Annotated in this window: 46 protein-coding genes and 1 pseudogene (1 of these 47 cut by a window edge); 28 read left to right on the top strand and 19 right to left on the bottom strand. The window is 70.8% G+C overall.

Annotated elements, in window-relative coordinates; all coding sequences use genetic code 11:
- From ACFV7R_RS28595 to ACFV7R_RS28660, 14 genes are all read left to right on the top strand, one after another.
- On the top strand, nucleotides 1–794 hold the 3' portion of the coding sequence (locus ACFV7R_RS28595; protein ID WP_385268463.1) for an ABC transporter substrate-binding protein. 199 nt of this gene lie to the left of the window's left edge; the window shows 794 of its 993 coding nt (coding positions 200–993); its start codon lies off the left edge, out of view; it ends in the stop codon at nucleotides 792–794.
- Nucleotides 795–802: 8 nt separating this feature from the next.
- On the top strand, nucleotides 803–1,906 hold the full coding sequence (locus ACFV7R_RS28600) for an LLM class flavin-dependent oxidoreductase (protein WP_385268465.1): 1,104 nt from the start codon (nucleotides 803–805) through the stop codon (nucleotides 1,904–1,906).
- The gene (locus ACFV7R_RS28605) at nucleotides 1,903–2,901 is read left to right on the top strand and encodes an ABC transporter substrate-binding protein (protein WP_385268467.1); all 999 of its coding nucleotides are present in this window, start codon (nucleotides 1,903–1,905) and stop codon (nucleotides 2,899–2,901) included. The genes ACFV7R_RS28600 and ACFV7R_RS28605 overlap by 4 nt, the downstream gene beginning before the upstream one ends.
- The gene (locus ACFV7R_RS28610; protein ID WP_385268469.1) at nucleotides 2,898–4,061 is read left to right on the top strand and encodes an acyl-CoA dehydrogenase family protein; all 1,164 of its coding nucleotides are present in this window, start codon (nucleotides 2,898–2,900) and stop codon (nucleotides 4,059–4,061) included. The genes ACFV7R_RS28605 and ACFV7R_RS28610 overlap by 4 nt, the downstream gene beginning before the upstream one ends.
- On the top strand, nucleotides 4,058–5,443 hold the full coding sequence (locus ACFV7R_RS28615) for an FAD-binding oxidoreductase (protein WP_385268471.1): 1,386 nt from the start codon (nucleotides 4,058–4,060) through the stop codon (nucleotides 5,441–5,443). Before ACFV7R_RS28610 ends, ACFV7R_RS28615 begins: the two co-directional genes overlap by 4 nt.
- A gap of 11 nt (nucleotides 5,444–5,454) precedes the next feature.
- Entirely contained in the window at nucleotides 5,455–6,009 is a 555-nt protein-coding gene (gene ssuE, locus ACFV7R_RS28620; protein WP_385268473.1) for an NADPH-dependent FMN reductase, read from the top strand.
- Between the two features lie 159 nt (nucleotides 6,010–6,168).
- Nucleotides 6,169–7,209 carry an MDR family NADP-dependent oxidoreductase gene (locus tag ACFV7R_RS28625; protein WP_385268475.1) on the top strand — a complete coding sequence of 347 codons (1,041 nt, stop codon included), beginning with the start codon at nucleotides 6,169–6,171 and terminating at the stop codon, nucleotides 7,207–7,209.
- A 57-nt stretch (nucleotides 7,210–7,266) separates the two neighbouring features.
- The gene (locus ACFV7R_RS28630; RefSeq protein ID WP_385268477.1) at nucleotides 7,267–7,635 is read left to right on the top strand and encodes a MerR family transcriptional regulator; all 369 of its coding nucleotides are present in this window, start codon (nucleotides 7,267–7,269) and stop codon (nucleotides 7,633–7,635) included.
- 181 nt (nucleotides 7,636–7,816) lie between these two features.
- A complete protein-coding gene (locus ACFV7R_RS28635; protein WP_385268479.1) occupies nucleotides 7,817–8,605 on the top strand; it encodes a GntR family transcriptional regulator in 789 nt (262 codons plus the stop codon).
- Between the two features lie 42 nt (nucleotides 8,606–8,647).
- On the top strand, nucleotides 8,648–8,875 hold the full coding sequence (locus ACFV7R_RS28640; protein ID WP_031166915.1) for a ferredoxin family protein: 228 nt from the start codon (nucleotides 8,648–8,650) through the stop codon (nucleotides 8,873–8,875).
- A 15-nt stretch (nucleotides 8,876–8,890) separates the two neighbouring features.
- Entirely contained in the window at nucleotides 8,891–10,234 is a 1,344-nt protein-coding gene (locus tag ACFV7R_RS28645; protein WP_385268481.1) for an ABC transporter substrate-binding protein, read from the top strand.
- Entirely contained in the window at nucleotides 10,231–11,106 is an 876-nt protein-coding gene (locus tag ACFV7R_RS28650; protein WP_385268483.1) for an ABC transporter permease, read from the top strand. The genes ACFV7R_RS28645 and ACFV7R_RS28650 overlap by 4 nt, the downstream gene beginning before the upstream one ends.
- Nucleotides 11,090–11,878: an ABC transporter ATP-binding protein gene (locus tag ACFV7R_RS28655; RefSeq protein WP_385268485.1), complete on the top strand. Its 789-nt coding sequence runs from the start codon at nucleotides 11,090–11,092 to the stop codon at nucleotides 11,876–11,878. Before ACFV7R_RS28650 ends, ACFV7R_RS28655 begins: the two co-directional genes overlap by 17 nt.
- Before the next feature lie 20 nt (nucleotides 11,879–11,898).
- The gene (locus ACFV7R_RS28660; protein WP_385268487.1) at nucleotides 11,899–14,640 is read left to right on the top strand and encodes a fumarate reductase/succinate dehydrogenase flavoprotein subunit; all 2,742 of its coding nucleotides are present in this window, start codon (nucleotides 11,899–11,901) and stop codon (nucleotides 14,638–14,640) included.
- Nucleotides 14,641–14,664: 24 nt separating this feature from the next.
- On the opposite strand, the gene ACFV7R_RS28665 is transcribed toward ACFV7R_RS28660, so the two are convergent.
- The 6 genes from ACFV7R_RS28665 to ACFV7R_RS28690 form a co-directional block, all read right to left on the bottom strand.
- Nucleotides 14,665–15,903 carry a vanadium-dependent haloperoxidase gene (locus ACFV7R_RS28665; RefSeq protein WP_385268489.1) on the bottom strand — a complete coding sequence of 413 codons (1,239 nt, stop codon included), beginning with the start codon at nucleotides 15,901–15,903 and terminating at the stop codon, nucleotides 14,665–14,667.
- Nucleotides 15,904–16,310: 407 nt separating this feature from the next.
- Nucleotides 16,311–17,468 carry an LLM class flavin-dependent oxidoreductase gene (locus ACFV7R_RS28670; protein WP_385268491.1) on the bottom strand — a complete coding sequence of 386 codons (1,158 nt, stop codon included), beginning with the start codon at nucleotides 17,466–17,468 and terminating at the stop codon, nucleotides 16,311–16,313.
- Nucleotides 17,469–17,505: 37 nt separating this feature from the next.
- Nucleotides 17,506–18,693 (bottom strand): SfnB family sulfur acquisition oxidoreductase, encoded by a 1,188-nt coding sequence (locus ACFV7R_RS28675; RefSeq protein ID WP_385268493.1) that lies wholly within the window; start codon nucleotides 18,691–18,693, stop codon nucleotides 17,506–17,508.
- A complete protein-coding gene (ssuE, locus tag ACFV7R_RS28680; RefSeq protein WP_385268495.1) occupies nucleotides 18,690–19,247 on the bottom strand; it encodes an NADPH-dependent FMN reductase in 558 nt (185 codons plus the stop codon). The genes ACFV7R_RS28675 and ssuE (ACFV7R_RS28680) overlap by 4 nt, the downstream gene beginning before the upstream one ends.
- 42 nt (nucleotides 19,248–19,289) lie before the next feature.
- Entirely contained in the window at nucleotides 19,290–20,417 is a 1,128-nt protein-coding gene (gene sfnG, locus ACFV7R_RS28685; protein ID WP_385268497.1) for a dimethylsulfone monooxygenase SfnG, read from the bottom strand.
- 200 nt (nucleotides 20,418–20,617) lie between these two features.
- On the bottom strand, nucleotides 20,618–20,698 hold the full coding sequence (locus ACFV7R_RS28690; protein ID WP_358839838.1) for a putative leader peptide: 81 nt from the start codon (nucleotides 20,696–20,698) through the stop codon (nucleotides 20,618–20,620).
- A gap of 137 nt (nucleotides 20,699–20,835) precedes the next feature.
- On the opposite strand from ACFV7R_RS28690, the gene ACFV7R_RS28695 reads away from it, so the two are divergent.
- Entirely contained in the window at nucleotides 20,836–21,744 is a 909-nt protein-coding gene (locus ACFV7R_RS28695) for a LysR family transcriptional regulator (protein WP_385268498.1), read from the top strand.
- A 15-nt stretch (nucleotides 21,745–21,759) separates the two neighbouring features.
- Here ACFV7R_RS28695 and ACFV7R_RS28700 read toward each other — a convergent pair whose 3' ends face one another.
- Nucleotides 21,760–22,677, bottom strand: coding sequence for an LLM class F420-dependent oxidoreductase (locus tag ACFV7R_RS28700; RefSeq protein ID WP_385268500.1), 918 nt, complete (start codon nucleotides 22,675–22,677; stop codon nucleotides 21,760–21,762).
- Nucleotides 22,678–22,873: 196 nt separating this feature from the next.
- On the opposite strand from ACFV7R_RS28700, the gene ACFV7R_RS28705 reads away from it, so the two are divergent.
- Nucleotides 22,874–23,377, top strand: coding sequence for an AAA family ATPase (locus tag ACFV7R_RS28705; protein ID WP_385268502.1), 504 nt, complete (start codon nucleotides 22,874–22,876; stop codon nucleotides 23,375–23,377).
- On the opposite strand, the gene ACFV7R_RS28710 is transcribed toward ACFV7R_RS28705, so the two are convergent.
- The 12 genes and pseudogenes from ACFV7R_RS28710 to ACFV7R_RS28765 form a co-directional block, all read right to left on the bottom strand.
- Entirely contained in the window at nucleotides 23,339–24,538 is a 1,200-nt protein-coding gene (locus ACFV7R_RS28710; RefSeq protein WP_385268504.1) for an LLM class flavin-dependent oxidoreductase, read from the bottom strand. The genes ACFV7R_RS28705 and ACFV7R_RS28710 overlap by 39 nt on opposite strands.
- Nucleotides 24,531–25,622 (bottom strand): LLM class flavin-dependent oxidoreductase, encoded by a 1,092-nt coding sequence (locus ACFV7R_RS28715; RefSeq protein ID WP_385268506.1) that lies wholly within the window; start codon nucleotides 25,620–25,622, stop codon nucleotides 24,531–24,533. Before ACFV7R_RS28715 ends, ACFV7R_RS28710 begins: the two co-directional genes overlap by 8 nt.
- Complete coding sequence (locus ACFV7R_RS28720; protein WP_385268508.1) at nucleotides 25,619–26,992, bottom strand: NtaA/DmoA family FMN-dependent monooxygenase; 1,374 nt, start codon at nucleotides 26,990–26,992, stop codon at nucleotides 25,619–25,621. Before ACFV7R_RS28720 ends, ACFV7R_RS28715 begins: the two co-directional genes overlap by 4 nt.
- A gap of 20 nt (nucleotides 26,993–27,012) precedes the next feature.
- Nucleotides 27,013–28,224 (bottom strand): LLM class flavin-dependent oxidoreductase, encoded by a 1,212-nt coding sequence (locus tag ACFV7R_RS28725; RefSeq protein WP_385268510.1) that lies wholly within the window; start codon nucleotides 28,222–28,224, stop codon nucleotides 27,013–27,015.
- 79 nt (nucleotides 28,225–28,303) lie between these two features.
- Nucleotides 28,304–28,426 (bottom strand): putative leader peptide, encoded by a 123-nt coding sequence (locus ACFV7R_RS28730; protein WP_385268564.1) that lies wholly within the window; start codon nucleotides 28,424–28,426, stop codon nucleotides 28,304–28,306.
- Nucleotides 28,427–28,437: 11 nt separating this feature from the next.
- Nucleotides 28,438–29,264, bottom strand: a pseudogene (locus tag ACFV7R_RS28735) (GNAT family N-acetyltransferase).
- 102 nt (nucleotides 29,265–29,366) lie between these two features.
- Nucleotides 29,367–30,350: an ABC transporter substrate-binding protein gene (locus ACFV7R_RS28740; protein WP_385268512.1), complete on the bottom strand. Its 984-nt coding sequence runs from the start codon at nucleotides 30,348–30,350 to the stop codon at nucleotides 29,367–29,369.
- A gap of 38 nt (nucleotides 30,351–30,388) precedes the next feature.
- Entirely contained in the window at nucleotides 30,389–31,195 is an 807-nt protein-coding gene (locus ACFV7R_RS28745) for an amino acid ABC transporter ATP-binding protein (protein WP_385268514.1), read from the bottom strand.
- A complete protein-coding gene (locus ACFV7R_RS28750; protein WP_385268516.1) occupies nucleotides 31,192–32,214 on the bottom strand; it encodes an amino acid ABC transporter permease in 1,023 nt (340 codons plus the stop codon). The genes ACFV7R_RS28745 and ACFV7R_RS28750 overlap by 4 nt, the downstream gene beginning before the upstream one ends.
- A 21-nt stretch (nucleotides 32,215–32,235) precedes the next feature.
- Nucleotides 32,236–33,192 carry an ABC transporter substrate-binding protein gene (locus ACFV7R_RS28755; protein WP_385268518.1) on the bottom strand — a complete coding sequence of 319 codons (957 nt, stop codon included), beginning with the start codon at nucleotides 33,190–33,192 and terminating at the stop codon, nucleotides 32,236–32,238.
- Entirely contained in the window at nucleotides 33,189–33,734 is a 546-nt protein-coding gene (locus ACFV7R_RS28760) for a GNAT family N-acetyltransferase (RefSeq protein ID WP_385268520.1), read from the bottom strand. The genes ACFV7R_RS28755 and ACFV7R_RS28760 overlap by 4 nt, the downstream gene beginning before the upstream one ends.
- Nucleotides 33,731–34,867 carry an LLM class flavin-dependent oxidoreductase gene (locus ACFV7R_RS28765; RefSeq protein WP_385268522.1) on the bottom strand — a complete coding sequence of 379 codons (1,137 nt, stop codon included), beginning with the start codon at nucleotides 34,865–34,867 and terminating at the stop codon, nucleotides 33,731–33,733. Before ACFV7R_RS28765 ends, ACFV7R_RS28760 begins: the two co-directional genes overlap by 4 nt.
- A gap of 593 nt (nucleotides 34,868–35,460) precedes the next feature.
- Between ACFV7R_RS28765 and ACFV7R_RS28770 the strand changes: the two genes are divergently transcribed.
- The 12 genes from ACFV7R_RS28770 to ACFV7R_RS28825 all read left to right on the top strand — a co-directional run bounded on the left by ACFV7R_RS28770 (nucleotide 35,461) and on the right by ACFV7R_RS28825 (nucleotide 48,229).
- The gene (locus ACFV7R_RS28770) at nucleotides 35,461–36,468 is read left to right on the top strand and encodes an amino acid ABC transporter permease (protein ID WP_385268524.1); all 1,008 of its coding nucleotides are present in this window, start codon (nucleotides 35,461–35,463) and stop codon (nucleotides 36,466–36,468) included.
- Nucleotides 36,465–38,441, top strand: a complete 1,977-nt coding sequence (locus tag ACFV7R_RS28775; RefSeq protein WP_385268526.1) for an FAD/NAD(P)-binding protein — start codon at nucleotides 36,465–36,467, stop codon at nucleotides 38,439–38,441. The genes ACFV7R_RS28770 and ACFV7R_RS28775 overlap by 4 nt, the downstream gene beginning before the upstream one ends.
- A 272-nt stretch (nucleotides 38,442–38,713) precedes the next feature.
- A complete protein-coding gene (locus ACFV7R_RS28780) occupies nucleotides 38,714–39,283 on the top strand; it encodes a winged helix-turn-helix domain-containing protein (RefSeq protein ID WP_385268528.1) in 570 nt (189 codons plus the stop codon).
- Between the two features lie 13 nt (nucleotides 39,284–39,296).
- Nucleotides 39,297–40,520 (top strand): acyl-CoA dehydrogenase family protein, encoded by a 1,224-nt coding sequence (locus ACFV7R_RS28785; RefSeq protein ID WP_385268530.1) that lies wholly within the window; start codon nucleotides 39,297–39,299, stop codon nucleotides 40,518–40,520.
- A 181-nt stretch (nucleotides 40,521–40,701) separates the two neighbouring features.
- A complete protein-coding gene (locus ACFV7R_RS28790; protein ID WP_385268532.1) occupies nucleotides 40,702–41,484 on the top strand; it encodes a TSUP family transporter in 783 nt (260 codons plus the stop codon).
- Nucleotides 41,485–41,664: 180 nt separating this feature from the next.
- Nucleotides 41,665–41,757 carry a putative leader peptide gene (locus ACFV7R_RS28795; protein WP_385268534.1) on the top strand — a complete coding sequence of 31 codons (93 nt, stop codon included), beginning with the start codon at nucleotides 41,665–41,667 and terminating at the stop codon, nucleotides 41,755–41,757.
- 162 nt (nucleotides 41,758–41,919) lie between these two features.
- Complete coding sequence (locus tag ACFV7R_RS28800) at nucleotides 41,920–42,963, top strand: ABC transporter substrate-binding protein (protein WP_385268536.1); 1,044 nt, start codon at nucleotides 41,920–41,922, stop codon at nucleotides 42,961–42,963.
- A 4-nt stretch (nucleotides 42,964–42,967) separates the two neighbouring features.
- Nucleotides 42,968–43,816, top strand: coding sequence for an ABC transporter ATP-binding protein (locus ACFV7R_RS28805; protein WP_385268538.1), 849 nt, complete (start codon nucleotides 42,968–42,970; stop codon nucleotides 43,814–43,816).
- Complete coding sequence (locus ACFV7R_RS28810) at nucleotides 43,813–44,829, top strand: ABC transporter permease (protein WP_385268540.1); 1,017 nt, start codon at nucleotides 43,813–43,815, stop codon at nucleotides 44,827–44,829. The genes ACFV7R_RS28805 and ACFV7R_RS28810 overlap by 4 nt, the downstream gene beginning before the upstream one ends.
- A 69-nt stretch (nucleotides 44,830–44,898) precedes the next feature.
- Complete coding sequence (locus ACFV7R_RS28815; RefSeq protein WP_385268542.1) at nucleotides 44,899–46,254, top strand: LLM class flavin-dependent oxidoreductase; 1,356 nt, start codon at nucleotides 44,899–44,901, stop codon at nucleotides 46,252–46,254.
- Nucleotides 46,251–47,864 carry an FAD-binding protein gene (locus ACFV7R_RS28820; RefSeq protein ID WP_385268544.1) on the top strand — a complete coding sequence of 538 codons (1,614 nt, stop codon included), beginning with the start codon at nucleotides 46,251–46,253 and terminating at the stop codon, nucleotides 47,862–47,864. The genes ACFV7R_RS28815 and ACFV7R_RS28820 overlap by 4 nt, the downstream gene beginning before the upstream one ends.
- A complete protein-coding gene (locus ACFV7R_RS28825; protein ID WP_385268546.1) occupies nucleotides 47,861–48,229 on the top strand; it encodes a 4Fe-4S dicluster domain-containing protein in 369 nt (122 codons plus the stop codon). The genes ACFV7R_RS28820 and ACFV7R_RS28825 overlap by 4 nt, the downstream gene beginning before the upstream one ends.
- Nucleotides 48,230–48,363 lie beyond the last annotated feature (134 nt).

The following is a 48,363-nucleotide window of genomic DNA, read 5'->3' on the forward strand; positions in this document are numbered from 1 at the left end:
CGTACAAGGTGAAGTGGGCCGAATTCGAGGGTGCGGCACCGCTGTTCCAGGCCGTGCAGGCGGGCGCCGCGGACACCTCGTACGCCGCCGATCTGCCCACGCTCCAGGCCCTCTCCGGCGGTGTGCCGGTCAAGGCGGTAGGCGCGCTGCGCAACGACGGTACGCACACCGGGATCGTGGTCCGGCAGGGCTCGTCGGTGCGGAGCGTCAAGGACCTCAAGGGCAAGAAAGTCGTGGCCTCCTCGGCCAAGGGATCCATCGCCGAGTACCTGCTCGCACACGTGCTCCAGCAGGCGGGGCTGAGCTACGACGACGTCAAGGTGCAGTACCTGCTGCCGACCGACGCGCAGGCCGCTTTCACCTCCGGAAAGATCGAGGCCTGGGCCACGTTCGGGGTCTACAAGGCAGTCGCCGAGCAGCAGGGCGGCCGGCTCCTCGTCAACGGCGCCGACGGGCACGTGAGCGGCTACGGCTTCATCGGCGCCTCCGAGGAAGCGCTGGCGGACCAGGACAAGAAGGCGGCCATCGCCGACTACCTCCGCCGCCTGGACAAGGCTCTGGCCTGGTCGCAGGAACACCCGGACGACTACGCCAAGGCCATCCAGCAGAACAACGGCGCCTCCGCCGAGGTCGCGAAGACGCTGGTGAGCCAATCCAACAGTGAGCTGCTGCCGGTGAGTTCGCAGGTCATCGACGCCGTGCAGAAGGTCGGCGACACCATGCACGGCATCGGCGTCCTCACCCCGAACCCGACCGTCGCCGACCACGTCGACACCAGCCTCGTCAAGGAGTGAGCCCCGCCATGCCCGTCGAGTTCATCAGCGCCGTCCACCCCAACCCCGCCACCGAGGGCGACCCCACCGCGGGCACAGGCATCGACGTCGACTACGCCCGCCGCTACGCCCGCGCCCTGGACGACGGCGGCTTCGACTACACCCTCGTCACCTACCACTCGGCCTCCCCCGACGCGCTCCAGCTGGCCCAGTTCGTCGCGAACCACACCGAGCGCATCAAGCCCGTCCTCGCCCACCGCCCCGGCGTCATCTTCCCGACCCACGCGGCCCGCGCCCTGGCCACCCTGGACCGGATCAGCAAGGGCCGCCTGGTGGTGCACATCATCTCCGGCGGCAGCGACGAGGAGCAGCGCCGCGAGGGCGACTACCTGAGCAAGAGCGAGCGGTACGCGCGTTCGGACGAGTACATCCGGATCCTGCGTGACGTGTGGACGGCGGACGGCCCGATCTCCCACGAGGGCCCGCACTACCGCTTCGAGGGCTTCCGCTCCGACGTCACCCCCTACAACGGCACGATCCCGATCTCGGTGGGCGGCTCCTCGGAGGACGCCTACCGGGTGGGCGGCCAGCAGGGCGACATCTTCGGACTGTGGGGCGAGCCGCTGAAGGAGACCGCCGAGCAGATCGCCGCGGTCAACGCGTACGCGGACGCCGCCGGCCGGCCACGCCCCCGCATCTGGGTCTCCTTCCGGCCGATCATCGCGCCCACCGACGAACTGGCCTGGGAGAAGGCCCACCGCATCCTCGGCTCCATCAAGACCAACCACGAGCAGCGCGCCCAGCAGCGCCACTACCCCGCGCTCGGCCAGGGCACTCCGGCCAACGTCGGCTCCCAGCGACTGCTGACCGTGGCCGAGCGGGGCGAGGTGCACGACCGCTGCCTGTGGACCGCGCCCGCCGCGGCCACCAACGCCGCCGGCGCCTCCACCGCGCTGGTCGGCTCCCCGGAGACGGTCGCCAAGGCGCTGCTCGACTACGTCGACATCGGCTGCGAGCTGCTGTCCATCCGGGGTTACGACCCGCTCAACGACGCGATCGACTACGCCCGTCACGTCCTCCCGCTGGTCCGCCAGGAGCTGGCGCACCGCGCCGCCTCGGGAGCGGCCGCGTGAGGCGGGCCGGGGGTGCGCTCGCCCTCGCCGGGCTGCTCATCGGCGTCCTCAGCGCATGCGGCGGCCCCGCGGGCGCCGAGGACGGCGGCGATGGCGTCACGCTGCGCGTGGGCGCGACGGGCTGGAAGCGGGAGGAGGCCCTGCTGAAGTTCGCCCACCTCGACGACACGCCGTACCAGGTGCGGTGGAGCCTCTTCCAAGGCGGCGACAAGCAGCTGGAGGCGGTACGCGCCGGGGCGCTGGACGTGGCGAGTTCCAGTGAGATCCCGCCGGTGTTCGCCGCCGCCGACGGCAAGCCCAACTTCAAGGTCGTCGCCGTGCAGCGCGGCAACACCCTCAACCAGGAGGTCGTCGCCCCCAAGGGCTCGGAGATCACCTCGATCCCGCAACTGAAGGGCAAAAAGGTCGGCTACGTCAAGAACACCACGGCTCACTATTTCCTCTACCAGCTGCTCAAGCGGGCTGGACTCGGGTGGAACGACATCACCGCCGCCCCGCTGGAGCCGGACAAGGCGCTGGCCGCGCTGAACGGCGGTTCGATCGACGCCTTCGCCGGATACGGCAACGCGATCATCACCGCTCATCAGCAGGGCGCCCGCACCATCGGCGACGGCGCGGACATCCTTTCCGGCAACTTTCTGTGGTCCGCGTCCGACGACACGCTCGGCAGCGCGGCCGAACGCGAGGCGCTGGCCGATCTGCTCGCCCGGATCGACAAGGCGTACGCGTACGTCCGCGACGGACACGAGAAGGAGTTCGCGAAGACCGTCGCCGCCGCCACGCACCAACCCGTAGAGGACGCGCTCGAGGAGTTGTCGGAGGGCGAGGCCCAGCGGAGGACCGAGGTGCAGGTCGTGACCGACAAGGCCACCGCGTCCGAGCAGGAGGTCGCCGACGCCTTCGAGGAACTCGGAGCGCTCAAGCAGCCGTTGAAGGTCTCCACGTTCTGGACCGACCGCCTCACCTCTCCCCTGCGGAAGGCCCTGTCCTCATGACCACAGCACTCCGGTTCCAGGCGCCGGACCTGGCCGCCCTCACTTCGGTCACCGACCGGCTCGCCGCCACCGCCGCCGAGTACGACCGTACGAGCGTCTTCCCCGCGGAGGGGATCCACGCCGCACACGAGGCCGGCCTGCTGACCGCCACCGTCGCCGAGCGCTACGGCGGCCCGGGCCTCGGGGTCGCCGCTACGGCCCGCATCCTGCACGCACTGGGCGAGGGCGACCCCTCGGTGGCGCTCATCACGGCGATGAGCCTGACCATCCACCACCGTCAGGCCGTACGGCCGCACTGGCCCGAGGAGTTGTACGGGCAGGTCCTGGCCGCAGCGGCCCAGCGGCCGGTGCCGCTCAACCACGTGCGGGTGGAGCCCGAGCTGGGCTCCCCCGCGCGCGGCGGGCTGCCCCCGACGGTGGCCCGACGCACGTCAACCGACTGGACCCTCACTGGCCGCAAGCGGTTCGCCACCGGCGTAGAGGGCCTCGACTGGCTACTGGTGTGGGCCACCACGGATGAACCCACGCCGCGGGTCGGCACGTTCGCCGTACCCGGCACTGCCCCCGGCATCGAGATCACCCACCGCTGGGACCATCTGGGGCTGCGGGCCAGCGGCAGCCACGACATCGCCCTGCACGAGGTCGAGATCCCCGCCGACAACGTGGTCGACATCGCCGCACACGGTCCGGGCGCCGAGCAGGACAACCGCGCGGGCGCCGCCCTCCATCTCCCGCTCGCCGCCCTGTACTTGGGCGTGGCCCGCGCGGCCCAGCGGTACTTCCACCGGTTCGCGCACGAACGGATCCCCGCGGGCCTCGGCCACCCGGTCGCCCGTACGGAACGCTTCCGCCGGGCCGCCGGTGAGATCGCCCTGCGGCTGGACTCCGCCGAGCAGCTGGTGTTCGGCGGTGCCGAGCGGGTGGACGCGGCCGACGACACGTACACCCCCGAACTGGCTCTGGGCGCCCGGGTCCTGGCCGACCGGCACGCCGTCGAGGCGGTCGGGCTTGCGGTACGGCTGCTGGGCAATCCGGGGCTGAGCCGTGACAACCCGCTGGAGCGCCACTTCCGCGACGTCCAGTGCGCCCCGGTGCACGCCCCGCAGGAGGACGTGGCGCTGCTCGCCGTCGGCAGCCGTGCGCTGGAGGGCACCCGATGACCGTCACCCAACTCGGCACTGCCGAGGCCCTGTTGACCGCCCTGAGCCGGGACCTGCCGGGGGACGCGCTCATCACCAGCCCCGAGGCCACCGCCCCGTACTCCGCCGACCGTTCCGGCAGCCGTCCGGACGGCGAGCCCCTGGCCGTCGTGCGCGCGGCGAACGCCGAGCACGTGCGGACGACGCTGCGGCACGCACACGCGCTGCGGGTGCCGGTAGTGCCCCGCGGGGCCGGGACCGGACTGTCCGGCGGCGCGAACGCCGGCACGGGCACGGTCGTGCTGGACCTGTCCCGGATGAACCGGATCCTCGACCTGGACCCGCACAACCAGATCGCCGTCGTCGAACCCGGCGTCATCACCGCCGAACTGGACCGCGCGGCAGGCGAGTTCGGGCTGCGCTACGCACCCGACCCGGCCAGCGCGGCCATCTCCACGATCGGCGGCAACATCGCCACCAACGCAGGCGGTCTGCGCTGCGCCAAGTATGGGGTGACCCGGGACGCCGTCCTGGGACTCGACACGGTCCTCGCGGACGGCACACCGATCCGGACCGGCCGACGTACGGTCAAGGGAGTCACCGGATACGACCTGACCGCCCTGCTCACCGGCTCGGAGGGCACCCTGGGCGTGATCACCGCCGCGACCGTGCGGCTGCGCCCGCTGCCGGAGTCGACGGCCACCGTCGCCGCGTACTTCGACTCCTTCGCCGAGGGCGCCGAGGCCGTGTCGGCACTGACCGCCGCCCGGCTGGAGCCCTCCATGGCGGAGCTGGTGGACGGGCCGGTGCTCGGTGCCGTGGACGACGCGCAGGGCACGGACCTGCGGGCCCGTGGTGGAGCGTTGCTGCTTCTGCAGTGCGACGGACGCGCGGCGGCGACCGAGACGGAACTGGCGGTACGGCTGCTGCGCGGGCACGCAACTTCGGTCGAGACCACCGCCGACCCGGCGGAGGCGGACCGGCTGCTCACCGCCCGCAGGCTCGCCCTGCCCGCCCTGGAGCGGCTGGGCCGGGTGCTGATCGAGGACATCGCCGTGCCCAGGACCCGCCTGGCCGACGCCGTCCGCGAGATCGACGCGGCCGCCGAGCGCCACGACGTACGGATCTTCACCTTCGCGCACGCCGCGGACGGCAACCTCCATCCCATCCTCGTCCTCGACCCGGACACCCCCGGCATCCCGGGCGCGGCCTGGCGGGCGGCGGGCGACATCTTCACCGCCGCACTGCGCCTGGGCGGCACCCTCACCGGGGAGCACGGCGTGGGCACCCTCAAGCGGCGGTGGCTCGCGGACGAACTCGGCCCGGAACAGCACGCGTTGCAGCAGCGCATCAAGGCGGCCTTCGATCCGCACCACATCCTCAATCCGGGCAAAGCCCTGTGAAGGAGCCCCTCATGGCGACCGTTCTCTCCGTCTCCGGAAGCCCCTCCCCCACCTCCCGCACCGCCCGTCTCCTGCGCGACCTCGACGCCCGGCTCACCGCGCAGGGACACGAGGTGATCCCGCTCGACGTCCGCGCGCTCCCGGCCGAGGCTCTGCTGCACGCCGACTTCAGCCACCCAGCCATCGTCGAGGCCACCGCCCTGTTCGAACAGGCGGACGGCGTCGTGATCGGGACACCCGTCTACAAGGCCGCCTACTCCGGGCTGCTGAAGTCGCTGCTCGACCTGCTGCCGCAGTACGCGCTGAACGGCAAGACGGTGCTCCCGCTGGCCACCGGCGGCACCACCGCCCACGTCCTGGCCATCGACTACGCCCTGCGCCCCGTCCTTGCCTCCATGGGCCCCGCGCACATCACCCCCGGCTGGTTCGTCCTGGACAAGCACATCGAGGTACGGCAGGACGGCAGCATCCTCGTCGAACCGGGTACGCGGGAGGCACTCGACCAGGTCACCGACCAGTTCTCCGCCGCCCTCAGCGAACGTCGGCCGCTGACGGCGGCGGCGTGAGCGATGGTGGTGCAGCCGTACGGCTGCAGCTCCCCGCACAGGGACCAGCAAGCGGCAGCCGCCTTGCCTTTGACGCACACGTCAGGGATTAGCGTCGGTGCACCGACCACGGCGGCCGTCGCACGCCGCGGCCCCCGCTTCCCGATCAGGAGTCCCTGCATGGCTGCTGCCCTGCCCTCTGGCACACGCGAGATCCGGCTCGCCACCACCCCGCAAGGACTGCCCGGCCCTGAGCACTTCGCCGTCGTCACACAGCCACTCACCGCTCCCGGCCCCGGACAAGTCATCGTGCGCAATCACTACTTCCTTGTCTTCCCAGGGTTGCGGACCCTCATCGGAGGCGAGGTCGAGGGCGTGCCGTTGCCGCCGATCCACGCCGGTGACGTCCTGTTCGGTCCCGCCGTCGGCGAGGTCGTCGCCGCGGGCCCGGGAAGCCCGCTCGGGCCGGGAGACGCCGTCACGCATCTGCTCGGCTGGCGCGAGCACGCGTTGCTCGCGGCGGACCAATGCAGCCCGATCGGTGATGTGCTGCCTTCCCCGGTCGCCCATCTGTCCTCGGGAGCGGCCGCCTACGGCGCGCTCACCCGGCTCGCCGAACTCCGCCCCGGCGACACGGTCCTCGTCACTGGGGCGGCCGGCGCGGTGGGCACTCTGGCGGGTCCGGTCGCCCGGCTGCTGGGCGCCGGGCGGGTCATCGGCAGCACGCGCTCCCCGTCCAAGGCGGACCGGCTGCTCACCGAACTGGGCTACGACGCGGTGGTGGTGCCCGGGTTCCCGTCCGGCACGCTCACCGAGCAACTGGGCCAAGCGGCTCCCGAGGGCATCGACGTCCTTGTGGACACGGTGGGCGGAGAGCAACTGACCGCTGCCCTCACGGCAGCGCGCCGCGGTGCCCGCTTCGCGCTGGTCGGTGCGCTGTCCGGCCAGCTGTCCCCCATGAGGGGCGGTGGCAGCGCGCCGGTCGACATCGACACGTTCCGCGTCATCACCCAGGGGATCATGCTGCGCGGCTACAGCGGCACCGACCACCCCGAAGTGGCGGACGAGTGGGCCACCCGGTTCGGCGACTGGCTGCGCTCCGGTGAGATCTCCTTTTCGCATGTGCGGATCCCGGGCATCGAACGGGCCCCTCAAGCGTTGCAGGAACTGTTCGAGGGGCGGCACTTCGGCACCGTCGTCGTGGAACTGCCGCACCGGTGACAGATCGCCGCCGCGCTTCACGGGTCGGCGCGCGAAACGAAACGAGGCGAGGTCTGCATGCGGATCGGAGACGCGGCGGCGGCAGCCGGAACCACCCCACGGGCTCTGCGGTTCTACGAAGAACGGGGTCTGCTTCCTCCACCGCCGCGCACGGCCACCGGCCAACGCCGGTACGGGCCGGACGAGGTGGACCGCATCCGCGTCATCCGTGAACTGCTGGCCCTCGGCCTCACCGTCCAGGACCTGCGCGACATCGCCGACCGGATCCAGCTCCTGGTCGACGATCCGCAACGGCGCTGTGCCCGCGCCGACGCGGCCTCCCCGGCCTCCGGCGTGGTCGAACACCGGCTGGCGGCGATCGACGCCGAGATCGATCGTCTGAGACGACTGCGCGACCGCCTGGCACAACGGACAGGACAGGCGTAGGTTTCCCCGGGGCCGCTCCGGCCGGCCTCTGCCCTGTGTCCCGCTCCGGTGCCGACGGGCCCTGGCAGATCTTCCTTCCACATGCCGAAAAGCCGAGGTCAGCAGCGCATCCGGCGATGCGTCAGGTGGCGCAACACTTCCGCAACACCACTATCCCTACCGGATAGGTATGGTTCCGGCCATGCCGCCCACCGACCGCATCCGAGACCACGCCGGCCAGGGCGCGCCCACCGTCGCCGCCCAGCGCACGCGGCGTCGGTTGCGCGCGGACCGGGCACGCCAGCTCGCCGACCTGCTGCGCCACCAGCTCCTCACCGGGGGCTTCCCGGCCGGCACCCTCCCGCACGAGTCGACCCTGGCCACCGACTACCGGGCCTCGCGCAACACCGTCCGCCAGGCCCTCGATCTCCTCCGCGCCGAGGGCCTCGTTGACCGCCTCCCCGGCGTCGGCACGGTGGTCGTCGCCCAGAAGTACCCCCACGGGCTCGACCGTCTGATGGGCCTCGCGGAAACCCTGCGCGAACACGGCCACGTCGCCAACGAGGTCCGCACCATGGGCCCCGCCCCCGCACCCGCCCCCGTCGCCGAACGCCTCCACATTCCACCCGGCGCCGACGTCCTCTACATCGAACGCCTGCGCCGCCTGAACGGCCTCCCCCTCTCCCTCGACCTCACCTACATCCCCCTCGACATCGGCACTGCCCTGCTCGGCGCCGACCTGGAGAACACCGACGTCTTCCGCCTCCTGGAAGCCATCACCGGCCGGCGGCTCGGCCACGCCGAGATCACCCTGGAGGCGGTGAACGCGGACGCCCACTCGGCCACCGTCCTCGAAGCCCCCCGCGGCACGGCCGTCCTGATGCTGGAACGGCTCACCCACCTCGCGGACGGCCGCCCGGTCGACCTGGAGTTCATCCGCTTCCGCGGCGACCGCATCACGATGAGCGGCCTGCTGCACCGCTCCCTGTAGACACCACCCGCTCCCCACAGCACGACCTTCCTGGAGACAGCCATGCCCTTGGCGCCCCAGCGGGCCGACGTGCCCGTGACCATCGACGAGTCGAAGTGCATCGACGGCTGCACGCTCTGCGTGGACATGTGCCCGCTGGACTCCCTCGCCATCGACGAGACCAACGGCAAGGCGTACATGCACGTCGACGAGTGCTGGTACTGCGGCCCGTGCGCGGCCCGCTGTCCCACCGGAGCCGTCACGGTCAACATGCCCTATCTGCTCCGCTGAGAGGCCCGAACTCCCATGAAACGCACGGCAGTCGCACTCGCCGCATCCGCTCTCCTGTTCCCCCTGTCCGCCTGCGGCGGCAGCGCCGAGGCGGGCAGCGGCTCCACGGTGACCGTCACCGTCGGATATCAGTCCAAGACCATCAACACGGTCACGGCCGGCACCCTCCTGCGCTCCCTCGGCTACTTCGAGAAGCAGTTGAACGCCCTCCATGACGGGAAGACGTACAAGGTCGACTGGCAGGACTACGCCACCGGCGCCCCCATCACCGCGCAGATGACCGCCGGAAAGATCGACATCGGCTCGATGGGTGACTTCCCGCTGCTCATCAACGCGGCCCGCGGCAAGCAGCTGGGCAAGCCCACCCACCTGGTCTCGGTCACCGGCTACAACCTCAAGGGCGGCCTGAACACGGTCGTCGTCCCACCGGAGTCCAAGCTCAGCTCCTTGAAAGACCTGAAGGGCAAGAAGGTCTCCACGAGCGTCGGCTCCGCCGCCGACGGCACCCTCGTACGGGCCCTTCAGCGCGCCGGCATCGACCCGAACAAGGGCATCGAGAAGCTGAACCAGCAGCCCGCGGTGGGCGCCTCGGCCCTGGCGGCGGGCAGCGCGGACGCGCTCTCACAGTTCGTCGCATGGCCCGGCCTGCTCGCCTACCAGGGCAAGGCAAAGGCGCTCTACGACGGCGCCCAGCTGGATCTGCCCACCTTCCACGGCGTCACCACCCGCGAGGACTTCGCCCAGCGGCGCCCGGCCGTGCTGGAGGCGTTTCTGAAGGCCCAGGCAGAGGCGACCGACTACCTCAACGCCCATCCGGTTCAGGCCGCCGAGAAGGTCGCGAAGGCCACCGGCCTGCCGGCCGAGGTCGTCTACCTCTACAACGGCGCCCACGGCATCTCCACCTTCGACCCGGCCGTCAAGCCGCAGCTCGTCTCCGCACTCGAGCAGGACGTGGCGGTCCTGAAGGCGGCCAAGCTCACCGGCGACATCGACGTGGACTCCTTCGTCGACGACCAGTACGTCAAGAAGGCCCTCGGCGCCGGCTACGCGAAGCAGCTCGCCGCCACCCCGCCCGCCGCCGCGAGCGAGGTCTGGCCCAAGGGCGCCACGAAGACCCGGAGCTTCACCTCCCCCGCTCAGCTCCTCGCCCACGTCGCCGAGCACAAGGACAACATCCGCGCCGCCTACGTCCCCGACGCCACCACCGGCACCCTCTGGTTCGCCGACAAGGCCGTCTGGGTGGCGGACGGCAAGCAGCTGCTGCCCTTCGTCGCCCCGGCCACCGCGCAGGCCTACGTGGCCGGTCGCAGCGGCGCCCGGGTGATCACATACGCGGACGCCCTGGGGCGGGCCTCGTGAGCCGCTACCCCCGGCGGACGGGCCGGCTCGCGCTGCGGGCCGGCTCACTGGCCGCCGCCCTCGGCCTCTGGCAACTGCTGACCACCCTCGACGTGAACCTGTGGTTGCGCTTCTCGCAGTTCCCGACGGTGACCGACGTGGCCCGGGCCTTCGCCGACCGGCTCTCCGGCCCCGACTACTGGACCGACCTGACCGACAGCCTCACCCGGATCGTGACCGGCTTCCTGCTCGCCGCCGTCCTGGGCGTGGCCACCGGCGTACTCGTGGCCCGCTCGCGGCTCGCCGAGGACCTGCTCAGCCCGGTCCTGGAGGTGGTGCGGCCCATCCCGGCCATCGCCATGGTGCCCGTCGCGATCCTCCTGTTCCCCTCCAACGAACAAGGCATCGTCTTCATCACCTTCACCGCCGCCTTCTTCCCGGTGCTGGTCTCCACCCGGCACGCGGTCCGCGCCCTGACCCCCGTGTGGGAGGAGGCGGTGCGCACCATGGGCGGTGGCCGGTGGCGGATCCTCGGCTCGGTGGTCCTGCCGGGCGCGCTGCCCGGCATCTTCGGCGGCCTGTCCGTCGGCATCGGCGTGTCCTGGATCTGTGTGATCTCCGCCGAGATGATCTCCGGCCAGTACGGCGTCGGCTACCGCACCTGGCAGGACTACACGATCGTCAACTACCCGGGCGTCTTCGTCGGCATGGTCACCATCGGCCTGCTCGGCTGGCTCACCTCCACCGCCGTCGAGCTGGTCGGCCGCCGCCTGACCCACTGGCTGCCGCGCACGTCGTACGTCCCCGGCGCCCGGCCCCGGCCCGCACGAACCCAGGCGTCCACCATCGAACCCAGCAAGGCCGAGGAGGCATGCGATGAGCACCTCGTCTGAGACCAGGCCGGCCGAGGCGCCGACCGCGCCGGCGGCCCCGCGCGGCACCCGCCTCACCCTCCGCGGCGCCACGCTCGGCCGGCCGGACGCCCCGGCCGTGTCCGACGTCGACCTGGACGTCGCCGCTGGCGAGATCCTCACCGTCGTCGGCCCCTCCGGCTGCGGCAAGTCGACCCTGCAGCGCACCTTCGCCGGGCTGCTGCCCACGCTGGACGGGGCGGTGGAACAGGACGGTCGGCCGGTGACCGGCCCAGGGGCGGAACGGGCGCTGGTCTTCCAGGAGGACGCCCTGCTGCCCTGGCGCACCCTGCGCGCCAACGTCGAACTGCCCCTCGCCGTCCAGGGCCTGCCGCGCATGCAGCGCAGGGAACAGGCCGAGGCCTGGCTGGAGCGGGTCGGACTCACAGACCAGGCACGGCAGTTGCCGCACCGCGTCTCCGGCGGGCAGCGCCAGCGCGCCCAGCTGGCCCGCGCCCTCGCCGGACGCCCGCGCGCCGTCCTCATGGACGAACCCTTCGGTGCCCTCGACGCCCAGACCCGCGCCGGCATGCAGGACCTGCTGGTGGAGGTGCTGCACGGCACGGGCGCGACCGTCGTCTTCGTCACCCACGACGTGGACGAGGCCCTGTTCCTCGGCGACCGCGTGGCTCTGCTCGGCTCCGGCCGGCTGATCGCCGTACGGGACGTGCCCCGCCCGCGCGAGCGCGCCGCCCATGACGACCCGGCGCGCGTAGCCCTGCGGCGCGACATCCTCACCTCGCTCGGTACCTGAAAGGCCCCGGTGACCACCCCGTGCACACCTCCCTGGAGATCCCCGCCCGCAGCGACGCCGAGGAACTGACCTGCGACGTCCTCGTCATCGGTGGCGGCACCGCCGGCACCATGGCCGCCCTGACCGCCGCCGAGCACGGCGCGAACGTCCTGCTCCTGGAAAAGGCGCACGTCCGCCACTCCGGCGCGCTCGCCATGGGCATGGACGGCGTCAACAACGCGGTCATCCCCGGCCGCGCCGAGCCCGACGACTACGTCGCCGAGATCACCCGCGCCAACGACGGCATCGTCGACCAGTCCACCGTCCGCCAGACCGCCACCCGTGGCTTCGCCATGGTGCAGCGCCTGGAGTCGTACGGCGTGAAGTTCGAGAAGGACGAGCACGGCGAGTACGCCGTCCGCCAGGTCCACCGCTCCGGCTCCTACGTGCTGCCGATGCCGGAGGGCAAGGACGTCAAGAAGGTCCTGTATCGGCAGCTGCGGCAGCGCGAGATGCGGGAACGGATACGGATCGAGAACCGGGTGATGCCGGTGCGCGTGCTGACCGCCGAGGGGCGTGCCGTGGGCGCGGTCGGCTTCCACACACGCACCGGCGCGTTCGTCACCGTCCGCGCGGGCGCCGTGATCCTGGCGACCGGCGCCTGCGGCCGTCTCGGCCTGCCTGCCTCCGGCTACCTGTACGGCACGTACGAGAACCCGACCAACGCGGGCGACGGCTACGCGATGGCGTACCACGCGGGCGCCGAGCTCACCGGCATCGAGTGCTTCCAGATCAACCCGCTGATCAAGGACTACAACGGCCCCGCCTGCGCCTACGTCGCCAACCCCTTCGGCGGCTACCAGGTCAACCGGCACGGCGAACGCTTCGTCGACTCCGACTACTGGTCGGGGCAGATGATGGCCGAGTTCGCGGCGGAGGTGGCGAGCGACCGGGGCCCCGTGTACCTGAAGCTGAGCCATCTCCCGGAGGAGTCGGTCTCGGCGCTGGAGTCGATCCTGCACTCGACGGAGCGCCCCACGCGCGGCACCTTCCACGCGGGCCGTGGCCACGACTACCGCACCCATGACGTGGAGATGCACATCTCGGAGATCGGGCTGTGCGGTGGCCATTCGGCCTCGGGCGTACGGGTCGACGACCATGCTCGTACGACCGTTCCCCGGCTGTACGCCGCCGGGGACCTGGCCTGCGTGCCGCACAACTACATGATCGGCGCGTTCGTCTTCGGGGACCTGGCCGGCGCGGACGCGGCCCAGTACACGCGATACGAAGGAGAGTTGCCCCTGGACCAGCTCCGCGAAGCGCACGAACTGATCTACCGCCCCCTGCGCAACCCCGACGGCCCGCCGCAGCCCCAGGTCGAGTACAAGCTGCGCCGCTTCGTGAACGACTACGTGGCCCCGCCGAAGTCCGGCGCCCGGCTCTCCCTGGCCCTGGAGGCGTTCGAGCGGATGCGCGCCGACATCGCCGCGATGGGCGCCCGCACCCCGCACGAGCTGATGCGCTGCGCCGAGGTCACCTTCATCCGCGACTGCGCGGAGATGGCCGCGCGCGCCTCCCTGGCCCGCACGGAGTCCCGCTGGGGCCTCTACCACGACCGCCTCGACCATCCGCAGCGCGACGACGCGTCCTGGTTCCACCACCTCGATCTGCGCAAGTCCACCACTGGCGCGATGGAGTTCACGGCCCGCCCCGTGGCCCCCTTCCTGGTCCCGGTCGACGGTTTCACCCCCGCCGGCGGCCTCTCCCGTCACCTCGGCGAGGTCCACCCAGAACAGGTGGCGACCGCGGGGGCCCGGGAAGCGGCGCCGGTGGCGTTGCGGCAGGAACCCACCGCGACCGGTACACCCGCCCACGCCGACGCCGACGCGGACACGCCGGCCACGCCTCGCCTGCTCGACCTCCTCGCCCTCACGGAGGGCGAGCCCGAACTGTCCGCTCTCACCCCCTACTTGACCGACCCAGAGCCCACCGTGCGCCGTACGGCCGTCACGGTCCTGACGGAGACCGTGCCGCCAGGCACCGGACCGGCACTGGCCGCCGCGCTGGCGGACACCGACGCCGACGTCCGCGCCGCCGCGGCCGCCTCGCTGCGGGAACTCGTCGAGACACTGCCCCTCGAACCGGCCCTGCGCGACGGCCTCGCCGCCGCCCTGTCCGAAGCCGACCCCGTTGTCCGTGCCACCGCACTGGATGTCCTGCGCGCCCTGCGCCTGGGCGACGTGGAGCTGTTCGCGGACTTGTTGTCGGACTCCGACATCGCCGTCCGCATCGCGGCCGTGCGAGCGCTCGTGTCGGTCGACGCCGCCGGAGAGCTGGCCCGCGCGGCGGCCGTCGAGCCGTCACGCGAGGTCCGCGTCACCATCGCCAAGGCCCTGGCCACCGCGGGCCCGGACCCGGCCATGGCCCACTCGGCCCTCGCGGAACTCGTGGACGATCCCGACGCCCTGGTCCGTGGGGCCGCCTACGAGGCGCTGGGCACGGCCGGCTGCCCGGCCGCCCTGGCCGCCCGCGCCGAGGCGGCCCTGGCCGACCCGGCCTGGCAGGTGCGCGCCGGCGCCGCCACCGCCCTGTCCGCCACGGATCCCGACGTCGCCGTCCCCGCACTCGCCAAGGCCCTCGCCGACGCCAACGCCGACGTCCGCAAGGCCGCCGTACTGGCCCTGACCCGCCACCGTGCCACCGAGGACGCCCGAGCGGCCCTGGCCGCCGCGACGACGGACTCGGACGCGGACGTCAGGGCCTATGCGGCGCGGACGCTGTGACCGCGTCCTACCGTGACGCCGGTCCTACCGTGAGGCCAGGAGACGTCCCGCGTTCCGCAGGACGTACCGCGCCACGTTCGTGCCGAGCGTGATCCCCGCCTCGTCGGCCGACCGGGTGTGAATACCGGAGAAGACCCGGGCGTCCACGTTCTCGTCCGAGAGCTGCTTCCACGTGGTGTACGTCCTTGTCACCCCGGGCGCGGTGGGGCTGGTCAGGTCGAACGGGGAGGTACGCGGCCCCACGAGCGCCGACAGCACGGTCTCCGCGGCACCCGAGTAGGTGTTGTGGCCGCTCGGGTAGTCCGGATGCGCGGGTGTGTCGTGCAGCGGCGTCCAGTCCGGATCGGGGTCGATACCGCCGGTGCGGATGGCGGTGACGGGACGCCACCGCTCGTAGGCGTACTTGCTGTCGGACGTCGCGATCTGGGTGTCCACCAGCGCCACGTGGAAGAGCGCGACCAGCTGCGCCTGCCGGGCGATGCCCTGGTCCGTGCGGGACAGCGCCACGCGCAGCGGCTCGGTGTAGAGGGTGAGGGATGAGCCGAGCCAGAAGGCGGCCGTCTCGGTCTGGTGGGTGCTGCGTGCCGTGCTGTCGACGGCGCCGTACGCCCGCACCTCCGCGAGGTCGGCGGCGTAGCGCGCGGAGTCCAGCGCGGGTGGCGGGCCGAGCCGGAACTGGCTCTGCGCCGCGAGCGCGAACGGCTTGGCGAGGCGGTTGCCGTACTGCGCCGCGGGGGCGTAAGCGGGGGGTGTCGGCTGCCACACGCCGGGTGCAGCCGGTCGTAGGGGATAGGGCGCGTTGACGGAGGCGGGGTCGAGTCCGTCGCCCTCCCTCGATGTGAGGACGAGGTCCGCCTGTCGCGCCCCCGCCGCGACGCCGCGCTCCTCCGCCGGACCGTCGGGGATCGCGTCGAGGGTCTCCTTGTACGTCGCGTCGAGTTGCTCGGTACGGCTCGGTGCGAGCGTCATCAGTGCGCGGTGTACGGCCGCGGCGAGCGCCGCCTCCTGGTACGGGCCGCGCTCCACGCCCGCCGGTACGCTCCGGGTGGCCCGGGCCGCGGCGAGCCAACTGATGGCCCAGGTACGGCTGTTGGTGATCTGGGTGGGCGCCCCGGCGGTCGCGATGGTCTCGGCCGTGGCGTCGTACCAGGTGAGCGCCGTGGTGCGGCCGGCCGCGGTGGCCTGGGGTACGGCGACGGACGCGGTCAGCAGCACCGTCGTGCCCAGGGCGACGAGGGCGGGACGGGTTCTGAGCGGACTCACATGTTCTCCTTCGTTTCGGTGAGGCAGTGAGGCGATGCGGAACAGGCCGCGCGCACCCAGGATCGGCACCGCCTGGCCGACGAAAGGTCTGAGGCGCCAATCGGCGAGGGCGACAAGATGTCGACGCCGTCGGCCACCCGTGGGCCACTACACCGGGCGCGGCGAAAAAGTGACGGGGACATCGGAGGCACGCGGGGAGCGCGGTGGAGTTCAGCTACACACCGCAGTGGCGACGCGCATCAGATCGATGGCCCGCCTCTTGCGAAAGCGTTCGAAGACCCGCATGCCAGCGAAACTAACGAGCAGTCAAAGTCCGGTCAACACAGACCAGTTTGTTCTACCGCCACTGCAACGACACCTTCGTGGAGGTGTCATGTGCTCGTTACAACTGCGGCCGCGGGCCCCACTCACCTAGTAACAGCGCCGGCGAAGGGGACCTGCGCGGAGGGTGTTGCCTGCTTGCCGAACGGGTGCTGCCACAGGCCCTGCGCCTGAAGCCTCGGCAGCACGCCCTCGCCGAACCAGTACGCCTCCTCCAGGTGCGGATAGCCGGAGAGGACGAACTCCTCGATGCCCAGGTCGGCGTACTCCTTGATCCGCTCGGCGACCTCCTCGTGGCTGCCGACCAGCGCCGTACCCGCTCCCCCGCGCACCAGCCCGATACCGGCCCACAGGTTGGGGTGGATCTCCAGCCCGTCGCGGTTTCCGCCGCCGTGCAGGGCGAGCATGCGCTGCTGTCCCTCGGACTCGCTGCGGGCGAGCCCGGCCTGCACGGACTTCACGGTCGCCGGATCGAACCCGTCCAAGAGCCGGTTCGCCTCCGCCCAGGCCTGCTCCGAGGTGTCCCGGGTGATGACGTGCAGCCGGATGCCGTAGCGGAGGGTGCGGCCCTCCTTCGCTGCCAGCGACCGGATCCAGGCGATCTTCTCGGCGACGGCGGCGGGCGGTTCACCCCAGGTGAGGTACGTGTCGACGTACCGGGCGGCGACCTCTCCCGCCGCGGGCGAGGAGCCGCCGAAGTACACCTCGGGAACCAGGTCGGGCAGCCGGGCCAGCGTCGCGTCCTCCACGCGCAGGTGCTCACCGTCCAGGTCGACGCTCTTGCCCTCCCACAGTCCCCGTACGATCTGCAGGAATTCGCCGGTACGGCGGTAACGGTCGTCCTTGTCGAGGAAGTCGCCGTAGGCGCGCTGCTCGTGGCTCTCGCCACCGGTGACGACGTTGAGGAGCAGCCGTCCGCCGGTCTGCCGCTGGAAGGTGGACGCCATCTGCGCGGCGAGCGTCGGCGAGACGAAGCCGGGCCTGAAGGCGACCAGGAACTTCAGCCGCTCGGTGTTCTGGCTGACCATGGCGGTCGTGAGCCAGGCGTCCTCGCACCAGGCCCCGGTGGGCGTGAGCGCGCCGACGAAGCCCAGGTCCTCGGCGGCACGGGCGATCTGGCTGAGGTAGGCGACCGTCGGCGGCCGGTCCCGGCCGGAGGCGGTGGCCGGGGTGCCGTGGCCGCCGCCGACGACGTGGCGGCTGTCGCCGTTGGTGGGCAGGAACCAGTGGAAGGTGAGGGACACGTGGGGCTCCGATCAGGGGTGCGATCAGGGTTGATCGTCAGAGGAGGCCGTGCCGGGGCGGCCTGGTGCCGTTGAGGACGTAGCGGCCGATGTACTGGACCTTCCAGCGGGCCGGGTCGTGCAGGGTGTGGGTGCGGGCGTCGCGCCAGTGGCGGTGCAGGCCCAGGGAGTCCAGCGCCGAGCGAGTGCCAGCCACCTCGAAGAGGGCGCTGCCGACCTCCACGGCGGCCTCCGCCGCCGTCACCTTGGCGGCGGCCACCGCGATGGAGGCCTCGGCGGCCGAGTCGTCGGTCAGGTCCGCGCGGGCGGCGTCTACCGCTCTGGCGGCCTCGCGGAGCAGCGCCTCGGCGGCGCGTACGCGGATCGCCAGTTCGCCGAAGCGTTGGATGAGCAGCGGGTCTTCCGCAGCCGTCTCGAATCCGCTCTCGAACCAGGGACGGCTCTTCGTCCGCACGAACTCCACGGCCTCGGCCACCGCACCGGAGGCGATCCCGGCATCGATGGCGGCGTGCAACAACTGAGCGACGGCACCGTGGAGTTGGGGTGCCCGGAAGGTGAGGTGGTGCGGCACGATCCGGTCGGCGGGGACGCGCACCGACTCCAGACGGACGGTTCCGCTGGCGGTGGTGCGCTGCCCCATGCCGTCCCAGTCGTCCACGACCGTGAGGCCGGGCGCGTCCCGCGGTATGTACGCCACATGCAGGTTGTCGTCGGCGGCGCGGGCGAGGACGGGGATCCAGTCGGCGAACAGGGCGCCGGTGGAGTAGTGCTTGACGCCGTCGAGAACGTACGAGCCGTCCGGGCGCCGCGCGAGCCGGGTGCGGATGTCCTGCACGTGCTTGGTCCCCGCCTCGGACTGGGCGTTGCCGAACCGTTTGCCCCGCAGCACCTCGCCGAAGAAGAACTCCTGTTGCTCGGGGCTCCCCTGGCGGCGCAGCACGTTGACGTACACGAAGTGGCTCTGCGGGATCTGAGCGAGGCTGGCGTCGGCGGCGGCCAGCAACCGGAAAATCTCGGCCAGCGTCTCCGCGCCGACGTCCGGGCCACCGAACTCCGCGGGCACTGTCACCGCGAGCAGACCGGACGCGGACAGCCGCTCTACCTCCGCGTGCGGGAGCCGGCCCCGCGCGTCCCGTTCGGCGGCGTCCTTGCGGAAGTCTGCGGCGAGTTCAGCGGCTACGGCGAGGGCCTCGGCGTCACCGGCGATGACGGTCGCGGCGCTCATCCGGCGGCCGCCAGCACCGTCGTACGGCCGCCCAGCGCGGCGGAGAACTGGTCCGTGACCTGCGCGAGGGCCTCGGCCGAGCCCGGTGCGACGGTCAGCGTTCCGTCGTCGCCGACGGCGATGTCCTTGTCGAGCGTGAACCAGCCCGGGGTGATGTGGGCGGGGCCCATGGAGGCAAGGACGGGGCGCAGGGCGTAGTCGATGGCCAGGACGTGGGCGGTGGTGCCGCCGGTCGCCAGCGGAAGGACGGTCTTGCCCGTCAGTGCGTACTGGGGCAGCAGGTCGAGAAGTGACTTCAGCAGGCCCGAATAGGCCGCCTTGTAGACGGGGGTGCCGATCACGACGCCGTCCGCCTGCTCGAACAGGGCGGTGGCCCGGGCGATCGCCGGGTGAGAGAAGTCGGCGTGCAGCAGGGCCTCGGCGGGGAGCGTACGTACGTCCAGCGGGATCACGTCGTGCCCCTGGGACGTGAGGCGGTCGTCCAGGTGGCGCAGCAGTCGTGCGGTGCGGGAGGTGGCGGAGGGGCTGCCGGAAACGGACAGGATGGTGGCCATGTGGGGACCTTTCGCTTCTTTGTTTCGCGTGCGGGGTGGCGGTCAGACGTGGGCGGCGGTGGTCGCTGACTCGGGCTGCCGCGCCTCCAGTTCGCGTACGAGCGGCAGCACGCGCTTGCCGAAGTACTCGACCTCCTCCAGGTAGTGCAGGAAGCCGAGGAGGAAGAGGTCGACGCCGAGGCGCTTGTAGGCGACGATCCGTTCGGCGATCTGCTCGGGCGTGCCGATCAGGCCCGTGCGGAAGCCGTCGTTGTACTGGACGAGGTCCTCGAAGCCGGAGTCCTGCCACATGCCCTTGCCGTCGGCGGTGGAGGCCCCGGCCTGCTGGACGGCGTCACGGAAGCCGTGAACGGCCGCCGTGTCGGCCTTGGCGACGATCTCGCGGAGCGTCTCGCGGGCCTCGGCCTCGGTGTCACGGGCGATGAGGAAGCCGTTGAGTCCGAACTTCGGTGCCTTCCTCCCGGCTTCCAGGGCGGACTTCCGGACGTCCGTGATCTGCTCGGTCACACCGTCGAAGTCCTTGCCGTTGCTGAAGTACCAGTCGGAGACACGGCCCGCCATGGCGCGGGCGGCGGTGGAGTTGCCGCCCTGGAAGATCTCCGGGTGCGGGCGCTCGGGGGTGTTCAGCGGCTTGGGCTTGAGGGAGAAGTCGCGCAACCGGTAGAAGTCACCGGCGAGTTCGGCGTGGTCCTCGGTCCAGGTCTTCCGGAGGGCGCGGATGAACTCCTCCGAACGGCGGTAGCGCTCGTCGTGCTCCAGCCAGGGCTCGCCGAGGGCGGTGAACTCGCCCTTGAACCAGCCACTGACGACGTTCACTGCGAAGCGCCCGTTCGACAAGTGGTCGGCGGTGGCGCCGAGTTTTGCCAGGACGCCCGGGTGCCACAGGCCGGGATGAACGGCGGCGATGACCTTCAGCCGCTGGGTGGCCAGCAGCAGAGCGAGGCTGAAGCTGGTCGACTCGTGCTGGTACTCGGCGCCGTAGCTGGCCATGTAACGGACCTGGCTGAGGGCGTAGTCGAAACCGCTGTTCTCGGCGAGGACGGCCAGTTCGCGGTTGTAGTCATAGCCCCAGTCGGTGCGCTGCTCGATGGTGCTGGTGACCAGGCCGCCGCTGACGTTCGGCACCCAGTAGGCGAATCGGACGGGATCGGGTCCGGGAGATGCGGGCATGGAAACTCCAGGCGGGAGAATACTGCTGCGGGCAGGACGAATGAGCTCCTGGGGAATTCAGGCACGCTGGAGCGGCGTTCCCGGGAAAGTCGTCATCGCGACAGAGCGACAGCGCGAGCGAGCGACAGAAATCGGCCGGGACGGGAATTCACAGAAGGAGATCGCAGACGGAGCGGGTGGGAGGGTTCCCTCGGGTGCGCTCAGGCCCGACAGCGACAGCAGGAGCTGGAGACACGCGCGAGGTCGACGTGGCGTCGACGCGTGAGGTCCTGTCGCTTCATGTCACCGATAGAACCAGTGGGGAGTCCTGCCGGTCAAGAATTCCTGGCCGTGATTCCACATCCTGAGAGTCGGTATTCACGAGGTTGTGACAGGGTTTCCCTTGAACCCGACGCGGGACGGGCGCCAGTCTCCTGTCGTGCGTATCGAACAGCTGGAATACATCGCCGCCGTCACGCGGTTCGGTTCGCTGCGGCGCGCCGCTGAGGAACTGCATCTGTCCCAGCCCGCGCTCAGCGAGACCGTGCGCAATCTGGAGCGGGAGCTCGGCGTGGACCTGCTGGAGCGCAAGCGGTCCGGGGCGAAGATCAGCGACGAGGGCCGGGAGCTGCTGCCGCACATCATGAGTGTGCTGGACGCGGTCGACCGGCTGCGCGGCGCGGCCGACGACCAGCACCGTATCAGCCGCATGGTCCGGCTCGGCACGGTCAACACGGCCGCTGTCCCGCTGGTCATCCCGACCGTGCGTGAGTTCCGGGCCGCACACCCGGTCACGCAGGTCGAGTTGGTGGGCGCGCAGCAGAGCGAGATCCACCAGGGGCTGCTGGAGGGCGCGTTCGACCTGGGGCTGGTGAACTACCTCCGGGGCGACGACATGCCACCCGGCTTCGAGACCACCGAGCTCCTGCGCGGCCGCCCCGTGGTGTGCCTGCGCCCCGACAGTCCACTGGCGGCCCTGGACGCGGTGGACACGGACAGCCTCCTCACCGAGCCGCTGGTCGTCATGCGGTCCGGCTACGTCATGCATCGTTTCCTGCACCGTCTGCTCCGCGGCCGGACACCGGTCTTCTCGTATTCCACCGACGGTGCGGAGATGGGCAAGCTGATGGTCGCCGAGGGCCTGGGGGCCACGGTGCTGCCGGACTTCAGCGTCGTCGGCGACCCGCTGGAACGGCGAGGCACGATCACCGTGCGGCCGCTCGCGGGGGACGGAACCGAGGTGCTGCTGGTCCTGCAGCGCCGGCATTCCGGTTCCGTCCCACGGGCCGTGCGCGATCTGCATGAGCTGTTCGTGCGCAACGCCCGTGCGTACCGGGCCGCTTCGTGATGGAGATCCGGTGCCTCAGCTGTTCGCCAGCTCTCCGAGCAGCTTCCAGGTGCGGCTCCGGTCCGCCTCACCACCCAGGTCAGTCGCGGTGAACACCACCTCCGTCGCCCCGGCCTCGCGGTAACGCCGCACCTCGGCGGCGACGGTCTCCTCGTCGCCGATCACGGCCAGGTCGGCGGCCCGGGTGCCGCCGGAGAGCTCGATCACACGCTGGTAGGAGGGGAATTTCTCGTAGAACGCGAGCGTCTCGGTCGCGGTCTCCCGCACGGCTTCGGTGTCGGCGGTGACCACGCCGGGGACGAACGCCACGATGCGCGGTGCCGGACGACCCGCCGCCTGTGCCGCGGCGGTGACGGCCGGGACGATGTGCTCGGCCAGGGCACGCGGTCCGGCGAGCAGGGGCAGGATCCCGTCCGCGAGTTCGCCGGAGACCCGCAGCGCCTGCGGCCCCATGGCGGCAACCAAGATCGGCACCGGCGGCTCGGAGCCCGGCACCGTCGCCGGCAGCGGTGGGGTGGCGGTCAGCAGCTCACCGTGGAAGTCGGCAGTGCCCGTCTCCACCAGCTGGCGCAGGGCGGTGAGGAACTCCCGCAGCAGGCGGATGGGGCGCTCGTAAGGGATGCCGAAGCCGGCCTCGGTCAGGTGCTTGGTGCCGAGCGCGAGTCCGAGGTGGTAGCGGCCGCCGGTGGCGGCCTGGGCCGTCTGGGCCTGGCTGGACACCAGCAGCGGATGGCGGCCGAAGACGGGGATCGCCGCGGTCCCGACATGCAGCCCGGGCACCTCGCGGCCCACGATCGCGGCAAGCGAGGGAGAGTCGTACGCGAAGGTCTGCCCGAACCACGCGGAGCGCAGGCCGGTCTCGTGGGCCTCGCGCGCGAGCCGCACCGTCGTGTCGATCCGGTTCTGGAGAGCGAGCGTTACTCCAATGGTCATACCCGGGGCAACCGGCAGGCGTGTGACGGGCATTCCTGTCCGCGTATGACAAGCTCGTGGCAGCCTCGTAACGACCGGTGCCGCGCCCCGGCCGAGGTGCCACCGTCGCAGTACAGCATGGGCATGACGTCGGCCACGCGAATCGTTCGCCGGGGCGGAAAGCGCCTCCTGCGGCGGCTATCGGAGGGATAAAGCCGTGCTCATCGTCATGGGCGGCCTGCCCGGCGCCGGGAAGACCACCCTCGCCCGTCTCCTGGCAGCCCGGATCGGCGCGGTGCACCTGCGGGTCGACACGATCGAGCAGGCGATCGTCCGTTCCGGGGTGGCCCGGCACCCGGTCGGTCCCGTGGGGTACGCCGTCGGATATGCCCTGACCGAGGAACATCTACGGCAGAGGCTCACCGTGATCGCGGAATCCGTCAATCCGCTGAGTGTGACGCGCGACGCCTGGCGTGCCACGGCCCTCGGTGCGGGTGTGCCGGTCGTCGAGGTGGAGGTGACGTGCTCCGATCAGGCGGAGCACCGCCGCCGCGTGGCCTCGCGGTCGGTCGACATTCCGGATCTGCCGCTGCCGGACTGGCAGCAGGTCGTCGACCGGGAGTACGAGCCGTGGGACCGCGAGCGCGTCGTCGTCGACACCGCGGGACAGAGCCCGCAGCAGTCACTGGCTGTGCTCCTGCGTGGCCTCGAACCGCGCTGACCGAGACGTGGCGGCAGCGCGGCGCGCGGCCTGGAAGGAGTCACCCCGGCGGCGCCATTCCTCCGCGAGCAGTTCGTACGAACGGACCCGGTCGGCGTGGTCGTGGGTGATCGTCGTGATGAGCAACTCGTCCGCACCGGTGGCCTCCTGGAGCTGTTCGAGCTGGTCGGCCACCCGGGCCGGTGAGCCGACGAACTGGGTGTCGATGCGGTCCTGTACGAGGGCCCGGTCCGCGTCGCTCCACGCGTGGGCGCGCGCCTCCTCGGGTGTCGGGAACTCGATGGCGCCTTCGGCGGTGCGGATGCTGCGGACCCACAGGCCGTAGCCGGTGGCGAGTTCGCGGGCGGTGGCGTCATCGTCGGCGACGACGGCGGAGACACTGACGTACGGCTTGTCGAGGAACTCGGAGGGCTGGAAGAAGGAGCGGTAGCCCTCCACCGCTTCCAGGACCGTGGCGGGGCTGACGTGGTAGTTCGCGGCGAAGGGCAGGCCCCGGGCGCCCGCGGCCTCGGCGCTCTGGCCGCCGCTGCTGCCCAGGATCCACACCTCCACGTCGGCGCCCTCGCCCGGCACGACGTGCGCCTCGATGCCCTCCAGGGAGCGGTAGGTGCCGGCCAGCAGCGCGAGGATGTCGTCGATCTGCTCGGCGTAGTCCTGCGACTCGGCACCCGGGAGCAGGAGCAGCTTGCGCTGCAGTGCCACACGGGGTGAGCCGAGCAGGTGCTCGAAGGAGAAGCGGGGCGGGATGAGCAGGCCGTTCGGGGCGCGGCCGTCGACGACCGGGGTGGCCGTCGGCATGGTCGTCTTCTCCCCCGGCGGGCGGCCGCCCGAGCGGCCCAGGCCCAGGTCGAGGCGGCCGGGGTGAAGGGCGTCGACCAGGCCGAACTCCTCGACCGTGGACAGCGCGGTGCGGTGTCCGAGCTGCACAGCCCCTGAGCCGAGTCGGATCGTGGAGGTCGCGGCGGCGGTCAGGGCGAGGACGACCGCCGGGGACGTACCCGCCACACCCGGGTTGAGGTGGTGCTCGGCGAACCAGTAGCGGGCGTAGCCGAGCCGCTCGGCCTGCTGGGCGAGGTCGATCGAGTTGCGCAGGGCGTCCGCGGCCGTCGATCCGGACGGGATCGGGACGAGGTCGAGGACGCCGAGGGGGATGTCAGACACGGGCGGACTCCTGGGTGAGGGGTGGCGCCGGAAGCACGGGTCCCCATGCGAACGGCGGGTCCGGGATCTCGCGGCGCAGCACGGGGGCGACCTGGGACTGAAACAGCTCGAGGGAGGCGCGGTGCCGACTGTCGGTCAGCCCGCCTGCGTCGGCGTGCAGATGGAGCACAGTGTGGCCGAACTGCTCGTGGTAACGGTGCACCTTGTCGATGACCTGCTGCGGGCTGCCGATCAGTGCGGAGCTGCGTTCGACGAAGTCCTCCAGGTCCTCGAAGACGACGGGCAGCCCCGCCTGCTTGTAGAAGGCCAGATTCGCTTCGAAGACCGGCCGGTAGGTGGCGAGCGCCTCCTGCGAGGTACGGGCCACGCAGATGCCCGCCGTGCCGGCGCCGATCGCGATGTCGGCCGGGTCGTGACCGTAGTGCTCCCAGCGCTCGCGGTAGTGGCGGATCAACTCGGCGTAGGGCTCTATGGGGTTGGTGACGTTCGCGGAGAACAGCGGGTCGCCGTAGCGGGCGGCCAGGTCGACCGACTCCTTGCTGGTGGCGCTGCCGTGCCAGACCCGGATGGGCTGCTGGAAGGGCCGGGGCCACACCTCGGCGTCCGTCAGCGGCGGGCGGAAGCGGGTCTGCGCGGTGACCTTGTCCTGGCGCCAGATCCGCCGGAAGACCTCGTAGCTCTCGGCGTTGCGGTCCCACTGGTCCTCGGGCGTGACGTGGAACAGCTCGCGCTGGGCGGCGCCGTTGCCCTTGCCGATGATCAGGTCCAGCCGGCCCTCGGAGAGGTGGTCCAGGGTGGCGTAGTCCTCGTAGGCGCGCACCGGGTCGAGCAGACTCAGGGTCGTCACCGCGGTGAAGAGGCGAATGCGTTTCGTCAGCGCGGCCACATGGCTCAGTACCACGGTCGGCGAGGACGAGATGAACGGCCGCTCGTGCCGCTCCCCCACCCCGAAGCCGTCGAAGCCCAGCTCCTCGGCCAGCACGGCGTTGTCGAGGACCTCGCGGAAACGCTCATGGGTCGGCTTCTGTACGCCGGTGACCGGGTCCGGGCGATGCACGATCAGGGTGATGGCGATGAACTTCACGACGCCACCCGCTCGCCGCGGATGTCGTCCGGGTGCGCCAGGCTCAGGTGGTCCCGCAGGGTCGTGCCCTCGTACTCCGTGCGGAACACACCCCGCTCCTGGAGCAGCGGGACCACCTTGTCGGCGAACTCGTCCAGGCCGCTCGGGGTGATGTGCGGGACGAGGATGAAGCCGTCGGCGGCGTCGGACTGGACGAAGTCGTTGATGGTTTCGGCGATGGTGGCCGGGGAGCCGACGAAGTTCTGCCGGTTGCCGGTGTTGATGACCAGGTCGCGGATGGACCAGTCGTTGGCCGCGGCGAGTTCGCGCCACTCGCGGGCGGTGGCCAGCGGATCCCGGTACATGCGGACCTGGGCCCGGCCCTTGGAGATGTGATCGTCGCCGACGTCCGGGTCGATGTCGGGCAACGGCCCTTCCGGGTCGTACGCCGACAGGTCCCGGTTCCACACGAACTCCAGGTGCTTGAGGGCGGTGGCCTCGCTGACCTGCTGCCGGCGCACCTCGCGCGCCAGTTCCTCGGCGTCCGCGTCAGTGTCGGCGAGGGCGAAGGTCGCGGCGGGCAGGATGAGCAGCTGGTCGGGGCGGCGGCCGTACTTGGCCAGGCGGGACTTCACGTCCCGGTAGAAGGCCTGGCCGGCCTCGAGGGTGCCGTACCGGCTGAAGATGGCGTCCGCTTCCGCGGCGGCGAACTCGCGGCCCTCGTCGGAGTCGCCGGCCTGGAAGATGACCGGGCGGCCCTGCGGGGAGCGGGGGACGTTGAACCGCCCGTGGATGTCGAAGTGCTGTCCGGTGTGGACGAAGGCACCGGCCTTGGCGTCCCGCAGGAAGGTGCCGGTGGCCTGGTCGGCGAGGATCTCGTCACCGTGCCAGGAGTCGAAGAGCTCGTTCGCCGTGGCCAGGAACTCCTTCGCCCGGGAGTAGCGCTCCTCCTGCGGCAGGAATCCGCCCCGGCGGAAGTTCTCGCCGGTGAAGGCGTCCCAGGAAGTGACGACGTTCCACGCGGAGCGCCCGCCGGAGAGGTGGTCGAGGCTGGCGAACTGGCGGGCCACCTCGTACGGCTCGTTGAAGGTGGAGTTGATGGTGCCGGTCAGGCCGAGGTGCTCTGTGACGGCGGCGAGCGCGGCCAGCACGGTGAAGGTGTCCGGGCGGCCGACGACGTCCAAGTCGTAGATTTTCCCGCCCTGTTCCCGGAGCCTGAGGCCCTCGGCGAGGAACAGGAAGTCGAACTTGGCGCGTTCGGCGGTCCGCGCGAAGTGCGCGAAGGAGCTGAACTCTATGTGGCTGCCGGCCCGCGGGTCGCTCCACACGGTGGTGTTGTTGACGCCGGGGAAGTGGGCGGCCAGGTGGATCTGCTTCAGCGGCTTGCTCATGGTGGTGGACGTCCCTCGGCTCAGGCGGTGGCGGCAGCGGCGTAGCGGTTGGCGGGGCGGGCCAGGCCCAGCAGGCCGCGCAGGGTGTCGGCCTCGTAGGCGTGGCGGAAGGCGCCCCGGTGCTGGAGTTCGGGGACCAGACCGCGGGTGATCGCCGGGAGGTCGTGGCCGGCGACGGCGGGCCGCAGCCGGAAGCCGGTCAGCCCGGCGCTCTGCAACTCCTGGAGCAGATCGGCGAGTTGGACGGGCGTGCCGGTGAAGATCAGGGCGTCACTCGAGTACGGCTGTCCCGCGAGCGCGTCGAGCCGTTCCCGGCGGGCGGTCGCGGCGGCCGGGTCGGCGTCGAGGAAGACCACCAGGTCACCGAAGACGTGGAGCGGTTCGCCGGCTCGCCCCGCCGCGTTCTGCTCGGCGCGGATCTGGGCGACGATCGCGCGGGCCTCGTCGGCGTCGTACGGCGTGACGTAGCCGATGTCGGCGGCGCGGGCCACGAGCCGGAACGGGACGGTGTCGTGGGCGAGCGCGCTGACGATCGGTCGGCCCTGCGGCGGGCGGGGCGTGATGGAGGGGCCCTTGACGCTGAAGTGCCTGCCCTCGAAGTCGATGTAGTGCAGCTTGTCGCGGTCGATGAAGCGGCCCGTGGCGGCGTCCCGGATCTCGGCGTCGTCCTCCCAGCTGTCCCAGAGGCGGCGCACCACCTCCACGTAGTCGGCGGCCTCGTCGAAGAGGTCGGCGACCAACTCCCGTGTGTCCGGGTGGTCGTAGGCCTGGATACGCGGGATCGTACGGCGGCCGAAGTGCGCGGCCTCGTTCGGGCGGGCGGTGATCTGCACGCGCAGGCCGGCACGGCCGATGCTGACGTAGTCGAGGGTGGCGATCGCCTTGGAGATGTGGAACGGCTCCGTGTGGGTGGCGACCACCGTCGGCACCAGTCCTATGTGCCGGGTCAGCGGGGCGACCCTGGAGGCGATGAGGACGGCGTCGAGGCGGCCGCGGACCTGGTCGGTGCGCTCGTCCGGGTCCAGGAAGTGGGACGACTGCGGGCCGAGGCCGTCCTCGATGGTCACGAAGTCGAGGAGCCCGCGCTCGGCCTCCGCGACCAGGTCGGCCCAGTACGCGGCGGTGAACAGATCCCGGGGCCGGGCCACCGGCTCGCGCCAGGAGGCGGGATGCCAGCCGGTGCCGTCCAGGGCGACGGCAAGGTGCAGGGAAGAAGGAGGTGTTGAGGACACGAGTGGAGTGCCTTCCTGGAAGTCCGTGACGAGAACGCCGGCCCTCACACAGGGCTGGGCACGGCGGTGAAGGAACGGGTCAGGAACAACAGGGCGCGCCGGCTACGCGCTGGAGGTCGATGTGCGGCCGGGAGTGGAGGTGCACGGCGTGGAACGTGTGCGTCACGTCCGCGACCTCGCTCCACCGCTCCGAAGTGCCCATCTCGTCGTGAGTCACAACAGCCTTGGTCCAGGGTGTGTTCCTGGCGTGCGCACCTGAAGGATCGTCGTCCGGCGGCGCGGGGTGAAGCCGATCGACTCGTACAGCCGAATCGCCCTCGTGTTGGTAGCGGCGGCGTGCAGGAAAGGGATGTCACCACGGTCGCGGATACCCGCCGCGACGGCACGTACGAGTCGGGTCGCCAGGCCGCGGCCACGCTGCGCCGAGTCGGTGCATACGGCGCTGATCTCCGTCCAGCCGGGCACCCGTAGCCTCCCCCAGCCTTCGGCCGGGGGTACCCCCATCTCGCTTCGCTCGCCAGCCATGGCGATGAGACGCTCCCTGTGCCGGATGCCGAGGTGGGTACCGAGTACGACGGTCCGGGCGAGGAAGGGTCCTGGTCTGGTACGAGCGACCAGCTCCAGGATCTCCGGTACGTCGCCGGGCCCGAGCAGCACCGCCTCCGGGGCGGGCTCGGCACGCAAGGCGGTGTCGACCAGTTGGACGCCCCGTCCGCCGCCGAAACGACGTCCCAACCGACGGGGACACTCTCGACTTCCTTGATCCATACGATGGTTGCCGGTCCCACGAGCGCGCGCAGGTCGGCCCAGGCGGCCGGATCCGCAGGATCGGCGACGGCGGCGAACGCGTAGACGTCGGCCGGATAGCGGGCGGCTCGGCCCACCCTCCCCCAGCCTTCGCCCGAGGGGACCTCCATCTCGCTTCGCTCGGAGAAGTGGACGTGCGGGCCGGCCGGCGCGGCCCAGACAGTGTTGTCCAGAACGCGCATGCTCGGGATGACCAGGGCTTCGCCACCACAAGCGTCGATCGCATGTGACACAGGGCGGAATCCTTAAGGTTCGAAGACGGTCCGGGGCGGTCGCGCCTCGCACGGGGGCGGTTGAGGGGCGCGGAGGCCGTGCGTCTCCGCGCCCTGGACCGGCTACTTGTTGGTCTTGGGCAGGCCGGGCGGGTTGATCTCCGACTTGGTCACCGCCTCGTCGGAGAGGCCCCAGCGCTTCAGCACCTTCGCGTACGTCCCGTTCTCGATGACGTGGTCGAGGGCGTCGGCGAGCGGCTTGACGAGGCCGCTGTCCTTCTTGGTCGTGGCCGCGATGAGGCCCTGGAGGGTGGCGCCGGCGCCGGAGTAGGTGCCGACGACCTCGGTGCGGCCGGTGGTGGCCGCGTGGTAGGCGGCGGTCGGGTTGGGGCCGAGGTAGAGGTCGATGCGGCCGGACTGGAGGGCGAGATAGGTGTCGCTGTCGTTCTGGTAGTACTTGATGTTCACCGGCTTGCGGCCGGCCTTCTCGTTCTCCTTGCTCCACTCGATGAGCAGCTTCTCCTGGTTGGTGCCGCTGCCCACCGCGACCGTCTTGCCCGCCACGTCTTCGGGTCCGGTGACCTTCAGTCCGCTGCCCTTCTTCGCCTCGAAGCCCAGGTTGTCCTCGCGGTAGGTGGCGAAGTCGTACTTCTCCTTGCGTTCCTCGGTGACGGTGATGTTGCTGAAGCCGACGTCGTACTTGGCGCTGTCGAGGCCGACGAAGATGTTCTCCCAGGAGACCGTGTTGATGTGCAGCTTGAGGCCGAGCACGTCGGCGACCAGAGAGGCGATGTCGGGCTCGACGCCGATGACGGTCTTGTTGTCGGTGGCGAAGAAGGTCAGGGGCGCCGCGGAGCCGGACGAGTCGACGATCTCCAGGGTGCCTCTCTTGCGGATCTTCTCCGGGACCTCGGCGGCTATGGAGTCGACCTTGTCGGTAGTGATGCGGTTCTGGTCGGGACTGATGTTGATCTTCGTCTTGCTGTCCGACGTGGCCGCGACCTCGGTCGTGCCGCCGTCGTCGGGGTTGCTGCACGCGGCGAGGACGAGGGTGGTGGCGAGTCCGAGCGCGGCTGCGGCAGTGCGGCGGGTGATCGAGGTGGACATGGTCGTGCTCCTTGCTTGTGGAAAGGGGTGAGGGTTGGTCAGAGGACCTTGGAGAGGAAGGCGCGGGTTCGCTCGTGCTGCGGGTCGTCCAGGACGGCCGCGGGCGGGCCCTGCTCCACGACGACACCGCCGTCCATGAACACCACGGTGTCGGCGACCTCGCGGGCGAAGCCGATCTCGTGGGTCACGACGATCATGGTGGTTCCGGTGCGGGCCAGGTCCTTGATGACGTCGAGGACTTCGCCGACCAGTTCCGGGTCGAGCGCCGAGGTGGGCTCGTCGAAGAGCAGCACCTTGGGTTCGAGGGCGAGTGCGCGGGCGATGGCCACGCGCTGCTGCTGGCCGCCGGAGAGCTGCCGGGGGTAGGCGTCGGCCTTGTCGGCGAGGCCGACCCTGTCGAGGAGCCGGCGGGCTGTCTCCTCCGCTGCCCTGCGCGGGCGGCGCAGTGCGGAGACGGGCGCCTCGATCAGGTTCTCCAGCACGGTCAGATGCGGGAAGAGGTTGAAGTTCTGGAAGACGAACCCGATGTGGGTGCGCTGCTTCAGAACGTCCTTCTCCTTCAGTTCGTGCAGCTTGCTCCCGGAGCGGCGGTAGCCGATGAGTTCGCCGTCGATGCTGATCCAGCCGCGGTTCACCTTCTCCAGGTGGTTGATGGCGCGCAGCAGCGTGGACTTCCCCGAGCCGGACGGGCCGAGGATCACCGTGACCTCGCCGGCGCGGACCCGCAGATCGACACCGCGCAGCACTTCCAGCGGGCCGAAGCTCTTGTGGACGCCGTGGACGTCCACCATCACGTCGTCGACCGTCGGCGTCGCGTCCTTGACGGCCACCGTCACGTCGCTCATCGGCTGTCTCCCAAGGGCTTCAGGGGTACGACGGGCTGGTTGCGCTGGGTGGCGGCGGCGCGCAGGGTGCGGACGAAGCGGCGGGCGCGCTGGAGCGGGGTGGGCGGCGGGGTGCGGTTGGCGCCCCGGGCGTAGCGGCGCTCCACGTAGTACTGCGCGACCGACAGCAAAGAGGTCAGCACCACGTACCAGGCGGTGGCGACCAGCAGCAGCGGGATCACCCGGCCGTTGCGGCCGTAGATCACCTGCACCTGATAGAAGAGCTCGCCGATGGACATCACGTAAACCACTGAGGTGCCCTTGAGCAGGCCGATGATCTCGTTGCCGGCCGTGGGCAGGATGGCGCGCATGGCCTGCGGCAGCACGATCCGGCGGATCTGCCGCAGCCGGGGAATGCCCAGCGCGGCGGCCGCCTCCAGCTGCCCGTGGTCGACGGCGATGACACCACCACGCACGATCTCGGCGGCATAGGCGGCCTGGTGCAGCGTCAGCCCGATGATGGCGGCGCCCATGGTGCCGATGATGCTGTTGCTGTCGACGGACCAGAACACCGGGCCGAAGGGGATGCCGAAGCCCAACTCCTCGTACAGCGCGCTCAGGTTGAACCAGAACACCAGCTGGACGATCATCGGGATGGACCGGAAGATCCAGATGTAGGTCCAGGCGACGGTCTGCAGCACCGGGCTGCGTGACAGCCGCATGAAGGCCAGGACGGTGCCCAGGAGGAAGCCCAGCACGGTGGCGTACGCGGTGAGCTGAAGGGTCACGTAGACCGCCTGCACGATCGTCTCGGACAGCACGTAGTCGCTGAAGACGCCCCACTCCCACACTGGGTTGGTGGCCAGACCGTGCACGAACTGGGCGGCCAGCACGATCACGGCGACGGCCGCCACCCAGCGGGCGTAGTGGCGGGCGGGTACGACCTTGAGGAAGGCCGGATCGTCCGGGGCGGGCGGGGCTTGTGGGCCGGTGCCCGGGGTGGCCGCACCGGGCGGCGCGGTGTCGGTGGTGGATGCCATCGTGGTGTTCCTGCTCAACTCTCAGGTGTGCTCGGGCGGGTTGATCCGCGACGTCTCGATCGCGGAGGCGGTAGTGCCCCACTTCTTGAGGATCCGGGCGTAGGTGCCGTCCTTGATCAGCTCATTGACGGCTGCCTGGAAGGCCTCGGTGAGCGGGGAGCCCTTCTTGAAGGCGAATCCGACGTCGAGGCGGTGGAACTCGCCGAGGAAGGTGGTCTGCGACGCGGGCTGGGCCGCCTGGTAACGCAGGCCATTGATGGTCGACATGATCACGTCGATACGGCCCTGCTGGAGTGCGGTGAGGGTCGCCGCGTTCTCCGAGTAGACCTTCACGTCGTACGGCTTCTTGCCCGCCTTGGCGCACACCCCCTTCTGCGCGGTGAGGGTCGCCTCGAAGGTGGTGCCGGCGCCAGTGCCGATGGTCAGCCCGCACAGCTGGGTGAGGTCGGTGACCTTCTTGCCGAGGGCGGTGTTGGCCGTCTTCACCGCGAAGCCCTGGCCGTCGTTGATGTAGGTGACGAAGTCGATGGTCTTCAAGCGTTCGGTGGTGACGCCGAAGTTGCCGGTCCCGAAGTCGTACTTGCCGCTGCCCAGGGCGGGCAGGATCGTCTCGAAGGAGGCGTCCTGCCGCTCCAGCTTTACGCCGAGGACCTTGGCCACCGCGTCGGCGAGGTCGATGTCCTGGCCCGCCGGCGGCTTGTCCTGCCCGCTCGGGTAGTACGCCCCGGGCGGGAACCCGATCGAACTGCCGACGCGGAGCCTGCCCGCCTTGCGGACGTCGGCGGGGAGCAGGGCCGCGACGGAGTCCACCTGGCGTACCGCGGCCACCGGGTCGTCGGTCGGCGCGGGGGATGCCTGAGCGCCCGCCGATGTGACGCCGGAGGTGTCGCCGGAGCCACAGGCGGTCAGCGCCGGTACGGGCAGCAGAGCGATGGTCGCGGCGATGCGCAGGCGGGTTCTGATCGGGCGAAGGTTCACAGGTCGGCTGCCTTTCCCGTGCGTGCTGTGCGTGCTTCGGCCGGCAGATGCTTCTCGAAGGGCAGCGGGCCGATGGTTTCCGGGTCGACCTCGGCGTCGAACAGCGGTGTGTAGCCGGTGGCCAGGTACAGGCCACGGGCCTCGGGCTGGCGTGGCCCGGTGGTCAGGTAGATCCGCCGGTAGCCGCGTGCGCCCGCCTCGCGTTCCAGCTCAGCGATGACGTGCCGGGCAAGGCCGCGCCTCCGGTGGGCGGAGTGGGTCCAGATCCGCTTCAGCTCGGCTGTGGTCGCGTCGTACCGGCGGAAGGCGCCGCCCGCGACGGGCTCGCCACACTGCAGCAACAGGAGAAGCAGGCCGCCGTAAGGTTCGGTGAACTCCTCGTCGGGGTAGCGGGCGATTTCGGCGTGGGCGTCCTTTCCGTAGCGCGTGGAGTACTCGTGCCCGAGTTCGCGCAGCAGGGGTCTCACACGCGGATCGGAGACAGGGACATGAAGCACTGTCACATCCACTGCTGACGATGATGGCTGGGCTACGGAGGTCATTCGCCCACCGCCGCAAGGGTTTGCGTCCCGCGTGCCGCCCGCTCGGCGTCGCGCTTGGCGACCTCCTCGCGGACGATCGGGATCACATACCGGCCGAAGTCGATGGCGTCGCCCAGCAGGTCGTAGCCGCGCGCCGAGAGGATGTCGACGCCGAGGCCGTAGTAGTCAAGTAGCGCTTGGGCCACGGTCTCGGGCGTGCCGACCAGGGCGTTGGAGTTGCCCGCGCCGCCGGTCGCTGCGGCGGTCGGCGTCCACAGGGCCCGGTCGTAGCGCTCCCCCGCCTCAGCGATGGCGAGCAGCCGCTGCGAGCCGGTGTTCTGAGGCTGCGCGTGCCCGTTGTGGCGCTTGGTGATCGCCTCACCCCTCTCCTTGCGCGCCTTGATCGCGCCGACCGTGCGGTGGGCCTTCTCCCAGGCCAGCTCCTCGGTCGGGGCGATGATCGGGCGGAAGGCGACCTGGATGCGCGGCACGTCGGTGCGGCCCGCGGCCTTCGCGGCGGCCTTCACGTGCTCGATCTGCTCGGCGGTCTTCGCCAGGGGTTCGCCCCACAGGCAGTAGACGTCGGCCTCCGCGCCGCCCGCGGCGTACGCGGCAGGGGACGAGCCGCCGAACGACACGTTCGGGCGGGGCTGCTGGACCGGGAAGACGTCGCTGACGAAGTCGTGGAAGCGGTAATGCTCGCCCTCGTGGTCGAAGGGCTCGTGGGTGGTCCAGATCTTCTTGACGATCCGGATGTATTCGCGGGTGCGGGTGTAGCGCTGGTCCTTGGTGAGGGTGTCGCCCTCGCGGCCCTGCTCGTGGTCGTTGCCGCCGGTGATGAAGTGCACGGTCAGCCGGCCCTCGCTGATCTGGTCGAGGGTGGCGAAGGTCTTGGCGGCGAAGGTGGGGTAGGACACGTTGGGCCGGTGGGCGAGCAGGATCTGCAGGCGCTCCAGCCTGCTCGCGATGTACGCGGCGGCCGGCGCGGGGTCCGGCGATCCGGAGCCGTAGGCGAACAGCACCCGGTCCCAGCCGTGGTCCTCGTGGGCCCGGGCGAGCCGGAGCGTGTACTCCTTGTCGAACGCGGCGCCGGAGCGCGGGGTGGTTTCGGAGCCGTCGTTGGTGGCGGCGATGCCGAGGAACTCCACTGGCATGGGAGATGGCCTTTCAGGGTGCGGCGACACGCAGGCATGACGGAATTGCCTTACGTGCAGGCATGAGCGCACAGACCGTCAGGCAGACGGGTCGGTGCAGTCGTGACGACGTCGAGCGTCGGAGAAGCAGAGCTGCGGCAGCGCGCGTGAGGAGAGAACTCGGCCCGCGACGGGGTCACCGAGGGAGGGAAGGGCCGATCAGACGGCCCGCTGCCGAGTCAGGCGCAACACGCGGCGGACCACACCCGACCGAAGTCGATGTGATCGCGCGAGACCAAGCGCTGCTGGGCATTCATGCGACTAATTGAGCAGTACATCGTGGCGCCCGTCAAGCAGCGCCCGGATGCCGGACCGCCGGGACCGGCCCTGCCCAGGGCGCTGTTGACACATCGATGCCCTGGGCACATACGATCGACAGCGGGTCGGCCGCCCTGCGCGGCGGCCTCTCCGGCCGCGTTGAGGGACGCGGCGAATGTGACGACGCCGAGCCCCGGCCGCACCGTACGCACGTAGCGCCTGTGCCGTTGCGCTCCCTGCGAGTGCCACCGGGTGGTCACCCACGCCTGCGATCCCCTCCCCCGGAGAGCCTCTCGATGGTCACGCCTTCCGAAGTCACGCCAGCCCCTGCGCCGAAACCCCCGAAACGGGCGAGCGCGCCCGGCCCCAACGTGCCGCGGATCGTGCCGCGCCGGCACACCGGCCGGTGGCTGACGGCTGTCGTCGCGCTGCTGCTGTTCGCGATGGTGCTCAACTCCGTCGTCCGCAACGACGCCTTCCAATGGGCCGTGGTCGGCCGGTACTTCACCACCGCCGCCGTGCTCGACGGACTGCTGCTCTCCCTGTGGCTGACCGCCGTGGTGATGGTGCTCGGCTTCCTGCTCGGCACCGTGCTCGCGGTGATGCGGCTGTCGGCCAACCCTGTGCTGCGCACGCTGAGTTGGGGGTATGTGTGGATCTTCCGGTCCACACCGCTGCTGGTGCAGCTGCTGTTCTGGTTCAACATCGGCGCCCTGTATCCGACGCTGGGCATCGGCATCCCGTTCGGTCCGCAGTTCCTCTCCGTCAAGACGGTCAACCTCCTCGGCCCCACCCTGACCGCCGTCATCGGCCTGACCCTGCACGAGACCGCGTACGCCGCCGAGGTGGTGCGCGGCGGCATCCTCTCCGTGGACGCCGGGCAGACGGAGGCCGCCCAGGCGCTCGGCCTGAGCAGACGCCGCACCCTGCGCCGGATCGTCGTCCCCCAGGCGATGCGCTCCATCGTGCCCACGGCCGGGAACATGCTGATCGGCACCCTCAAGGGCACCAGCATCGTCAGCGTGCTGGCCGTGCACGACCTGCTGTACTCGGTGCAGCTGATCTACAACCAGACCTACCAGGTCATCCCGCTGCTGATGGTCGCCACCCTGTGGTACATCGCGGTCACCACGGTGCTGAGCGCGGGCCAGTTCTACGTCGAGCGGTACTACGCGCGCGGGGACTCCCGCGCCCTGCCGCCGACCCCGCTGCAACGGCTGCGCGGCCAACTGACCGCCGTGCGCCACCGACTGAGTGCGGCGACCGCTGCCGATGCCCGCCCGGCGATCGGCGGTGACCGGTGAGCAGCACCCCTTCGCCGGCTGTCCTGGTCGTCGTCGGCGCGGGGCCGCGCGCCACGGGCCTGCTGGAGCGGATCGCCGCGAACGCGCCCGAACTGTGGGACGGGTCGAGGCAGTTGCGCATCCACCTGGTCGACCCGCACCCGCCCGGCCCGGGACGTGTCTGGCGGCACAAGCAGTCCGCGCTGCTGCGGATGAACTCCATGGCCGAGGACGTCACCATGTTCACCGACGAGTCGTCCACCATCGACGGCCCGGTACGGCCCGGCCCCTCGCTGGCCGAATGGGCCGCCCAGTTCTCCGGCCGGAGCCCGCGTCACGCTCCGTACACCGAGCCCGCCGACCCGGAGGTGCTCGCCGAACTGCGCACCCTCGCCGGGACGGACTTTCCCACCCGCCGCGCCCAGAGCGCCTACCTGGACTGGGTGTTCCGCAGGGCGCTGGCCCAGCTGCCGCCCACCGTCACAGTCGAGTGGCACCCCACCACCGCGACCGCCGTCACCGGTTCCCCGAACGGCCCGCAGCAGGTGCACCTCGCCGACCGTGCCACTCCGCTCACCGCCGACCTGGTGATCCTGGCCCAGGGACACCTCGGCTCCACTCCCGCCGCCGAGTACCGTGACCACGCCGCCTTCGCCCGCCGACACGGCCGCTTCCACCTCCCGCCCGAGTTCTCCGCCGACGCCGACCTGTCCGCACTGCGCCCCGGCGAACACGTCATCCTGCGCGGCTTCGGCCTCGCCTTCATCGACCTGATGACCCTGCTCACCGAGGGCCGCGGCGGCACCTACCGCACCGAGCCCGACGGCACCCTCACCTACCTCCCGTCCGGCCACGAGCCCGTCCTCCACGTCGGATCGCGGCGCGGAGTGCCGTACCACTCCAAGACCCGCTACCGACTCCAAGGCCCGCGGCCCCCGCTGCCCCGCCACTTCGGCCCCGAGGCCGTCGACGCGCTGCTCGCCGAGGGACGCCCGCTGGACCTGCGGCGCGACGTGTGGCCGCTGATGGCCAAGGAGATCGGCTTCGGTCACTACCACGAGCTCTTCCACGCCCACCCCGAGCGCACCACCCTCCCCTGGCCGGACTTCATCGCCGCCTACGACCGTCTGGGCTGGTACGACGACGAGATGGCCGCTCTCGTCGCCACGGCCGTACCCGACCCAGCGGACAGGCTCGACTTCGAAGCCCTGGACCACCCGCTGGACGGCCTCACCTTCCCCACACCGAACGCCTTCCAGGACCACCTGCGCGACCACATCGCTCAGGACGTCACCCGTCGCGAGAACCCGGAGTTCAGCGCCGACCTCGGCGCGTTCCTCGCCCTGCTCTCCGTCTACGGCCAACTGCCCCGCCTCGTCGCCTCCGGTCGTCTCACCGCCCGCTCGGTCGCCGACGACCTCGACGGCTGGTGGCACGGCTTCTTCAGCTTCCTCGCCTCCGGTCCGCCCGGCTTCCGCCTGCGCCAACTCCTCGCGCTGTCCCGGGCCGGCATCGTCCACTTCCTGGGGACGCGTATCCGCATCGCCACCGACGAGACGAGCGGCACCTTCACCGCGACCAGCCCCACCGTCTCCGGCCACACCACCCACGCCACGGCCCTGATCGAGGCGTACCTGCCGGGCCCCTCCCTGGCACACACCGAGGACCCACTCCTGCGGGGCCTGTATCGGGAAGGCGCACTCGCCGAGGAGGTCATCGCCGACCCCACCCACACCCACCGCTCCGGCCTGCTCGCCGTCTCCCCCACAGACGGCCACGTCATCGACCCGTCCCTCGACAGCCCCCATCCCCGCCGCATCGCCCTCGGCGCCCCCACCAACAGCCGGGCCGTCGCCGCCTTCGCCCGCCCCCGCACCAACGCGCCGGCCTTCCGCCAGAACGACGCGGTCGCCCGCGCGCTCCTGCGCGCCCTGAGCGCCACCGAGGCAAAGACGGCAACGTCTCCGGTGGATGGCCGACCTCTCAAAGTGTGAGACCTTCCCTACTTTTCCTATGGAATTACTAGGGAAGCCTTGACTGTGTCCGCCGGGGGCGCACAGGATGATGAACATGTCCCGTAAGCAGCAACGACTCGTTCGTCGTCGGCATGTCGACTTTGGTCACGTCGTCAGTGCCGCCTGCTGCCGCGCGTAAGGCACGCGACTCGCACCTTCGCCCGTGCCGCTCCGCTCCCCCCTTCCCGGGCGATCAGGCGAATTCACCCACTGCGCCTGATGGCCCCACACACTTCTGAGGGACAACCGCCATGACCACGGCACTTCCAGCCCAGGCCACCCCACACGATCCGCCCCTCTCCGACACACCCCATCTTCGCCTGGTGGGCGATACCGCTCAGAGAGACACCCAGGGACACACTTCCGCGCCGCTCGTCGGCTACCTAGTGCTCGTCCCCGAGGGCACCGATCCCACCGAGCTCTTCGCCAAGGACAGGCCACGGCCCGAGATCCGACCGGTCGCCGCCGCAGGCTCGGCCCCTGTCCGGCGGACGGCGGACGACGTCGTCCGCATCGATCCGGCGCGACATGTCGCCGAGGTCGACGGACGTGAACTCGACCTCACCTACCTGGAGTTCGAGCTGCTGGCGCATCTCGTTCAGCATCCCCACCACGTGCAGACGCGTGATCGGCTGGTGGCCGCCGTCTGGGGCTACGACCACATCGGCGACGGCCGCACCGTGGATGTCCACATCGCCCGCCTGCGCCGCAAGCTGGGCGAGGCTCACCGGCACCGGATCGTCACCGTCCGGCGCGTGGGCTACAAGTACGTGCCCGACCAGCAGGAGAGCCCCAACGCCGCACACTGTGGCCGATCTTGAGGAGACAACTTCCATGGGCCTTGCCTCCGCGCCGTCCCGCCCCGTCTCGCCGTCCGACCGGACCGGGCCCGCGCACTGGCTGCACGTGGCCCGCGAGGCGGCGGACGACCTGGCCACGGACACCGTGGCCAGGGAGCAGGCGGGCAAGGCCCCGATCGACGAGGTGTCCCGGCTGCGCGAGGCGGGACTGCTGACGCTCCTGACGCCGGCCGAGTCCGAGGGAGGCGGCGCGGACTGGCCCACGGCCTACGCCGTCGTCCGGGAGATCGCCGCGGCCGACGGCGCGATCGGTCAACTGCTCGGCTGTCACTACTTCCTGTCGGGGAGCGCCCGGTTCTTCGCCGGGCCCGCCCTCGCCGCGCGGATAGACGAGCGGTCCGCAGCCGAACAGTGGTGCTGGGGCGGCGGTTTCGCGCGTCAGGAGCCGCCTCTGAAGCTGGCCAGGACCTCCAAGGGACTGGTGCTCGACGGTCGGCAGAGCTACACCACCGGGGTCCTGGTCGCCGATCGTCTCGCCGTGCGCGCCGTGCGGGAGGACACGGGTGAACCACTCGCCGTCGTGGTGGATCCCGCCCGTCGCGGTGTGGCGATCGACGGTGACGCCGACACTTTCGGCCAGCGGCTCGCGGCCGGCGGCAGCGTGGAGTTCGACGACGTACTGGTGGGTACCGACGACGTGCTCGGCTCCCTGTCCGCGGACGAGGACTTGCTGTCGCCCCGGGCCGCCCTGGCATCTCCGGTCGGGCGTCTGTTCTCCGCCCAGCTCCTTCTCGGCATGGCCGAGGGAGTGCTCGCCGAAGCCCGTGAGTACAGCAGGACGGGCCACGCAGCCTGGCACCCCGCCTGGCCGGCCGGCTCTCCCCAGGACCCGCAGGCGCTGACCGCCTACGGAGAACTCACCGTCCTCACCCGCTCCGCGTCGGCACTCACCGAGCAGGCACTGGAAGCCGTGCAGGGCGGCCTTGAGCGCGGCGAAGACCTCACCTATGACGAGTCCGCGGACATCTCCGCGCTCGTGGCCATGGCCGAAACCGCCGCGGCCAGGGCAGCGCAGGAGTCCACCACCCGCGCCCTCGATATCGTCGGCGCCCGCTCCATCTCCGCGCGGCTGGGCTTCGACCGGTTCTGGCGCAATGCCCGAACCCACACCCTGTACGAGCCCGTGACCCACCGGCTCCGCGATGTCGGGGAGTACTTCCTCAACGGCGCCCACCCTCCGTTCGCCCTGCCCGCCTGATCGGGAGGCGGGGACGTTCGAAGAGACCGATTCCGGAGATCGATTCCGCAGTCCCGCCCGTGCCTGAGCCGACCGATCTGCTGCCAGGATCCCTCGCTACCGGGGTGCTCAGCAGCCCTGTGGGTCGGCAGCCGGGAGCACGGCGGCGATACTGGCCGGGCATTCGAATCGGAGGCCTGCCGTGACATGGTCAACAGGGCTGGCCGGGCTGGTCGTCGGCCTGCTCATAGCGGTGGTGACCGCGCCGGTGGGCGTTTCGGGTGCGGTGTTCCTGCTGCCCGTGCAGTTGAGCGTACTCGGGGTGCCCAGCCCGGCGGTCACGCCCACCAATCTGCTGTTCAACGTGGTGGCCGGGCCCGGCGCCCTGCTGCGCCACCACCGCGAGGGCCTGCTGTACGGTCCGCTGACGCGCCGCCTGGTGACCGGCACTCTGCCCGGGGTGGTCATCGGCGCCGTGATACGGGTCTTCGCCGTACCGGGGGCCACCGTCTTCCGCCTTCTGGTCGCCGCTCTGCTGATGCCACTGGGCCTGTGGCTCATCGGGCGCACCCTCCGGCCCGCCCGGCCTGCCCCGACTGCGGAACCCTCGCCCCGGGGCATCACCGGACTGGCCCTGGTCGTCGGGGTCGTCGGTGGGATCTACGGGATCGGCGGAGGATCCATCCTCGGCCCCATACTGGTCGGCCGGGGCATGCCCGTCGCCCGCGTGGCACCGGCCGCCCTCGCCTCCACGTTCGCCACCTCCGTGACCGGGGCCGCGGCCTTCGCGCTGCTGTCCCTGACGGGCTCCGGTGACATCGCCCCTGACTGGTACCTCGGTCTGGCCTGCGGCCTCGGCGGACTGATCGGCGGCTACCTCGGAGCACACCTGCAACCTCGTCTGCCCGAAACGGCGCTGCGTCTCCTGCTCGGCGCCCTGGCCACCGTCCTCGGTGCCTTCTACGCCGCGCAGTCACTGCGCTGACGGCGGTGGCGGCGGCGGTGGCGGCGGTGGCGGTGGCGGCGCAAACGGCAGTCACCACGCCACCGCCCTTCCAGAGAATTGTGAACGCCGCGCTTCATTCACATGTCGGACTGTTGAGAATATAAGACGCATACGCAAGCGACATTGACCTGGCTGGATTTCGCTGCAACTCTCTTGGCTGTGAGCAAGTCCGAGACCCTCGCCGCGCGACTGCACGTCGATCTGCGACGTCAGGCCAGCGCCATCTGTGCCGCCGGTCGCCACACCCGCTGACAGGCACAGCTCCCCCTTCGCTCCATTTCACAGTCGGCTTCTGCGCGAGCCGCTGTTTTCAACAGACGTCGGTCCCTCCTCATAGCCATTTCTGCTGAGGTCTCTTCTCCGCCGTTCGACGTCTGCCTTTTCCTTGCCCCGTTTCCTGAACAGGACCTTTCCATGGCCACGACGGCATCGACCCGACGTCACTTCCTCACCCTGCTCGGTCTTTCGGCGGTGTCGGTGAGCTGCGGCACGTCCGCGTCCGGAGTACCGGCCGCCAAGGACCAGACCAGGACGCTGAGATACCAGGGCTGGGCCGGTCAGGTCACGTTGCCCGAGCTGGCCGAGGATCTCGGCTATCTGGAGGACGTGAAGCTGAAGTGGGTCGGCAACACGATCAGCGGACCGCAGGACATCCAGTCCGCGGCCACGGGTCAGGTCGACTTCGGCGGCGCGTTCAACGGCGCGGTCGTCAAGCTGGCCGCCAACAACGCTCCCATCAAGGCCGTCATCAGTTACTACGGCGCCGACAAGTACGCCTACAACGGCTTCTACGTCCTCAAGGACAGCCCGATCCGCTCGGCCCGGGACCTGATCGGCAAGAAGGTCGGGATGAACACCCTCGGAGCCCACTCCGAGGCCATGCTCGACATCTACCTTCAACGGGGCGGTCTGTCCCAGGCGGACATCGACAAGGTCGAGCCGCTCGTGGTGCCTCCGGTCAACACCGAGCAGTCCCTGCGCCAGAAGCAGATCGAAGTAGCCGTACTCGGCGGCATCCTGCGCGACAAGGCCCTGGAGACCGGCGGCGTCCGCCCACTGTTCACGGACTACCAGCTGCTCGGCGCGTTCAGCGCCGGCACGTACGTGATGACGGACCGCTTCCTGAAGCAGAACCCCGACACGGCCCGGACCTTCGTCACTGCCGTGGGGCGGGCCATCGAGTGGTCACGTTCCACTCCGCACGAGGAAGTCGTCGACCGGATGACGGAGATCGTGAAGAAGCGCGGCCGCAACGAGGACACTGCACCGCTGAAGTTCTGGCGGTCCTACGGCGTCGCCGAGACGGCGGGCCGGATCACCGGCAAGGAACTCCAGTTGTGGATCGACTGGCTGGCCGAGCGGGGCGACATCAAGAAGGGCCAGGTCACGCTGTCGGACCTCTACACCAATGAGTTCAACGACTACAAGAAGTCCTCCGCCGCGAAGAGCGGGAGCTGATCCCATGCCGGATTCCACCACGCATTCCACGACGCCCAAGATCGTGTTCGAGGACGTACGGAAGGAATTCACCGTCAAGGACCGGACGGGGACCGGGCAGACCACCCGGTTCACCGCCCTCGACGGTATCGACCTCGAGATAGCGGACGGCGAGTTCGTCGTCCTGGTCGGTCCCAGCGGCTGCGGAAAGTCGACGCTGCTGGATCTGCTCGGCGGCCTCACCCACCCCACTGGCGGGCGGATCCTGCTGGACGGCGAACCCGTCACCGGCCCGGGCCTGGACCGGGGCATCGTGTTCCAGCAGTACGCGCTGCTGCCGTGGCGCACGGCGCAGGGCAACGTCGAGTTCGGCCTGGAGGCCACCGGCGTCCCGCGGCGCCAACGAGCCGCACGCGCCCGGGAGTTCCTGGACTTGGTCGGCCTGATCGGGTTCGAGGACCGCCATCCGCACGAGCTGTCGGGCGGAATGCGGCAGCGGGTGGCGATCGCCCGCAGTCTCGCCTACGACCCCGACGTCCTGCTGATGGATGAGCCGTTCGCCGCGCTGGACGCCCAGACCCGGGAGTCGCTCCAGGACGAACTGCTGCGCATCTGGCAGCGCACCGGCAAGACCGTCGTCTTCATCACCCACGGCATCGACGAGGCCGTCTACCTGGGGCAGCGCGTCGCCGTCATGACGTCCAGGCCCGGCCGGATCAAGCAGATCGTGCCGGTCGCCCTCGGCTCCCGTACGGCGACGGACGACCTCCGCTCCAGTCCTGAGTTCGCACGGCACCGCCACGAGATCTGGTCGCTGCTGCACGACGAGGTGGCCAGGGCCCAGCAGTTGGAGAAGGAGGAGGCCTCCGTATGAGCTCCACGACCGGCACGACCGCAGAGAAGACCGACGCGACCCACGCGACCACCACGACCGACGCGGCGAACACGACAGAAACCGTCCAGGCACCTTCCCTCACCAAGTCCGCCGAGTCCGCCACGTCCCCTGAGGCCGGCACATCCACCGCGCCCACGCCCGGCGCCTCATCACCCCCGGACGCGCGCCGGGCTCCCTCCCTCACGGCCCGTGTCCGCCGGACGGCGCTGCGGACGGTCCGCCGACTGCCGTACCTGCTGCTGAAGGGGGCGACCAAGTCCGCGGCCATCGTGGCCCTGCTCCTGCTGTGGGAGATCGCGCCACGAGCCGGTCTGGTGGACCGGACCTTCCTGCCGCCGTTCAGCGAGGTTGCCGACGCCTGGTGGGGGCTCGCCACAGACGGTCAGCTCGCCGACAACGCGCGCGCCAGCCTGGCGCGTTCGTTCAGCGGATTCGGTATCGCCGTAGCCGTCGCCGTACCGCTCGGGCTGCTGATCGGCTGGTACCGGCCGGTCGCCGACCTCCTCGGACCGCTCCTTGAGGTGTTCCGCAACACCGCCGCCCTGGCCCTGCTGCCGGTGTTCGTACTGCTGTTGGGCATCGGCGAGACCTCGAAGGTCTCCATCGTGGTGTACGCGTGCACCTGGCCGATCCTGCTCAACACCATCAGTGCGGTCCGCCACGTCGATCCGACCCTGCTGAAGCTGGCGAAGTCGATGGACCTGTCCGCGCCCCGGCTGTTCCAGAGGGTCATCCTGCCGGCCTCGGTGCCGGTGATGTTCACCGGCATCCGGCTGGCCGGAGCGGTGTCGATCCTGGTGCTGGTCGCCGCCGAGATGATCGGTGCCAAGGCGGGCCTCGGCTATCTGATCAATGCCTCGCAGTACAACTTCGCGATCCCGCAGATGTACGCGGGCATCATCACGATCTCCGCCATCGGCGTGGTCTTCAACCAGTTCCTGGTGACCGTCGAGCGACGGCTCAGCTCCTGGCGCGTACCCGCGGGCGGCTGACCTGCCCGCCACCGCCCCTCCCCTCTCCCCCTGTCACCCGCTCCTCTCGCCCCCGATCCGAGGAACCCCATGACCGCGCCCAGACCCCGTCAGCTGCATCTCAACGCCTTCCTGATGAACGCGGGCCACCACGACGCCGCCTGGCGGCACCCGCGAACCCAGCCCGAACGCGTCACCGACCTGCGCTACTTCCAGCACCTCGCGCGCACCGCCGAGCGCGGTCTGCTCGACTCCGTCTTCCTCGCCGACGGACTCGCCCTGTGGGGGAAGGTCCGCCACAACGCCCTCGGCGGCTTCGAACCGCTCACCCTGCTGTCGGCCCTGGCGGCGGTCACCGAGCACGTGGGCCTGATCGCCACCGTCTCGACCACCTTCAACGAGCCCTTCCACACCGCCCGCAAGTTCGCCTCCCTGGACCACATCAGCGGCGGCCGGGCCGGCTGGAACATCGTCACCTCCGGCACCGTGAACGAGGCCCGCAACTTCGGGCAGGACGAGCACCTGGAGCACGCGCTGCGCTACAAGCGGGCGCGGGAGTTCGTCGAGGTCGCCACCAAGCTGTGGGACAGCTGGGAGGACGACGCGATCCTGCTCGACCGTGAGCGCGGCGTCTACGCCGACACCGACAAGGTGCGGGAGATCAACCACCGCGGGGAGTACTTCGGGGTGCAGGGCCCTCTGAACGTACCGCGCACCCCGCAGGGCTACCCGCTGCTGGTGCAGGCCGGTTCGTCGGAGGACGGCAAGGAGTTCGCCGCCCAGTACGCCGAGGCCGTCTTCACCGCCCAGCAGACCCTCGCCGACGGCCAGGCCTTCTACAAGGACCTCAAGTCCCGGCTCGCCCGATACGGCCGTACCAGGGACCAGCTGCTGGTGCTTCCCGGCATCGCGCCCGTCATCGGCTCGACCGAGGCCGAAGCCCGCGCGCTGGAACAGGAGTTGACCGAACTCCAAGTGCCGGAGTACGGGCTGGCCCAGCTGTCCGGCATGCTCGGTACCGATCTGACCGGGCTGCCGCTGGACGGGCCGCTGCCCGAACTGCCGCAGGAGCGGGACATCAACGGCAACAAGAGCCGCTTCACGCTCGTCGCCGAACTCGCCCGCCGTGACGGTCTCACCCTGCGTGAGCTCATCGCCCGCCTCGGCGCCGGACGCGGCCACCGCGTCTTCGCCGGCACTCCCGAGCAGATAGCCGACGGGATCGAGGAGTGGTTCACCGAGGGCGCCGCCGACGGATTCAACATCATGCCGCCCCACCTGCCCGGCGGCCTGGAGGACTTCGTCGACCACGTCGTACCGATCCTGCAGCGGCGCGGGCTGTTCCGAACCGAGTACACCGGCCGCACCCTGCGCGAGAACTACGGCCTGGCCCGCCCCGCCAACCGGCTGACCGCGACAGCCACAGGAGAGGAAGTGGCCGTATGACCGGTCTCGACCTCACCACGGACGTCCTGGTGGTCGGCGGCGGCCCCGCCGCCACCTGGGCCGCGCTCAAGGCGGCCCAGGACGGGGCGGACGTGGTCCTCGCCGACAAGGGCTACTGCGGCACCAGCGGCGCCACCGCCTCCGCCGGAACGGGCGTCTGGTACGTCCCCCCGGAGCCCGCCGCGCGCGAGGCGGCCATGGCGAGCAGGGAGGCCCTGGGAGGCTATCTGGCCGACCGGCGCTGGATGGCCCGGGTGCTGGACCAGACGTACGCCGGGGTGAACGAACTGGCCGCGGCAGGGCGCTATCCCTTCCCGACCGGAGCGGACGGAAAGCAGCTCAGAAACGGCCTCCAGGGGCCGGAGTACATGCGCAGGATGCGGATCCGCGTACAGCGGGCCGGGGCGCGCGTCCTCGACCACAGTCCGGTCACCGAACTGCTCATCGATCCCTCCGGGGCGGTCGCCGGGGCCCGGGGGCACCGGCGGCAGGCCGGTCAGCCGTACCGGGTGCGTGCCGGGGCGGTCGTGCTGGCCACGGGCGGCTGCGCGTTCCTCAGCGGTGCTCTGGGCTGCAACGTCAACACCGGCGACGGTGCGCTGTTCGCCGCGGAGGCGGGCGCGGAGCTGTCCGGGATGGAGTTCTCCAACGCGTACGGCATCGCGCCCGAGGGAACGTCCGTCACCAAGACCGCGTTCTACTCCTTCGCGACCTTCTACCACGAGGACGGCACGGTCCTGGAGGGCGCGGCCAGCCAGGGCGGCCGGTCCGTGATCGCGCGTGCGCTGCTCAGCGAGAAGGTGTACTGCCGCCTGGACCGGGCGGACGAGGCGGCCCGGCAGGCGATGCGGCTGGCCCAGCCGAACTTCTTCCTCACCTTCGACCGGCTCGGCATCGACCCCTTCACCCAGCGCTTCGCCGTCACCCTGCTCGCCGAGGGCACCGTGCGCGGCACCGGCGGCATCCGCATCACCGGCGACGACTGCTCCACCACCGTCCCCGGGCTGTACGCGGCCGGGGACGCGGCGACCCGTGAGCTGATCTGCGGCGGCTTCACCGGCGGCGGCAGCCACAACGCCGCCTGGGCCATCTCCTCCGGCATCTGGGCGGGCCGGGGCGCCACCCGCCACGCCCACTCGCTCGGCGTACGCGCCGCCACGAGGCGCCTGGTGGCCGCGGGCGGGGCCGGGCTCCGACCCACCGGGCCCCCGGGACCGGCCGACGGCTTCCGCGAGGTCGTCACCGCGGTCCAGGGCGAAGTGCTGCCGTACGAAAAGAACTACCTGCGCCACGGCGACCGGCTCACCGCCTCACTGAAGGTCCTCGACACCGTGTGGGCGGAGTCCCGCGCCTCCCTGCACGCCGAGGGCGGGGACACGATACGGGCGAGGCAAGCGGTGGCGATGGCGGCACACGCCCGCTGGATGTACGCGGCCGCGCTGGCCCGTACCGAGACCCGCGGCATGGCCAAACGGCTCGACTTCCCCGCGCAGGACCCCGGCCAGCACCACCGCATCATCACGGGCGGTCTGGACCGGGTGTGGACCCGTGTCGAGCCCCTGACGAACGCGTCGGCCACGTCAGCCGCACCCCTGGAGGTGGCTTCGTGATCGAACTGGTCTCGGCGGAACGCTGCATCGCCTGCGACAAGTGCATCAAGGTCTGCCCGACCGACGTCTTCGACCGAGGCGAGGACGGCATCCCCGTGCTGGCCCGCCGCGACGACTGCCAAACCTGCTTCCAGTGCGAGGCGAACTGCCCGGCCGACGCCCTGTTCGTCGCGCCCCTGACCCATCCGCTGCCCGACGACTCCACCGGCCGGGACGAGGACCACCTGGACCGTACGGGGCTGCTCGGCAGCTACCGCCGGCACATCGGCTGGGGACGGGGCCGCACACCCGGCGCGCTGCGGGCCATCGGCCCTCCCCTCAGCCCGCCGGGGTCCCAGGGAAGCTCCCTGCCCATCACCTCCTGACGACCTCCCGACTGATCACCCCTCGAAAGGACACCCGCGCATGACCACCAGCACCGCCTTCGACATCCGCAGGATCGGCGGCCGTATCGGCGCCGAGATCCTCGGCGTGGATCTCTCCACCGACCTCGACCCCG

This window comes from Streptomyces sp. NPDC059866, assembly GCF_042731325.1.
In the GTDB taxonomy this organism is placed as follows: Bacteria; Actinomycetota; Actinomycetes; order Streptomycetales; family Streptomycetaceae; genus Streptomyces; species Streptomyces flavusporus.

Coding starts and splice junctions, on each gene's coding strand:
- ACFV7R_RS28600 (WP_385268465.1), top strand. CDS start 803: ATGCCCGTCGAGTTCATCAGCGCCGTCCACCCCAACCCCGCCACCGAG.
- ACFV7R_RS28610 (WP_385268469.1), top strand. CDS start 2,898: ATGACCACAGCACTCCGGTTCCAGGCGCCGGACCTGGCCGCCCTCACT.
- ACFV7R_RS28615 (WP_385268471.1), top strand. CDS start 4,058: ATGACCGTCACCCAACTCGGCACTGCCGAGGCCCTGTTGACCGCCCTG.
- ssuE (WP_385268473.1), top strand. CDS start 5,455: ATGGCGACCGTTCTCTCCGTCTCCGGAAGCCCCTCCCCCACCTCCCGC.
- ACFV7R_RS28625 (WP_385268475.1), top strand. CDS start 6,169: ATGGCTGCTGCCCTGCCCTCTGGCACACGCGAGATCCGGCTCGCCACC.
- ACFV7R_RS28630 (WP_385268477.1), top strand. CDS start 7,267: ATGCGGATCGGAGACGCGGCGGCGGCAGCCGGAACCACCCCACGGGCT.
- ACFV7R_RS28635 (WP_385268479.1), top strand. CDS start 7,817: ATGCCGCCCACCGACCGCATCCGAGACCACGCCGGCCAGGGCGCGCCC.
- ACFV7R_RS28640 (WP_031166915.1), top strand. CDS start 8,648: ATGCCCTTGGCGCCCCAGCGGGCCGACGTGCCCGTGACCATCGACGAG.
- ACFV7R_RS28645 (WP_385268481.1), top strand. CDS start 8,891: ATGAAACGCACGGCAGTCGCACTCGCCGCATCCGCTCTCCTGTTCCCC.
- ACFV7R_RS28655 (WP_385268485.1), top strand. CDS start 11,090: ATGAGCACCTCGTCTGAGACCAGGCCGGCCGAGGCGCCGACCGCGCCG.
- ACFV7R_RS28675 (WP_385268493.1), bottom strand. CDS start 18,693: ATGAGCGCCGCGACCGTCATCGCCGGTGACGCCGAGGCCCTCGCCGTA.
- ssuE (WP_385268495.1), bottom strand. CDS start 19,247: ATGGCCACCATCCTGTCCGTTTCCGGCAGCCCCTCCGCCACCTCCCGC.
- sfnG (WP_385268497.1), bottom strand. CDS start 20,417: ATGCCCGCATCTCCCGGACCCGATCCCGTCCGATTCGCCTACTGGGTG.
- ACFV7R_RS28690 (WP_358839838.1), bottom strand. CDS start 20,698: ATGAAGCGACAGGACCTCACGCGTCGACGCCACGTCGACCTCGCGCGT.
- ACFV7R_RS28700 (WP_385268500.1), bottom strand. CDS start 22,677: ATGACCATTGGAGTAACGCTCGCTCTCCAGAACCGGATCGACACGACG.
- ACFV7R_RS28720 (WP_385268508.1), bottom strand. CDS start 26,992: ATGAGCAAGCCGCTGAAGCAGATCCACCTGGCCGCCCACTTCCCCGGC.
- ACFV7R_RS28730 (WP_385268564.1), bottom strand. CDS start 28,426: ATGGGCACTTCGGAGCGGTGGAGCGAGGTCGCGGACGTGACGCACACG.
- ACFV7R_RS28740 (WP_385268512.1), bottom strand. CDS start 30,350: ATGTCCACCTCGATCACCCGCCGCACTGCCGCAGCCGCGCTCGGACTC.
- ACFV7R_RS28745 (WP_385268514.1), bottom strand. CDS start 31,195: ATGAGCGACGTGACGGTGGCCGTCAAGGACGCGACGCCGACGGTCGAC.
- ACFV7R_RS28750 (WP_385268516.1), bottom strand. CDS start 32,214: ATGGCATCCACCACCGACACCGCGCCGCCCGGTGCGGCCACCCCGGGC.
- ACFV7R_RS28760 (WP_385268520.1), bottom strand. CDS start 33,734: ATGACCTCCGTAGCCCAGCCATCATCGTCAGCAGTGGATGTGACAGTG.
- ACFV7R_RS28765 (WP_385268522.1), bottom strand. CDS start 34,867: ATGCCAGTGGAGTTCCTCGGCATCGCCGCCACCAACGACGGCTCCGAA.
- ACFV7R_RS28770 (WP_385268524.1), top strand. CDS start 35,461: ATGGTCACGCCTTCCGAAGTCACGCCAGCCCCTGCGCCGAAACCCCCG.
- ACFV7R_RS28780 (WP_385268528.1), top strand. CDS start 38,714: ATGACCACGGCACTTCCAGCCCAGGCCACCCCACACGATCCGCCCCTC.
- ACFV7R_RS28785 (WP_385268530.1), top strand. CDS start 39,297: ATGGGCCTTGCCTCCGCGCCGTCCCGCCCCGTCTCGCCGTCCGACCGG.
- ACFV7R_RS28800 (WP_385268536.1), top strand. CDS start 41,920: ATGGCCACGACGGCATCGACCCGACGTCACTTCCTCACCCTGCTCGGT.
- ACFV7R_RS28805 (WP_385268538.1), top strand. CDS start 42,968: ATGCCGGATTCCACCACGCATTCCACGACGCCCAAGATCGTGTTCGAG.
- ACFV7R_RS28810 (WP_385268540.1), top strand. CDS start 43,813: ATGAGCTCCACGACCGGCACGACCGCAGAGAAGACCGACGCGACCCAC.
- ACFV7R_RS28815 (WP_385268542.1), top strand. CDS start 44,899: ATGACCGCGCCCAGACCCCGTCAGCTGCATCTCAACGCCTTCCTGATG.
- ACFV7R_RS28820 (WP_385268544.1), top strand. CDS start 46,251: ATGACCGGTCTCGACCTCACCACGGACGTCCTGGTGGTCGGCGGCGGC.